Annotated in this window: 50 protein-coding genes and 2 riboswitches (1 of these 52 only partly in view); of the genes, 25 read left to right on the forward strand and 25 right to left on the reverse strand. The window is 72.0% G+C overall.

Translation table 11 applies throughout. From position 1 onward, the window contains the following. Both BKE38_RS14820 and BKE38_RS33645 read right to left on the reverse strand, forming a co-directional pair. On the reverse strand, positions 1-757 hold a 757-nt coding region (locus tag BKE38_RS14820; protein WP_207553574.1), incomplete at its 3' end, for a chemotaxis protein CheW. Between the two features lie 5 nt (positions 758-762). Then, positions 763-2715, reverse strand: a complete 1953-nt coding sequence (locus BKE38_RS33645; RefSeq protein WP_076958073.1) for a methyl-accepting chemotaxis protein — start codon at positions 2713-2715, stop codon at positions 763-765. A 172-nt stretch (positions 2716-2887) separates the two neighbouring features. Here BKE38_RS33645 and BKE38_RS14830 point away from each other — a divergent pair, with 172 nt between their 5' ends. From BKE38_RS14830 to BKE38_RS14840, 3 genes are all read left to right on the forward strand, one after another. Then, on the forward strand, positions 2888-4213 hold the full coding sequence (locus tag BKE38_RS14830; RefSeq protein ID WP_076958074.1) for a leucine-rich repeat-containing protein kinase family protein: 1326 nt from the start codon (positions 2888-2890) through the stop codon (positions 4211-4213). A 121-nt stretch (positions 4214-4334) separates the two neighbouring features. Beyond that, positions 4335-5021 (forward strand): CBS domain-containing protein, encoded by a 687-nt coding sequence (locus BKE38_RS14835; RefSeq protein WP_076958075.1) that lies wholly within the window; start codon positions 4335-4337, stop codon positions 5019-5021. Positions 5022-5138: 117 nt separating this feature from the next. After that, positions 5139-5573 (forward strand): Ros/MucR family transcriptional regulator, encoded by a 435-nt coding sequence (locus BKE38_RS14840; protein ID WP_076958076.1) that lies wholly within the window; start codon positions 5139-5141, stop codon positions 5571-5573. Positions 5574-5615: 42 nt separating this feature from the next. Here the strand turns inward: BKE38_RS14840 and BKE38_RS14845 are convergent, their stop codons facing one another. Together BKE38_RS14845 and BKE38_RS14850 are read right to left on the reverse strand one after the other, a co-directional pair. Continuing rightward, the gene (locus tag BKE38_RS14845; RefSeq protein WP_083747563.1) at positions 5616-7985 is read right to left on the reverse strand and encodes a TonB-dependent receptor; all 2370 of its coding nucleotides are present in this window, start codon (positions 7983-7985) and stop codon (positions 5616-5618) included. Between the two features lie 94 nt (positions 7986-8079). Next, a complete protein-coding gene (locus tag BKE38_RS14850; protein WP_242662366.1) occupies positions 8080-8940 on the reverse strand; it encodes a suppressor of fused domain protein in 861 nt (286 codons plus the stop codon). Positions 8941-9100: 160 nt separating this feature from the next. On the opposite strand from BKE38_RS14850, the gene modA reads away from it, so the two are divergent. From modA to metF, 6 genes are all read left to right on the forward strand, one after another. Next, positions 9101-9895: a molybdate ABC transporter substrate-binding protein gene (gene modA / locus BKE38_RS14855; protein ID WP_076958078.1), complete on the forward strand. Its 795-nt coding sequence runs from the start codon at positions 9101-9103 to the stop codon at positions 9893-9895. A gap of 6 nt (positions 9896-9901) precedes the next feature. Next, positions 9902-10618: a molybdate ABC transporter permease subunit gene (gene modB, locus BKE38_RS14860; RefSeq protein WP_207553575.1), complete on the forward strand. Its 717-nt coding sequence runs from the start codon at positions 9902-9904 to the stop codon at positions 10616-10618. After that, positions 10618-11712, forward strand: a complete 1095-nt coding sequence (gene modC, locus BKE38_RS14865; protein WP_076958079.1) for a molybdenum ABC transporter ATP-binding protein — start codon at positions 10618-10620, stop codon at positions 11710-11712. The genes modB and modC overlap by 1 nt, the downstream gene beginning before the upstream one ends. 55 nt (positions 11713-11767) lie before the next feature. Next, the gene (gene dinB / locus BKE38_RS14870) at positions 11768-12862 is read left to right on the forward strand and encodes a DNA polymerase IV (protein WP_278247625.1); all 1095 of its coding nucleotides are present in this window, start codon (positions 11768-11770) and stop codon (positions 12860-12862) included. A gap of 62 nt (positions 12863-12924) precedes the next feature. Then, positions 12925-13146, forward strand: a riboswitch (cobalamin riboswitch). Positions 13147-13247: 101 nt separating this feature from the next. Next, the gene (gene metE / locus BKE38_RS14875; protein WP_106409223.1) at positions 13248-15560 is read left to right on the forward strand and encodes a 5-methyltetrahydropteroyltriglutamate--homocysteine S-methyltransferase; all 2313 of its coding nucleotides are present in this window, start codon (positions 13248-13250) and stop codon (positions 15558-15560) included. Between the two features lie 22 nt (positions 15561-15582). Beyond that, on the forward strand, positions 15583-16524 hold the full coding sequence (gene metF / locus BKE38_RS14880) for a methylenetetrahydrofolate reductase [NAD(P)H] (RefSeq protein ID WP_076958121.1): 942 nt from the start codon (positions 15583-15585) through the stop codon (positions 16522-16524). Here the strand turns inward: metF and BKE38_RS14885 are convergent. From BKE38_RS14885 to nikA, 9 genes are all read right to left on the reverse strand, one after another. Continuing rightward, positions 16493-16933, reverse strand: coding sequence for a pseudoazurin (locus BKE38_RS14885; protein WP_076958081.1), 441 nt, complete (start codon positions 16931-16933; stop codon positions 16493-16495). The genes metF and BKE38_RS14885 overlap by 32 nt on opposite strands. 12 nt (positions 16934-16945) lie before the next feature. Next, entirely contained in the window at positions 16946-17710 is a 765-nt protein-coding gene (locus BKE38_RS14890) for an ABC transporter ATP-binding protein (RefSeq protein WP_076958082.1), read from the reverse strand. Continuing rightward, positions 17707-18765: a FecCD family ABC transporter permease gene (locus BKE38_RS14895; protein WP_408887426.1), complete on the reverse strand. Its 1059-nt coding sequence runs from the start codon at positions 18763-18765 to the stop codon at positions 17707-17709. The genes BKE38_RS14890 and BKE38_RS14895 overlap by 4 nt, the downstream gene beginning before the upstream one ends. Next, positions 18762-19796: an ABC transporter substrate-binding protein gene (locus BKE38_RS14900; RefSeq protein WP_076958083.1), complete on the reverse strand. Its 1035-nt coding sequence runs from the start codon at positions 19794-19796 to the stop codon at positions 18762-18764. The genes BKE38_RS14895 and BKE38_RS14900 overlap by 4 nt, the downstream gene beginning before the upstream one ends. Before the next feature lie 32 nt (positions 19797-19828). Further along, a riboswitch (cobalamin riboswitch) is annotated at positions 19829-20027 on the reverse strand. Next, positions 20022-20813 carry an ABC transporter ATP-binding protein gene (locus BKE38_RS14905; RefSeq protein WP_076958084.1) on the reverse strand — a complete coding sequence of 264 codons (792 nt, stop codon included), beginning with the start codon at positions 20811-20813 and terminating at the stop codon, positions 20022-20024. (Overlaps the previous riboswitch by 6 nt.) Then, positions 20810-21571: an ATP-binding cassette domain-containing protein gene (locus BKE38_RS14910; protein ID WP_076958085.1), complete on the reverse strand. Its 762-nt coding sequence runs from the start codon at positions 21569-21571 to the stop codon at positions 20810-20812. The genes BKE38_RS14905 and BKE38_RS14910 overlap by 4 nt, the downstream gene beginning before the upstream one ends. Continuing rightward, the gene (gene nikC / locus BKE38_RS14915; protein ID WP_076958086.1) at positions 21568-22383 is read right to left on the reverse strand and encodes a nickel ABC transporter permease subunit NikC; all 816 of its coding nucleotides are present in this window, start codon (positions 22381-22383) and stop codon (positions 21568-21570) included. Before nikC ends, BKE38_RS14910 begins: the two co-directional genes overlap by 4 nt. Continuing rightward, a complete protein-coding gene (gene nikB / locus BKE38_RS14920) occupies positions 22380-23318 on the reverse strand; it encodes a nickel ABC transporter permease subunit NikB (RefSeq protein ID WP_076958087.1) in 939 nt (312 codons plus the stop codon). Before nikB ends, nikC begins: the two co-directional genes overlap by 4 nt. Positions 23319-23323: 5 nt before the next feature. Beyond that, a complete protein-coding gene (gene nikA / locus BKE38_RS14925; protein ID WP_076958088.1) occupies positions 23324-24886 on the reverse strand; it encodes a nickel ABC transporter substrate-binding protein in 1563 nt (520 codons plus the stop codon). 73 nt (positions 24887-24959) lie between these two features. On the opposite strand from nikA, the gene nikR reads away from it, so the two are divergent. Then, positions 24960-25385 carry a nickel-responsive transcriptional regulator NikR gene (gene nikR, locus BKE38_RS14930; RefSeq protein WP_076958089.1) on the forward strand — a complete coding sequence of 142 codons (426 nt, stop codon included), beginning with the start codon at positions 24960-24962 and terminating at the stop codon, positions 25383-25385. A gap of 6 nt (positions 25386-25391) precedes the next feature. Here nikR and BKE38_RS14935 read toward each other — a convergent pair whose 3' ends face one another. The 4 genes from BKE38_RS14935 to BKE38_RS14950 all read right to left on the reverse strand — a co-directional run bounded on the left by BKE38_RS14935 (position 25392) and on the right by BKE38_RS14950 (position 29873). Next, positions 25392-26159, reverse strand: a complete 768-nt coding sequence (locus tag BKE38_RS14935; protein ID WP_076958090.1) for a hypothetical protein — start codon at positions 26157-26159, stop codon at positions 25392-25394. A 171-nt stretch (positions 26160-26330) separates the two neighbouring features. Continuing rightward, positions 26331-28829 (reverse strand): diguanylate cyclase, encoded by a 2499-nt coding sequence (locus BKE38_RS14940; RefSeq protein WP_076958091.1) that lies wholly within the window; start codon positions 28827-28829, stop codon positions 26331-26333. A 125-nt stretch (positions 28830-28954) separates the two neighbouring features. Beyond that, complete coding sequence (locus tag BKE38_RS14945) at positions 28955-29452, reverse strand: VOC family protein (RefSeq protein WP_076958092.1); 498 nt, start codon at positions 29450-29452, stop codon at positions 28955-28957. Then, positions 29445-29873 carry a VOC family protein gene (locus BKE38_RS14950; protein ID WP_076958093.1) on the reverse strand — a complete coding sequence of 143 codons (429 nt, stop codon included), beginning with the start codon at positions 29871-29873 and terminating at the stop codon, positions 29445-29447. The genes BKE38_RS14945 and BKE38_RS14950 overlap by 8 nt, the downstream gene beginning before the upstream one ends. Before the next feature lie 60 nt (positions 29874-29933). On the opposite strand from BKE38_RS14950, the gene BKE38_RS14955 reads away from it, so the two are divergent. Both BKE38_RS14955 and BKE38_RS14960 read left to right on the forward strand, forming a co-directional pair. Continuing rightward, entirely contained in the window at positions 29934-30629 is a 696-nt protein-coding gene (locus BKE38_RS14955) for a winged helix-turn-helix transcriptional regulator (protein ID WP_076958094.1), read from the forward strand. Positions 30630-30711: 82 nt separating this feature from the next. Next, positions 30712-31152, forward strand: a complete 441-nt coding sequence (locus BKE38_RS14960; protein WP_076958095.1) for a VOC family protein — start codon at positions 30712-30714, stop codon at positions 31150-31152. Between the two features lie 5 nt (positions 31153-31157). Here BKE38_RS14960 and eutC read toward each other — a convergent pair whose 3' ends face one another. Then, positions 31158-31913, reverse strand: coding sequence for an ethanolamine ammonia-lyase subunit EutC (gene eutC / locus BKE38_RS14965; RefSeq protein WP_076958096.1), 756 nt, complete (start codon positions 31911-31913; stop codon positions 31158-31160). Positions 31914-32016: 103 nt separating this feature from the next. On the opposite strand from eutC, the gene BKE38_RS14970 reads away from it, so the two are divergent. Beyond that, positions 32017-32880, forward strand: a complete 864-nt coding sequence (locus BKE38_RS14970) for an alpha/beta fold hydrolase (RefSeq protein ID WP_076958097.1) — start codon at positions 32017-32019, stop codon at positions 32878-32880. Positions 32881-32979: 99 nt separating this feature from the next. On the opposite strand, the gene BKE38_RS14975 is transcribed toward BKE38_RS14970, so the two are convergent. Beyond that, a complete protein-coding gene (locus BKE38_RS14975) occupies positions 32980-34449 on the reverse strand; it encodes an amidohydrolase family protein (RefSeq protein ID WP_076958098.1) in 1470 nt (489 codons plus the stop codon). Beyond that, complete coding sequence (locus tag BKE38_RS14980; protein ID WP_076958099.1) at positions 34446-35657, reverse strand: amidohydrolase family protein; 1212 nt, start codon at positions 35655-35657, stop codon at positions 34446-34448. The genes BKE38_RS14975 and BKE38_RS14980 overlap by 4 nt, the downstream gene beginning before the upstream one ends. Positions 35658-35797: 140 nt before the next feature. Between BKE38_RS14980 and BKE38_RS14985 the strand changes: the two genes are divergently transcribed. Both BKE38_RS14985 and BKE38_RS14990 read left to right on the forward strand, forming a co-directional pair. Beyond that, positions 35798-36526 (forward strand): GntR family transcriptional regulator, encoded by a 729-nt coding sequence (locus BKE38_RS14985; protein WP_076958100.1) that lies wholly within the window; start codon positions 35798-35800, stop codon positions 36524-36526. Further along, positions 36523-37176, forward strand: a complete 654-nt coding sequence (locus tag BKE38_RS14990) for a flavin reductase family protein (RefSeq protein ID WP_076958101.1) — start codon at positions 36523-36525, stop codon at positions 37174-37176. The genes BKE38_RS14985 and BKE38_RS14990 overlap by 4 nt, the downstream gene beginning before the upstream one ends. A gap of 1 nt (position 37177) precedes the next feature. On the opposite strand, the gene BKE38_RS14995 is transcribed toward BKE38_RS14990, so the two are convergent. Next, a complete protein-coding gene (locus BKE38_RS14995) occupies positions 37178-38089 on the reverse strand; it encodes a LysR substrate-binding domain-containing protein (protein WP_083747564.1) in 912 nt (303 codons plus the stop codon). Positions 38090-38227: 138 nt separating this feature from the next. Here BKE38_RS14995 and phnA point away from each other — a divergent pair, with 138 nt between their 5' ends. The 7 genes from phnA to BKE38_RS15025 are packed head-to-tail and all read left to right on the forward strand — an operon-like array spanning position 38228 to position 45656. After that, positions 38228-39493: a phosphonoacetate hydrolase gene (gene phnA / locus BKE38_RS15000; RefSeq protein ID WP_076958103.1), complete on the forward strand. Its 1266-nt coding sequence runs from the start codon at positions 38228-38230 to the stop codon at positions 39491-39493. After that, positions 39490-40200: an alkaline phosphatase family protein gene (locus tag BKE38_RS32860; protein WP_207553576.1), complete on the forward strand. Its 711-nt coding sequence runs from the start codon at positions 39490-39492 to the stop codon at positions 40198-40200. The genes phnA and BKE38_RS32860 overlap by 4 nt, the downstream gene beginning before the upstream one ends. Then, positions 40149-40745, forward strand: coding sequence for an alkaline phosphatase family protein (locus BKE38_RS32865; protein ID WP_207553577.1), 597 nt, complete (start codon positions 40149-40151; stop codon positions 40743-40745). The genes BKE38_RS32860 and BKE38_RS32865 overlap by 52 nt, the downstream gene beginning before the upstream one ends. Before the next feature lie 7 nt (positions 40746-40752). Next, complete coding sequence (locus tag BKE38_RS15010; RefSeq protein WP_076958104.1) at positions 40753-42285, forward strand: ABC transporter substrate-binding protein; 1533 nt, start codon at positions 40753-40755, stop codon at positions 42283-42285. 4 nt (positions 42286-42289) lie between these two features. Then, the gene (locus BKE38_RS15015) at positions 42290-43141 is read left to right on the forward strand and encodes an ABC transporter permease (protein ID WP_076958105.1); all 852 of its coding nucleotides are present in this window, start codon (positions 42290-42292) and stop codon (positions 43139-43141) included. Beyond that, the gene (locus tag BKE38_RS15020; protein ID WP_083747565.1) at positions 43138-44049 is read left to right on the forward strand and encodes an ABC transporter permease; all 912 of its coding nucleotides are present in this window, start codon (positions 43138-43140) and stop codon (positions 44047-44049) included. The genes BKE38_RS15015 and BKE38_RS15020 overlap by 4 nt, the downstream gene beginning before the upstream one ends. Then, complete coding sequence (locus tag BKE38_RS15025; protein ID WP_076958106.1) at positions 44046-45656, forward strand: ATP-binding cassette domain-containing protein; 1611 nt, start codon at positions 44046-44048, stop codon at positions 45654-45656. Before BKE38_RS15020 ends, BKE38_RS15025 begins: the two co-directional genes overlap by 4 nt. 45 nt (positions 45657-45701) lie before the next feature. On the opposite strand, the gene BKE38_RS15030 is transcribed toward BKE38_RS15025, so the two are convergent. From BKE38_RS15030 to BKE38_RS15040, 3 genes are all read right to left on the reverse strand, one after another. After that, positions 45702-48740, reverse strand: coding sequence for a glycerophosphodiester phosphodiesterase family protein (locus tag BKE38_RS15030; RefSeq protein WP_076958107.1), 3039 nt, complete (start codon positions 48738-48740; stop codon positions 45702-45704). 34 nt (positions 48741-48774) lie between these two features. Next, the gene (locus BKE38_RS15035; protein WP_076958108.1) at positions 48775-49575 is read right to left on the reverse strand and encodes a DeoR/GlpR family DNA-binding transcription regulator; all 801 of its coding nucleotides are present in this window, start codon (positions 49573-49575) and stop codon (positions 48775-48777) included. 91 nt (positions 49576-49666) lie between these two features. After that, positions 49667-50563 carry a LysR family transcriptional regulator gene (locus BKE38_RS15040; RefSeq protein WP_076958109.1) on the reverse strand — a complete coding sequence of 299 codons (897 nt, stop codon included), beginning with the start codon at positions 50561-50563 and terminating at the stop codon, positions 49667-49669. Between the two features lie 113 nt (positions 50564-50676). Between BKE38_RS15040 and BKE38_RS15045 the strand changes: the two genes are divergently transcribed. After that, positions 50677-51840 (forward strand): mandelate racemase/muconate lactonizing enzyme family protein, encoded by a 1164-nt coding sequence (locus tag BKE38_RS15045; RefSeq protein ID WP_076958110.1) that lies wholly within the window; start codon positions 50677-50679, stop codon positions 51838-51840. Here the strand turns inward: BKE38_RS15045 and BKE38_RS15050 are convergent. After that, a complete protein-coding gene (locus BKE38_RS15050; RefSeq protein ID WP_076958111.1) occupies positions 51837-54179 on the reverse strand; it encodes a penicillin acylase family protein in 2343 nt (780 codons plus the stop codon). The two genes, BKE38_RS15045 and BKE38_RS15050, sit on opposite strands and share 4 nt — an antisense overlap. 107 nt (positions 54180-54286) lie before the next feature. Between BKE38_RS15050 and BKE38_RS15055 the strand changes: the two genes are divergently transcribed. After that, positions 54287-55384, forward strand: a complete 1098-nt coding sequence (locus BKE38_RS15055) for an ABC transporter ATP-binding protein (RefSeq protein WP_076958124.1) — start codon at positions 54287-54289, stop codon at positions 55382-55384. Beyond that, a protein-coding gene (locus tag BKE38_RS15060) for an ABC transporter permease (RefSeq protein WP_076958125.1) crosses the window boundary here: on the forward strand, positions 55384-56049 show its 5' portion. Its footprint extends 201 nt past the window's final position; only the first 666 of its 867 coding nucleotides appear in the window; it begins with the start codon at positions 55384-55386; its stop codon lies off the right edge, out of view. The genes BKE38_RS15055 and BKE38_RS15060 overlap by 1 nt, the downstream gene beginning before the upstream one ends.

The raw sequence follows: 56049 nt of genomic DNA on the forward strand, positions 1-56049 counted from the left end.
CCAGGGCGGGGGGGACCGGGCGCGGGGCCGGCGGCGGCGGGGCGACCACGCCGCGCGGCGCATCGACCGGCGGCGCCGGCTCGGCGCAGCCGACCGCCGGCAGGATCACCCGGTCCCCCGCCGCCGCATCGCCCGGCAGCCCGAGCAGCCGCCGCAGCGAGACCAGCGGCCGGAGCTTCCGCCCGCCCGCCGCCGCCAGCGCCACGGTGCCCAGCATGGCGGCATCCGCCCCCGGCAGCGGCACCAGCCCCTCCGGCCGCCGCGCGACGCCGCGCACTGCCGCGAGCGGCAGGCAGAAATCCTGGCCGTTCAGCGCGAAGCGCAGCAGCCGCAGCACCGGCTCGGGCGGCGGCGCCGCGGCCTCGGGCAGCGCGGCGCCGGCGGTCTCCGCCGCCTCGCCCCGGTGCATCGACCGGAAGTCGCGGGCCAGCAGCGCCTCGAGGTCGAGCGGCGGCGCGGCACCCGGCGGCGCCAGCCCCTCCACCGACCCGACCAGCAGGGCGCAGGGCATCGCGCCCTCCAGCACCAGCAGCCGCGCCGCGGGCCCGGCCGGCGGCGCGGCCCCCGGCGCCAGCAGCGCCGGCAGCGAGAGGACCGGCAGCACCGCGCCGCGGCGATGCGTCAGCCCGAGCAGGCTGGCCGGCGCGCGCGGCACCCGGGTCAAAGGTCCCGGCCGCGCCAGCTCGGCCACCTGCCCCGCCGGCAGGCCGTGCCGCGCGCCGCCGGCGGCGAAGACCAGCAGGCCGCTGCCCGCCATGACCCTCAGCCTTCCGCGATCTGCAATTCGTCGGCGAGGCTGGCGATATCCTCGATCGCCGCCGCCAGATCCTCGGCGCCGCGCGCCTGCTCGCGCGCCGCGGCGGCCGACTGGGTGGCGGCGCTGCTGGCCTGCTCGGCCGCGGCGGCGATCTGCCGCGTGCCCTCCAGCACCTCGCGCACCGCGTCCAGCGCCAGCTCGGCGCCGCCCAGGATCTCGGCGCTGGCGCCCGACAGCATGGCCAGGTCGCCTTCCACCGCGGCCAGCCGGGCGGCGATCTGCTGGTTGCGGCCGATCTCGGCATCGGCGGCGAGGCCCACCTGCTCCAGGTCGCGGCGCACCAGGCCGATCTGCTCGCGGATCAGCTCCACCGCGTCCTGCATCCGCCCGGCATTGCCGGCGGAATCGCGGGCCAGGGCGCGGATATCGGCCGAGACCGTGGCGAAGCCGCCGCCCGCCTCGCCGGCGCGCGCCGCCTCCACCGCGCCGCTGACCGCCAGCATGCCGGTCTGCGCCGCGACCAGCGCGATGCCGTCCACCACCTTGCCGATGCGCCGCGCCGATTGCTGCAGCCCGCCGATCAGCGCCGCCACCGTCTCCGCCTCGCCCGAGACCTGGGCCAGGCTGCCGGCCAGCCGCTGCACCGCGCCGCGCCCCTCGGCCAGCTGCGGCACCATTCCCTCCAGCCGCTCGCCGCTGCGGGCGGCGCCAGCCCGCGTGGCAGTGGCGGCGCGCTCGATGCCGGCCATGGCAGCGGCCGACTGCCGGGTCGCCGCCGCCTGCGCCTCGGCGCCGCGGCTGATCTGCGCGACGGAGGCCATGATCTGCCCGGCCGCGGCGGAGAGCTCCTGCACGCTGGCCGAGAGCTGCTCGGCCGCCGCCGCCACCTGATCGGCCTTGCCCAGCTCCGACCGTCCCTGGCCACCGCCGGCCAGCAGCTCCTCGGCGATCGCCGCCAGGGCCTGGGCGGTGGCGTGGCTCTGTTCCAGCGCCAGGCTCTGCTGCTGCACCGCGCGCTGCGATTCCTCCGCCGCCGCGGCCTGTTCCTCGGCCGCCGAGGCGATCTGCGCGGCGCCGCGCTGCGCCTCGCGCATGCCGCCCTCCGCCTCCACCGCCGCGGCCAGGATCGCCTCGGCCTGGCCGACCATGGCGGCCATGTCGCCGCGCACCGCCTCCAGCCGGGCGACCACCGCGCGGCCGTTCGAGGCCTCCGCCTCGGCCTGGCCGGCGGCGCCGCGGATGCGCTCGGCCACCGCCCGCACCTCGGCGCCGATGCTCTGCGCCAGGCCGGCCACCTCGGCGGCGGCGGCCTCGCTGGCCTCGGCGAAGGCGCGCACCTCCTCGGCGACCACCGCGAAGCTGCGCCCCGCCTCGCCGGCGCGGCTGGCCTCGATCGCCGCGTTCAGCGCCAGCAGATTGGTCTGGTCGGCGATGTCGGCGATCAGCAGGGTGATCTCGCCGATGCTGGCGGCATGGCCCTCCAGCCCCTCGACGACGCGCACCGAGCGCCGCTGCCGCGCCGCATTCTCGGCGACGGCGGCGGCGGCGGCGTCGATCTGCCCGCCCACCTCCAGCAGCAGCCCCTGCAGCGCATCGGCGCGGCGGCGCAGCAGCTCGGCGCGGTCGCGCGCCTGCAGGAAGACGGCGCTGACATTGTCGACCGAGCCCTGGCTTTCCTGCGCTGCTCCCGCCGCCTCGCTGGCGGCGCCGGCAATCTGCTGCAGCGCGCGGCGCAGCTCCTCTGCGGCGGCGGCGGCCTCGGCGACGCCGGCGGCCAGCTGCTCGGTGGCGGCGCCGACCCGCTCGGCCGCCTTCTGCCGGCGCAGCCGGGCGCGGTCCTGGGCGCGGCGGCTGGCGACGGGGGCGGCGAGCGGGGCGCGCGGCGGCCCGGCCGGATCGGGCTCGACGAGGCCATGGCCGGGCTTGCGCGGCAGGTCGGAGGTCTTCACCAGGGCCATGCAAAGCTCCGCGCGGCAGGCATGTGAAAGGCGAGCAATCCTGCGAATGAAGGCGCTTCCGCCGCCGGATGCAAGGGTGACGCCCCCGCTGCGGCGCAGCAGAGGCGGGGCTGTTGCGGGCTGCAGCGCGGCAGGCTTGCCAGGGTTGCACCCTCCGGCTGAAAAAAGCCCGATGGATGCCGATGCCGATGCCGCCGCCGCCCTCCTCTCCCCCGCCGACCGGCTGGCCGCGCTGCGCGCCGGGCGGCTGCCCGGGCTGCGCGTGCTGCGCCTGCCCGGGCTGGGGCTGACGAGCCTGCCCCCGGAGATCCTGGCCCTGGCGCCCAGCCTCGAGCTCCTCGACCTCAGCGGCAATCGTCTGCCGGACCTGCCGCCCGACCTCACGCGGCTGGAGCGGCTGAGCGCCGTCTTCGTCTCGGGCAATCCGATGCGGCGGCTGCCGGCGGCGCTGGGCGGCTGCGCGGCCCTCGGCCAGATCGGCGCGCGCGGCTGCGGCCTGGAGGAGCTTCCCGCCGAGGCCCTGCCCCCCCGCCTCCGCTGGCTCACCCTCACCGACAATGTTCTTTCGGTTCTGCCTGCCTCGCTGGGCAGGCAGGGGAGGCTGACCAAGCTGCTGCTGGCGGGGAACCGGCTGAAGGCCCTGCCGGCCGGCCTGGAAGGCGCCGCCTCCCTCGAGCTGCTGCGCCTCGCCGCCAACGACCTCGACGACTTGCCGGGCTGGATCGAAAGACTGCCGTCGCTGGCCTGGCTCGGCTGGTCGGCCAACCCTTTCGAAGGTTTTTTTCCGGTGCCTGCAGCGCAGGGCATCCGCTGGGCGGAGCTGGAAGCGGGCGCGCTGCTCGGCGAAGGCGCCTCCGGCCGGGTGCTGGCCGGCCGCTGGCGGCAGCCCGGCGCCGGCGACCGCCCCGTCGCCCTGAAGCTGTTCAAGGGCGCGATGACCAGCGACGGCCTGCCCGAGCGCGAGATGGCCGCCTGCCTGGCCGCCGGCGCGCATCCGCAGCTGACCGGCGCGCTGGGCCGCATCGAGGGGCATCCCGACAGCCTCGCCGGGCTGGTGATGCCGCTGCTGCCGGCGGGCTGGCAGGCGCTGGCCGGGCCGCCGTCGCTCGCCAGCTGCTCGCGCGACGTCTGGCCCGAGGCGCAGCGCATCACGCCGCAGGCCGGGCTGCGCCTGGCCCGCGCCGCCGCCACGGCCGGTGCCCATCTGCACCGGCGCGGGCTGCTGCATGGCGATCTCTATGCGCACAACCTGCTCTGGGACGGGGGGCGGGGCGAGGCGGTGCTGTCCGACTTCGGCGCCGCCAGCGTCCTGCCGCCCGGCCGGCGAGGCCTGGCGCGGCTGGAAAGCCGGGCGCTGGGCATTCTGCTCGAAGAGCTGATCGCCGCCTGCCCGGCGCTGCAACAGCCGCTCGGCGCGCTGGCCGCGGCCTGCCGCCAGCCGGAGGTCGCGCGCCGCCCGTCGCTGGCGGAAGCCCTGGCGCAGATGCCGGAGCCGTGAAGCCGGCGGCGCTTGATCCAGATCAAGCCGAATTAACTTTCCTTCATGTAATCTCCGGTCAGCCCGGGCGAGGGATGCCATGTCCGTCCGCCTGGCAGGCCGCCACGAGGAGGAAAAGAGGATGCTGGTCCGGGATGTGATGACGCGGGAGGCCATGACCGTGGCGCCGGAGACCTCCGCCGCGGCGCTGGCCGCGCTGTTCGCCGAGCGTGGCATCTCCGGCGTGCCGGTGGTGGATGCGGCAGGCAAGCTGCTCGGCATGGTGACCGAGGGCGACCTGACCCGCCGCCTGGCCGCCGAGGGCGAGGCGCCGCGCGGCTGGTTCCGCCGCCTGCTCGAGTCGGCCACGCAGCAGGCCGAGCACTATGCCCGCAGCCATGGCCGCACCGCCCGCGACCTGATGTCGACCGCCATCGTCAGCACCACGGAGGACGCCAGGATCTCCGAGGCTGCTGCCCTGCTCGAATCGCGAAACGTGCGGCGGCTGCCGGTGCTGCGCGGCGGGCAGCTGGTCGGCATCCTGTCGCGCGCCGACCTGATGCGCGCGGTGCTGGCGCCGCCCGAGGCCGCCGCCACCGCCGCGACCGATCGGGAGATCCACCAGCGCCTCCGCGACGCCATGGCGCAGCAGCCCTGGGCGGATTCCTACCTGATCTTCGTCGATGTCAGCGGGGCCGTGGTCACCTTCCACGGCTTCACCCGCGGCGAGGAGATCGGGCGGGGCCTGCGCGTGCTGGCCGAAGGCATTCCAGGGGTCAAGGCGGTGAAGCTGGACCTGGCTCCGCGGCCTGCTTTCGTTCTCGACTGAGGCAGCGGTAGCGGGGGCCGTCGCAATAGTTGACCGGGATTAAAATTTACACCGGATTTACATACGGCGCGGCCCCTTATACACCGGGCTTCCCCCCACCAACGATGGTGTCCAAGAATGCCCGACGACGCGACGAAGACGGACCTGCTGACCCTCACCGCCCAGATCGTTGCCGCCCATGTCGGGCATAACGCCGTGCAGGCGGGCGAGGTCCCGGTGCTGATCGAGCAGGTCTATCGCAGCCTGGCGGGCCTTGGCGCCGCGCCGGTGCAGGCCGCCCCGGAGGTCGCCGAGCGGCCGCAGCCGGCGGTGCCGATCAAGAAGTCGGTGATGCCCGAATACCTGGTCTGCCTGGAGGACGGGAAGAAGCTGAAGATGCTGAAGCGGCATCTGCAGACCGCCTATGGCATGACGCCTGCGCAGTATCGCGAGCGCTGGAACCTGCCGGCCGACTATCCCATGGTGGCGCCGGACTATGCCGCCAAGCGCTCCTCGCTGGCCAAGCAGATCGGCCTCGGCAAGGGCACCGGCGGCCGCGGCCGTTCTTCGTAGTTCTTTCGGTTTGCCGGGCGCCGGTGGCGCCCGGCGCGTTGCTCAGAAGCTGAACGTCGCCGAGACCACGTAGGTCCGCGCCTCGTTCTGGTTCAACAGAGAGAAACCCGGGTAGAGCGTCCAGTAGCGCGTGTCGAAGACGTTGCGCACCGCCGCCCGCAGCACGACCGGCCTGGCCTCGGCCCGCTCGATCACGTAGCGCGCCCCCAGATCCACCGTCGTCGAGGCCCCCAGGCTCTGCTTGTTGGCGGCATCGGCGTAGTTGTTGCCGGTGTAGATCGCCCGCGCGCTCAGCGTCAGGTTCGGCACGAAGGCCGGGTCCCATTCGCCGGTCAGGTTCAGGTTGGTGCGGGCCACGCCCATCACCCGGCGGCCGTCATAAAGGCCCCCTTGCGTCTTGCTCTGCTCGGCGTCCAGGAACATGGCGCCGGCGACCAGGCGGAAGCCGGGCAGCGGCTCGCCGGCGATGGTCAGCTCGGTGCCGCGGAAGCGCTGCTCGCCCTCGGCGCGGAAGGTGTTGGTGGCGGCGTCGGCGATGCCGGATTCCTGGGTGATCTGGAAGGCGCTGATGGTGGCCAGCGCCACGCCCAGGTCGAACTTGGCGCCGGCCTCGTATTGGCGGGAGACATAGGGCGCCAGCGTCTCGCCGCCGTTGCGGTAGGTCTGCGCGACGATGGTGCCCTGCTGCAGCGCCTCGATATAGGAGGCATAGAGAGACACCTGGCGCCAGGGCTTCACCACCAGCCCGACGACGGGCGTGACCACGTCCTGCTCGTAGCCGGAGGTTTTGGCGCCGGTCGCCGTCGCGTAGTTGCTGACGGAAATATCCTGGCGGCGGGCGCCGAGGGTCAGCTGGATGCGCTCGTCCAGCACCGACATCGTGTCGGCGATGGCGATGCTCTGGAAGACGGTGTCGCTCTGCTTGGTCGGCGTCCGCCGCGGCAGGAAGGGCGCCGGGTTGAAGACCGGGTTGTACAGGTTGGAGGGGATCGAGCTCAGCGCCAGCCCGCCGGCGCTGTCGCGGATCGCCCAATAGGCGCTGTAGCCCAGGCTGACGCTGTGCTGCACCGGCCCGGTGCGGAAGCGGCCGCGCAGCCCAAACTCGCCGGTGCGGCGGTCGATGGTGATCTGGTTGTAGTTGGCGGTGCTGAGGAAGTCGCCGTTCGGCATCACCGCCGTGCCCTGGTCCAACACCTGGTTCCAGTCGGTGTGGCTGGTGCCGGCGGCGGCGAAGGCGGTCAGCTCGGGCAGGATGTCGTATTCGGCGCGGACGGCGCCGTAGCTGTCCTGGAAATGCGTGAAGTTCCAGGGCGAGACGAAGCTGCGGCGCGGATTGGGGGGTGCTGCCACCCCCTGCCCCGCCGCGGGCGTGATGGTGATGTTGGCGCGCTCGGTCTGCAGGCTCTGATAGCCGAGATCGGCCGAGAGCCGCAGCCGCTCGCCGCGATAGTCGAGGCCGAGGGTGACGGCGCCGATCTCCTGGTTCTGCCCGCCGACCGAGGTGCGGCCGTCGCGATACTGCCCGTTCAGCCGCACGCCCCATTCCTGCTGCGCGCCGAAGCGGCGGCCGTAATCGATGCGGGTGCCGAGGCGGGAGTCGGACAGGTAGTCGAGGGTGAGCTCGGCCAGCGGCTCGGCCTCGGCGCGCTTCGGCACCAGGTTGATGACGCCGCCGACGCCGGAGGGCGACATGCCGGCCAGGAAGGCGGCCGGGCCGCGCAGCACCTCGACCCGCTCGATGCCGATCAGCGTGGTCTGCGAATTCGGCGCCAGACCGTACATGCCGTCGAAGCCGATCGAGCCATTCCCCAGAAAGATGCCGCGCATGCTGAAGGAATTGGCGTTGCCGTTGTTGGTCGGGTCGCCCAGCCGCACCGCCGGGTCGCTGGAGACCACGTCGGCCACCGACTGCGCCTGCTGGTCGGCGATGAAGCGCTGGGTGAAGGCCTGGCTGCTGAAGGGCGTGTCCATGGCGTCCCGCCGCCCGAGCAGCCCCATCTGCTGCCCCGAGGCCACCTGCCCGCCCGGCAGCACAGGCGGCGGCGATCCCATGGTCGAGGTGACGCGCGCGCCCTGCACCGAGACCTCGGGCAGCTCGAGCGCGCCTTCGCGCGCCGGCGGCGGGGTCAGCGTCACCACGCCGGGGGCGGTGAAGCGGAAGCCCAGGCCCGTGCCGACCAGCAGGCGGCGCAGCGCCTCCTCGGGCGTGGCGCGGCCGGCGAGGCCCGGCGACTGCCGTCCCTCGGCGATGGCGGCGTCATAGAGCAGCTGCACGCCGGATTGCCGGTAGAAGGCGACCAGGGCGGTGGGCAGCGGCTGGGCCGGGATGGCGAAGTCGATCGCCGGCTGCGCGACCACGCTGGCCGGCAGCAGCAGCGCCGCCAGCAGCGGGGCGCGGAGGAAGAGAGGCATCAGGGTTCGGTCCGATTCGCGAGCGACTCTCAGTCGCGGTTCGGACAGGTGACCCGCGCGGCGGCGCCCCCCATTACAGGGGCGCGGCCATTTTTTACGAAGCGGTCATTGGCGGCCGGGTCAGGCTGCTGCGATGGCCGGTGGTGGCGGCCAGGCGCTCGGCCAGCACCCGGCGGGCCTCGGCGCCGCCCTGGCGCAGCGCGGTCAGCTCGGCCGCCTTCAGCAGCACCACGGGGACCATCCGCACCGGCGACAGCGGCATGTCCTCGATCAGGCGGGGGAAGTCGGGATCGGGGCCGCCCAGCAGCAGGCCCAGCGCATCGTCCTCGGTGACGAAGCCGGGCGGCAGCTGGTCGGGCAGGCTATGCGCCTGGCTAAAGCCCGGCAATTCCATCGACAGCACCCCATGCCGCTCCAGCTGGTGGACGATGCCGCCGGCGCCGGCGACGGTGCCGGCGACATGGCTGAGCAGCTCGAAGGCCCAGGACCGGCTGAGCCCAGCGACATCGCCCGGCAGGCCGGCGAATTCGGCGGCAATGTCGGCGGTTTCGACGAAAAGCTCCATGCCGTAGCCGTTGCCGCCGCCCTGGACATTGTCGAAGGGGTCGGACAGCCCGTCGGTCGCCAGCACCAGGCTGTGGCCGCGCCGCACCACGCGATAGGCCTGCCGCGTCGAGGGCCAGGCCGGGCCGCCGGTGAAGGAGGGGCTGATCAGATGCGTCAGCACATCGTCCTCGACCTGGCCCACCGCCGCCCAATAGGCGTAGCGGCGGTCGAAGCCGGCCTGGAAGGCGGCGCTGTCGTCCTGCGGCGGCGGCGGCGCGGCGGGCGCTTCCGGCCCGGGATCGAGGGGTGCTGCCGCGGCGGGCGGCGGCGGCGGCGGCGGCTCGGGCGGCGGGCCCGCGGGCTTGTCCTGGAGACCGAGCAGTCCACGCAGCCATGTCAGCAGAGCCACCGGCAGCTTCCTCTGTTACCGCTGGCCTCCGTGATGCCCGATCCTGCGGCGGCCGCCCAGTCAAAGCCTCTTGTAAGGGGATGACGGTTTCGCGGCCCGCTTGTCCGCCTGGCCTGCCAACGATATAGCCACTCAGGAACAACGAGCGGAGCCTGCCCCGATGCGCCGTCGCGCCCTTCTCGCCGCCGCCGCGGCCTTCGCTTCCCTTCTCGCCGTCGCCCAGCCCGTCCGGGCCCAGGGTTCGGCCGAGGGCCCCGTGTTCTTCGCCGCCGCCAGCCTGACCGACGCCATGCGCGCATTGGGAGAAATGTGGCGCGCCAAGGGGAATGCCGTGCCGCGCTTCTCCTTCGCCGCCTCCTCGGCGCTGGCCCGGCAGATGGAGCAGGGCGCCCCCGCCGATATTTTTGCTTCTGCTGACGAGCCCTGGATGGATTACGTCCAGCAGCGCCAGCTGATCGTCGAAGCCACCCGCAGCAGCCCGCTGGCCAATGCGCTGGTGCTGATCGCCCCCGCCGACCGTCCGGCGCCGGCGATCACCCTCGACCGCAACACCGATTTCTCGGCCGTGCTCGGCGCCGATGGCCGCATCGCGACCGGCGACCCGTCCAACGTTCCCGTCGGCAAGTATGCCCAGGCGGCGCTGACCTGGATGGGCCAGTGGGAGAAGGTGTCGCCGCGGCTGGCGCGGGCCGACAATGTCCGCTCCGCTTTGCTGCTGGTCGAGCGCGGCGAGGCGCCGCTCGGCATCGTCTATGCGACCGACGCCGCGGCGTCGAAGGGCGTGCGCGTGGTCGCCACCTTCCCGGCCGAAAGCCACCCGCCGGTGACCTATCCCTTCGCCCTGGCCCGCCGCGCCGCCGACAACGCCGCCGCCAAGGGCTTTCTGGCCTTCATCACCGGGCCGGAAGCGGCCGAGACCTATCGCCGCTTCGGCTTCGGCCTGCGCACGCCCTGACCGCCGGTGCTCGAGGCGGCGACCGGCTGGCTGACGGCCGAGGAATGGGAGGCGGTCCGGCTCAGCCTGAGCGTCGCCCTGCGTTCCGTGGTCTTCGGCCTGCCGCCGGCGGTGCTGGCGGCCTGGCTGCTGGCGCGCGGCCGTTTCCCCGGGCGCTCGCTGCTGGATGCGGCGGTGCATCTGCCGCTGGTCATGCCGCCCGTCGTGGTCGGCTGGCTGCTGCTGGTGACCTTCGGGGTGCGCGGCCCGGTCGGTAGCCTGCTGAACGACTGGTTCGGGCTGAGGCTGGTCTTCACCACCGGCGGCGCCGCCCTGGCCACCGCAGTGATGTCCTTCCCGCTGATCGTCCGCGCCGTGCGCCTCAGCCTGGAGGCGGTGGACCAGGGGCTGGAGGATGCCGCCCGCACCCTGGGCGCCGGGCCCTTCGACCGCTTCTTCACCATCACCCTGCCGCTGATCTCGCCGGGCATCCTGTCCGGCGCCATCACCGCCTTCGCCGCCGGGCTGGGCGAGTTCGGCGCGGTGATCACCTTCGCCTCCAACATTCCCGGCCAGACCCAGACCCTGCCGCTCGCGATCTATGCCGCGACCCAGACCCCGGGCGGCGAGGCCACCGCGGCCAAGCTCGCCGGCGTCTCCTTCGCCCTGGCGGTCAGCGGGCTGCTGCTGGCCGAGATGGTGTCGCGCCGCATGCAGCGCCTGCTCGGGCGGGAGCGCGGCTGATGCTGGAGATTTCCCTGCGGCATCGCTTCCCCGGCTTCGCGCTGGACGCGGCATTCACCGCGCCGACGCCCGGCGTCACGGTGATCTTCGGCCCCTCGGGCTGCGGCAAGTCCACCGTGCTGGCCGCCGTCGCCGGGCTGCTGCGCCCGGCCGAGGGCCGTATTTCTGTCGGTGGCGTCACGCTGTTCGACGGTGGCGCGAAGAAATTCGTCGCCCCCGAGAAGCGGCGCTGCGGCGTGGTCTTCCAGGATTCGCGGCTGTTCCCGCATCTCTCGGTCGAGAGCAACCTGCGCTACGGCCTGAAGCGCGCGCCGAAGGACGCCGAAGGCCCTGGCTTCGACGAGGTCGTCTCTCTCCTCGGCATCGAGGCGCTGCTCGGCCGCCGCCCGGCGGCGTTGTCCGGCGGCGAGAAGCAGCGTGTCGCCCTCGGCCGCGCCTTGCTGTCGCGCCCGGCGCTGCTGCTGATGGACGAGCCGCTGGCCGCGCTGGATGCCGCGCGCAAGGCCGAGGTGCTGCCTTATCTGGCCCGGCTGCGGCACCGGCTGCGCATCCCGCTGCTCTATGTCACCCATGCCCTGGACGAGGTCGACCGCCTGGCCGACACGCTGGTGCTGATGCAGGCGGGCCGCGTGCTGGCCGCGGGTCCCCTGGAAGCGCTCGCCGCCCGCACCGACCTGCCGATGCTGGCCGGGCGGCAGGATGCCGGCGTGGTGCTGTCCTGCCGCGTCGCCGCCCAGGACGAGGCGCGCGGCCTGACCCGGCTGGACTTCCCCGGCGGCAGCCTGGTGGTGCCGCAGGCGGCGCTGGCGCTGGGCCATGCGGTGCGGCTGCGCATCCAGGCGCGCGACGTCGCCATCGCGACCAGCCGGCCGGAGGGGCTGTCGGTGCAGAACCTGCTGCCCGCCACGCTCGCCGCGATCGAGCCCGGCGGCGCGCATGATGTTCTTCTCAGGCTTGCGGTCGGCGACAGCATCCTGCTGAGCCGTGTGACGAAGGATGCCGTGGGCCGGCTGGGCCTGACGCCCGGCCTGCCGGTCTGGGCGCTGATCAAGGCCGTCGCTTTCTTCGCCGAGGGTCGCGACGGCGCCGGTTGACGGCGAGGCCATGTTCTGGTTTTGATCCCGCTCAGCCGCGAACGGGACAGCCACGGTGGAAGCCGAGCCGGCGATCCGCAAGATCATCCATATCGACATGGATGCCTTCTACGCCTCGGTCGAGCAGCGCGACGACCCGTCGCTGCGCGGCCGGCCGCTGGCGGTGGGCGGGTCGAAGGCGCGCGGCGTGGTGGCGGCGGCCAGCTACGAGGCGCGGCGCTTCGGCGTGCGCTCGGCCATGCCCTCGGTCACGGCGCAGCGGCTGTGCCCGGAGCTGCTCTTCGTCCCGCCGCGCTTCGAGGTCTATCGCGCCGTCTCGCGCCAGATCCGCGACATCTACGAGGAATACACGCCGCTCGTCGAACCGCTGTCGCTGGACGAGGCCTATCTCGACGTCACGACGAATCTGAAGGAGATCCCCTGGGCGACGCGCATCGCGACGGCGATCCGCGCCACCATCCTGGAACGCACGGGCCTCACCGCCTCGGCCGGGATTTCCTACAACAAGTTCCTGGCGAAGATGGCCTCCGACCATCGCAAGCCGAACGGGCAATTCGTCATCACCCCTGAGCAGGGCGCCGATTTCGTGGCGCAGCTGGAGATCGCCCGCTTCCACGGCATCGGCCCGGCGACGGCGAAGAAGTTCCATGGCCTGGGCATCCGCACCGGGGCCGAGCTGCGCGAATGCCCCCTGCCCTTCCTGCAGCAGCACTTCGGAAAGGCCGGGGCGGCCTTCCACGCGATCGCCCGCGGCATCGACCATCGCCAGGTGCGCCCCGACCGGCCGCGCAAGTCCTCCGGCAGCGAGACCACCTATGGCACCGACCTGGCCGAGCCCGCCGCCGTCGAGGAAGGCGTCGCGAAGCTGGCGGCCCAGGTCTGGGACTGGTGCGCGCGCCACGACTGGTTCGGCCGCACGGTGACGGTGAAGCTGCGCTACGCCGATTTCCACACCGTCACCCGCAGCCGGACCCTCGCCCGCCCTATTGCCGCCGAAGCCCTGCTGGCGGCCACCGCCCGCGAGCTGGTGCAGGGGTTGTTCCCGCTCGAGAAGGCCGTGCGGCTGCTGGGGGTGACGGTCTCCGGCGCCGAGGGCGAGAGCGACGAGGAGGAGCCGGCCCAGCCCAGCCTGGATTTCGGCGGGGGATGAACGACTCTCGAATCACCGCATAAAGATATCTTTATGCCAATTGACAAAGCCGCCCGCCTTGGCTGAGATGGCGCGGTCGAGGTTCCCCGGCGCGCGCCCGTCGCGCGCCGCGGGCTAAGAGGGAATCCGGTGCAGCCGCGGCGACGCGGCGAAACCGGAGCTGCCCCCGCAACTGTGAGCGGCGAGCCGCCATCCGGGATGCCACTGGCGCGACCTCGCGCCGGGAAGGCGGATGGCGGCCGTGACCCGCGAGCCAGGAGACCTGCCTCGACCGCATAACGTCCTCCGGCGGGGTGTCCGGTCAGGTCGCGTCGATCCTGCACGCGGAAGCCCGCGGGCGGGCGCGCGCCCGGCTGGCTCCGCGCCCCAAATGACAGGTGAGGTCATGACTGTCTCGGTCGCCACGCTCGGCTTTCCTCGCATCGGCCCGCGCCGCGAGCTCAAGACGGCGCTGGAGCGCCACTGGTCCGGCAAGGCGTCCGGCGCCGAGCTGCTGGACGTGGCCGCCACGCTGCGCGGAAAGGCCTGGGCGATGCAGAAGGCGCTGGGCGCCGATATCGTCCCCAGCAACGATTTTTCCTTCTACGACCATGTGCTGGACACCAGCGCCATGGTCGGCGCCATCCCCGCCGCCTATGGCTGGCAGGGCGGCACGGTCGACCTGGACACCTATTTCGCCATGGCCCGCGGCGCCCAAGGGGAGGCGCATCACGACTGCGGCGCCGGCTGCACGCACAAGGCGATCGACGTGCCGGCGGCCGAGATGACCAAGTGGTTTGACACCAACTACCACTATCTGGTGCCGGAGTTTTCTGGCGGTCAGCGCTTCGCCCTGTCCTCCACCAAGGTGATCGACGAATATCTGGAGGCCAAGGCGCAAGGGGTGGTGACGCGCCCGGTGCTGCTGGGGCCGGTGACCTTCCTGAAGCTCGGCAAGGTCGATGCGGCGCAACGCGCGGCGCTGCTGCCGGGGCTGCTGGCCGTCTATCTCGAGGTGCTGTCCCGCCTGGCCGCTGCCGGCGCTGGCTGGGTGCAGATCGACGAGCCCTGCCTCGTGCTGGATCTCGACGATGCCGACCGCGCGCTGCTGACCGAGGCCTATGCGGTCCTCGCCGCCCAGGCGCCGGCGGCGAAGCTGATGCTGACCACCTATTTCGGCGGGCTTGGCGACAATCTGGCGACGGCGCTGTCGCTGCCGGTGGCGGGGCTGCATCTCGACCTGGTGCGGGCGCCGGGGCAGCTCGACCTGGTGCTGTCACGCGCGCCAGCCTCGCTGCTGCTGTCGCTCGGCATCATCGACGGGCGCAATGTCTGGCGTGCCGACCTGGAAAATCTGGCGCGTCGCCTGGCCCCGGTGGCGGCGCAGCGCGACATCGTCGTCGCGCCGTCCTGCTCGCTGCTGCATTGCCCGGTGGACCTGGCGCAGGAAACGGCGATCGACCCCGAGATCGCCCGCTGGCTGGCCTTCGCCGTGCAGAAGATCGAGGAGCTTTCCGTTCTTGCCCGTGCGCTGAACGAAGGCCGCGACGCCGTCGCCGACCAGCTCGCCGCCTCGACCGAAGCCGCCGAGGCGCGCCGCACCTCGCCGCGCATCCACGACCCTGCCGTCGCCGCCCGCCTGGCCGCGGCGACGCCGGCCATGGCGCGCCGCCGCTCCGACTTCGCCGCGCGCCGCGGGCTGCAGGCCGAGGCGCTGGGGCTGCCGGCCTTCCCGACCACCACCATCGGCTCCTTCCCGCAGACGGAAGCCGTGCGCAAGGCGCGCGCCGCCCATGGCAAGGGCGCGCTGTCCGACGCCGATTACGACGACTTCCTGCGTGCCGAGACGGCGCGGACGGTATCCTGGCAGGAGCAGATCGGCCTCGACGTGCTGGTGCATGGCGAGTTCGAGCGCAACGACATGGTGCAGTATTTCGGCGAGCAGCTGTCCGGCTTCGTCTTCACGAAGCATGGCTGGGTGCAGTCCTATGGCTCGCGCTGCGTGCGGCCGCCGATCCTGTTCGGCGACGTCTCCCGCCCGCAGGCCATGACGGTCGGCTGGTGGCGCTATGCCCAGGGCCTGACGCAGCGGCCGATGAAGGGGATGCTGACCGGGCCGGTGACCATCCTGAACTGGTCCTTCGTCCGCGACGACATTTCTCGCGAACTGGCCTGCCGCCAGCTGGCGCTGGCCATCCGCGACGAGGTGGCCGACCTGGAGCAAGCCGGCGCCCGCATCATCCAGATCGACGAGGCCGCCCTGCGCGAAGGTCTTCCCCTCCGCCGCGGCGACTGGCAGGGCTATCTCGATTGGGCCGTCGAAAGCTTCCGGCTGACGGCGTCGGGCGTCGCCGATGCCACCCAGATCCACACCCATATGTGCTATTCCGAGTTCAACGACATCATCGCCGCCATCGGCGCCATGGATGCCGACGTCATCTCGATCGAGACGGCGCGCTCGAAGATGGAGCTGCTCGGCGCCTTCGCCGACTACCGCTACCCGGCCGAGATCGGGCCTGGCGTCTACGACATCCACTCGCCGCGCGTGCCGCCGGTGGAGGAGATGCTGGCACTGCTCGACGCCGCCCGCGCCCGGCTGTCGCCGGACCAGCTCTGGGTCAATCCGGATTGCGGGCTGAAGACCCGCAAATGGCCGGAGACCGAGGCCGCCCTGATCAACATGGTCGCCGCGGCGCAGGCCGCCCGCGCGCAGGCCTGAAACGGAAAGACGAATGAGCAACATGACCCGGGTGACGCCGGTGCTGGAACGCTGGCTGGGGGGCGAGCGCTTCGCCCCCCTCCCCGCCCGCGACGTGGCGCAGCCGCTGCCGCTTCTGTCCTTCGAATTCTTCCCGCCGCGCACCGAGGCGCTGGACCAGCAGCTCTGGTCCTGCATCGAGCGTCTGGCGCCGCTGCGGCCACGCTTCGTCTCGGTGACCTATGGCGCCGGCGGCACGACGCAGGAACGCACCCATGCGACGGTCGCCCGCCTGGCGCGCGAGACCGACCTCGTCCCCGCCGCCCACCTGACCTGCGTCGGCGCCACGCGCGAGGCCATCGACGATGTCGCGCGCGGCTATTGGGAAGCCGGCGTGCGGCATATCGTCGCGCTGCGCGGCGACGCGGCTCCGGGCACCGACTATGCCCCGCATCCCGGCGGCTATGCCTATGCCAGCGACCTGGTCGCCGGGCTGAAGCGGATCGGCGATTTCGAGATTTCGGTGGCCGCCTATCCGGAGGTGCATCCCGGCGCGTCGAGCCCGGAGGCCGATCTCGACAACCTGAAGCGCAAGCTGGATGCCGGCGCCACGCGGGCCATCACCCAGTATTTCTTCGACACCGGCACCTATCTGCGCTTCCTCGACCGGTGCCTGGCCGCCGGCATCACCGCGCCGATCGTGCCGGGCATCATGCCGGTCTCCAACTTCGCGAATGCAAAAAAGTTCTCGGCGATGTGCGGGACCAGCGTGCCGGCCTGGCTGGCCGAGCTGTTCGAGGGCACCGACGATGCGCCGGAAATCCGCCGCATCGTCGCCAGCATCGTCGCCGCCGAGCAGGTGCGCACCCTGCAGGCCAACGGCATCGACGAGTTCCATTTCTACACGCTGAACCGGCCGGAGCTGACCCTGGCCATCGCGCATGTGCTGGGCGTCAGGGCGCCGGCTTCGCCTCCGCCCGGGTGATGATATCTGCAAACCGCTGACGCACGCGCGGCGGCAGGCTCTGCGGGACGGCAGCGGCCGAAGGCTTCTCCGTCCCCACCTGCACCAGCATCACCATGCCCATGGCGTAATGCGGAATGCATTGGATGCCGTAGAAGCCGGGCGTGGTGAAGGTGACCTCGATCTCCTCGTTGATGCGGCCGCGCACCGTCGCCGCCCCCTCCGGCCAGAAGGAGGGGATGGTCGCGGCGTTGTGCGAGACATGCGTCGCGATGAACTTCACCGTGTCGCCCGGCGCGATCTGCAGATAGTCGGGCTCATAGACCATGCCGCCGGTGTCGTTGCGGTTCAGCATGCGGACCTCGTGCATCTCGGCCATCGCGGGGCGGGCCAGCAGCATCGCCACGCCAAGCGCCATCATCAGTCGCATCGGATCAAGCCTTCAAGCCAAGGGTTGGAAACGCAGGATCCGGCTGCCATCGGCCGGATCGATGAGGAAGCTGGCGCGCACGCCGAAGACGTCGCGCAGCAGATCGGGCGTCAGGATGTCCGACGGCGCGCCCAGCGCCACCAGCCTGCCGCGATGCATGACGCCCAGGCGGTCGCAGCCCATCGCCTGGTTCAGGTCGTGCAGCGCGATCACCGTGGTGACGCGGAGCCCCGCCACCAGCCCCAGGATGCCCAGCTGGTGGTGGATGTCGAGGTGGTTGGTCGGCTCGTCCAGCAGCAGGATGCGCGGCTGCTGGGCCAGCGCGCGGGCGATATGCACCCGCTGCCGCTCGCCGCCCGACAGGGTGATCCAGTCGCGCGCCGACCGGTCGGCCATCTCGACGACATCGAGGGCGCGACGGACGATGGCGTCGTCCTCGGCACCCCAGGGCCGCAGCATCGACAGAAACGGCGTGCGGCCGAGCTCCACCGCGTCGCGCACGGTGATGCGGTCGGCGGTTTCCGCCTGCTGCTCGACCAAAGCGAGGACCTGCGCCACCTCGCGCCGGCGCATTTCCGTCAGGGGGCGACCGTCCAGCAGGACACGGCCGGCGCTGGGCGCCAGCACCCCCGCCAGCATGCGCAGCAGCGTCGACTTGCCGGACCCGTTCGGGCCGATCAGGCCGAGCCGCTCGCCGGGGGCCACGCGCAGCGCGACATCCTGGACGATCGCCTGGCCGCGGGTCGACCAGGACAGGCCTTCTGCTTCGAGCCTCATCGCGCAGGCCTCCGCCGCACCAGGATCAGCGCGAAGACGGGCGCGCCGACCAGCGCGGTGACCACGCCGATCGGCAGCACCTGGCCGGGCACCGCGATGCGCGAGACCACGTCGGCGCCGATCAGGAACAGCGCGCCGATCAGCGCCGAGGCCGGCACCAGCCGCACATGCCGCACGCCCACCAGGAAGCGCGCCGCATGCGGCACCACCAGCCCCACGAAGCCGACGGAACCCACGATGCTGACCATCACCGCGGTCGCCAGCGCGGCCGCCAGGATCAGCAGCGCCTGGATGCGCTTCACCGGCACGCCGAGCGACAGGGCTGAATCGGCGCCGAAGGTGAAGGCGTCCAGCGCGCGCGCCTGCCACAGGCAGACCAGCGTCACGGCCAGCGCCACCGGCACCGCCGCGCCGACATTGTCCCAGCGCGCGCCGCTGAGATTGCCGAGCAGCCAGAACATGATGCCGCGGGCCTGCTCGGCGCTGGCCGAGCGGGTGATGATGAAGGCGGTCAGCGCGTTGAACAGCTGCGAGCCGGCGATGCCCGCCAGCACGATCTGCCCCGCCGCGCGCGGCCCGGCGCCGCCGCCGGAAGCCCGCGCCAGCAGCGCCACCAGCAGGAAGGCCGACAGCGCCCCGCCCAGCGCGCCGGCGGAGAGCGAGATCGCCCCGGCGCCGAGGCCGGCCACGGTGACCAGCACGGCGCCGGTGGAAGCGCCGGCGGAAATCCCCAGCAGATAGGGTTCCGCCAGGGCGTTGCGCAGCAGCGACTGCAGGATGACGCCGGAGACCGCCAGCGACGCGCCGCAGCAGGCGGCGATGATCGCCCGCGTCAGCCGGTAGTTCCAGATGATGCCCTGGTCGATGCGGTCGATCGCATAGCTCGCGCCAAAGATCTTGTTGGCCAGGGTCTGCCAGACGCTGGCCACCGGGATGGCGGTCTCGCCGATGCAGACCCCGGCCAGGATGGCGCCGGCCAGCACCAGCGCGATCCAGCCGGCATGCCAGGCGAAGCGGGCCGCCAGCCTCGCCAGCGGCCCGGCGACGTGGCTCACTGCCGCAGCTTGGCCATGGCCTCGGTCAGCGCCTCCAGCCCGCCGACCAGGCGGATGGTGGCCTGCATGGCATGGGCGTCGAGGATGACGATGCGGCCTTCGCGCACCGCGGTCATCTCGCGCGTCACCGGGTCGGCGCGCAGGAAGGCCAGCTTCTTCTCGACGTCGTCGGCGGGGAAGCGGCGGCGGTCCATGCGGGCGATGACCAGCACCGAGGGATTGGCGCGGGCGATGCTTTCCCAGCCGACCGTTGGCCATTCCTCGTCCGACTGCACGACGTTGCGCAGGCCGAGCGTCCGCATCATGTAGCCCGGGATGCCCTTCTGGCCCGCCATATAGGGGTCGAGGTCCAGATCGGCGCTGGAGAACCAGAAGGCGGCAGAAGCGTCGGTCAGCTTCAGCGCCTGGGCGCGGGCGACGGCGGCGGCCTCGCGGGCGCGGAGATCGGCGACCAGCTTCGCGCCGGCCGACTGGCGGTCGAAGATGGCGGCCAGCTGCTCGATGCCCTTGTAGATGGTGGCGGTGGTGAAGGGCGCGGTGCGGGTGCCGTCGGCGCCGACCAGGTTGTTCTTGCCCTCGCAGTCGGAGGGCATGATGTAGGTCGGAACGCCCAGCTCATGGAATTGCGGCCGGGTGCCGACGACGCCCTGGGCGCCGATCATCCATTCGAACTGGGTGGCGACCAGGCCCGGGCGCTTGTTGATGACGGATTCGAAGCTGGGCGCGTTGTTGTCCAGCCGCGGCACGCGGTCGTTCTGCGCGGCGAACTCGGGCAGCACCGCGTTGAACCAAAGGGACGTGCCGGCCATGTTCTCGCCGACACCCAGCGCATAGAGCGTCTCGGTCGCCGCCTGGCCGATGGTCACCACGTTGCGCGGCGCCGCCGGGAAGCTGAGCGTCTGGCCGCAATTCTCGACCGTCAGCGGATAGGCCGTGGATTGCGCGGCGGTGGGCAGCGCGGCCAGCAGCCCGGCGCCCAGGAACGCGGAAAGGAAAGCGCCGCGACGAGCGCGGCCCTGCGAATGGGTCATCAAAGAATCCTCCCCGGACACCCCGCCGGATGGGTCGTTGCACGATGCCGGCAGGTCTCCTGACTGGCGGGTCATCGCCCGTCCCCGACCTTCCCGGGATCGCTCCCAGTGGCGTCTTCGGAGAGGGGCTCGCCGCCTACAGTTGCGGGGGCAGTTCCGGTTCGGGGCCCTGGCGGACCCCGGCGGATTCCCTTTTGATTCCTTTCGGAAACCGGTGCTGGTTGTCTAGCCGACCGCGCGGCCGGCCGGCAAGCGCGGGCGCGGCATCTCGGGCAGGATGGCGTCGCGGAGCGCCTGCAGCACCGGCGGCAGCGGGCCGGGGCCGAAGGGGTCGGCCACCTCGACCGGGCGGCGGTCCTGCATGACGTAGGACCGGTCGGCGAAGCCGCGCAGCAGCCGCAGGTCGTGGGTAACGAACAGAAAAGCCATGCCATGCTGGGCGCGCAGGCGGCGCAGGAGAGCCATGACGCGAGCCTGGGTCTCCAGGTCCAGGCTGTTCACCGCCTCGTCCAGCACCACCAGCCGCGGCCGGGTGGCGAGCGCGCGCGCGATGCAAAGGCGCTGCAGCTGCCCGCCGCTCATCCGATGCGCCGGGCGGTCGAGCAGTTCCGGCGGCAGGTCGACCTCGGCCAAAAGCTCGGCGACGCGGTCGCGGCTGGCCTCGCCCTGGACGGTCAGCGGCTCGGCCACGACCTCATAGCCGGTGAAGCGCGGGCTGGTGGCGGCCTGGGGGTCCTGGAACACCGCCTGGATGGCGCGGCGGGTCGCCGGCGCCATGCGGCCGCGGAAGTCGGTCAGGGGCGCGCCGTCGAACAGGATGCGGCCGGCATCGGGCCGCTCCAGCCCCAGCACCAGCCGGCCCAGCGTGCTCTTGCCCGAGCCGGTGCGGCCGAGCAGCGCCACGCATTCGCCAGTGCCGATGGTCAGCCTCGCCCCCTGCAGCACCGGATGCCGGCGACTTCGGGAAAAGATCCCGCCCTGGCGATAGCCGTGGTGGATGTCCTGCAGCTGCATCATGCGTAGAGCGCCCGATGCGCCGCGACCAAAGCCTGGGCGCGGGGATGCGCCGGATCCTCGAACAGGTTGTGGGCCGATTGCAGCTCGACGATGCGGCCCTGGTCCATCACCGCCACCGTGTCGGCCAGGCGAGCGATGACGGAGAGGTCGTGGGTGACCAGCAACAACCCGATGCCGCGGCGCTGCACCAGCGCCTCCAGCAGGTCGAGCAGCCGCGCCTGCACCACCAGGTCCAGGTCGGTGGTCGGCTCGTCAGCCAGCAGGAAGAGCGGGTCGCGCGCCAGGGCCAGCGCCAGCATCACCCGCTGCAGCATGCCGCCGCTGAGCTGTGACGGATAAAGCGACGCAATCTCCGCGGGCCGCTCGAAGCCGACCTCGGCGAGCAGGCCCTGCATCTTTTCCCACGCCGGCGCGCCGCGCAGCCCGTCGCAGGCGAGCGTCTCGAGGAAGTGGCGGCCGATGCTGACCAGCGGGTTGAAGCCGCCGCGCGGCGCCTGCTGCACCAGTCCGACGATGCGGCCGCGCAGCGTCGCGGGCTCGACCGGCTGGCTGTCCAGCGCCACCAGCCCCGCGACCCGCTTCACCCCCGGCGGCAGCAGGTCGAGGATGGCCAGCGTCGTCAGGCTCTTGCCGCCGCCGCTGGTGCCGACCAGGCCGAGCACCTTTCCTCGCCGGATGGTCAGGCTGACGTCGCGCACCAGGGCATGCTCGCCGTCATGCAGGTGCAGGGCGAGGAGGGACAGCGCGCGCGGGCTCAATGCAGGTGGTCCGGCATTCCGGGGTCCAGCCGGTCGCGCAGCGCGTCGCCCAGCAGGTTGCAGCCCAGCACGGTCAGCAGGATGGCCGCTCCCGGCAGCAGCACCAGCAGGGGCGCCGAGCGGAAGAAGGGCCGGGCATCGTTGATCATGATGCCCCATTCGGCCGCCGGCGGCGCCAGGCCGAGGCCCAGGAAGGACAGCCCTGCGACATGCAGCATCCAATGCCCGAGATCGAGGCTGGCCAGCACCGCCAGCGGCCCTGCCAGCGCCGGCAGCAGGTGGCGCCGCGCGATGGCCAGGCGCGACAGCCCGGCGATGCGGGCGGCGGCGACATGGTCGCGCGACCGCAGCGACAGGGTTACGCCGCGCACCAGCCGGGCGTACCAGGCCCAGTGCGACAGGGCGATGGCGACGACGACATTGGCGATGCCGGTGCCCAGGGCGCCGATCATGAACAGCGCCAGCACCAGGGTCGGCACGGTCATGAAGGCGTCGCAGATGCGCATCAGCACCGCATCCACCACGCCCCCCGCCAGCCCCGCCACCATGCCGACGGCGCAGCCGAAGACCAGCACCAGGACCAGGATCATGCCCACGGCGCCAAACGACGCCCGCGCGCCCCAGAGAAGCCGGGACAGCATGTCGCGGCCCAGGTGGTCGGTGCCCAGCCAATGCTCGGCCGAGGGCGGCTGCAGCCGGCTGGCCAGGTCGGTCAGGGTCGGGTCATAGGGCGCGATCCAGGGGGCGAGCGCCGCCGCCAGCAGCAGAAGGGCCACCAGCCCCGCGGCGGCCGGGATGACGAAGCGCTTCATGCCGCGCCCTCCAGCCGGATGCGCGGGTCGAGCCAGGCATAGGCGATGTCGATGACCAGGTTGCACAGCACGAAGACCGTGGTCATCACCAGGACAAAGCCCTGCAGCACCGGATAGTCGCGGTTGGCAATGGCGGTGAGCGCATAGCGGCCGAGGCCGGGCCAACCGAAGACGCTTTCCACCACCATGGCGCCGCCCATCAGCTCGCCCAGATGCAGGCCGATGGCGGTCAGCGGCGGCAGCAGCGCGTTCAGCATGACATGCCGTCCGATCAGCGTCCGGCGCGGCAGGCCGCGGGCGCGGGCGAAGCGCAGATGCGGCTCGCCCAGCACGCCGAGGACGGAAGCCCGCACCAGCCGCAGCATGACGCAGGCCGACATGGTGGCGGTGGCCAGGGCCGGCAGGATGATGCTGGACGGCCCGTCCCGCCCGATCGCCGGCAGCCAGCCCAGCGTCACCGCGAAGACCAGCACGAAGAGAAACCCCAGCCAGAAATTCGGCAGCGAGACGCCCAGGAAGGAAATCGCCCGGGTCAGGTGGTCCGGCCAGCGGTCGCGGTTCAGCGCCGCCCAGAGGCCGAGCGGCACGCCCACCGCAATGGTCACCAGCATCGCCGTCCCCGCCAGCTGCAGGGTCGCCGGCAGGTAATGCGCGATTTCTTCCAGCACCGGGCGGCGGGTGAACCAGGATTCTCCCAGGTTGCCGCGCAACGCCTCGGCCAGCCAGGCGAGGTATTGCGCCAGGATCGAGCGATCGAGGCCGAGCTCGGCGCGGGCCAGGGCGAGGGCCGCGTCCGTCGGCGGGATCTGCGCCAGGCGCAGATAGTCCAGCGCCGGGTCGCCGCGCCCCAGCCGCAGCATGGCGAAGAAGCCGAAGGAGACGAGCAGCAGCAGCGGCAGCAGGCTGGCCAGCCGCCGCAGGGCGAAACGCAGCATCGCGGTCAGCCCTGGCCGATCCGCTCGAAGGGGATGTCTGTCTGTGTCGCGCCGAAGGGCACCGTTCCGAGCTCCCGCCGGTGGACGATCTTGTTGGTCAGGAAGGAGACCGGGAAATACACCGCCTGCTCATGCAGCGTGGTCAGCAGCCAGCGGTATTCTTCCGCCCGCGTGGCCTCGTCGCTGCCGGCCAGCACGCCGGTGATGCGGCGGTCGATCTCTGCCTTCATCGCCAGGCCGCGCTGCGCCTGGTAGTCGGCATGGGCCGGCGCCCGCATCGAGCCCATGAAGGCATGCGGGTCATAGGGTGCGCCCCAGGTATCGCCGAAGATCATGCCGAATTCGCCGGACCGCTGGCGGCCCTGATAGGTGCCGGCATCCTCGCCGATCAGCCTTCCTTCGATGCCGATGCGGGCGAGGTCGCCCTGGATGGCCTCGGCGATCGCCTTCTGCAGCGCATCGCTGCCGGTGAAGCAGAGATCGAGCGCCAGCGGCTTGCCGTCGCGCTGCCGGATGCGGGCGCCAGGGGGAAGCCGCCAGCCCGCCGCCTCCAGCCGAGCGATGGCGGCGGCGCGGTCGAAGCGGGGCGCGCGCAGGCCGAGGCCGGTATAGGGAAAATTCTCGGCGAAAAGGGTCTCGGCCGCCGGCTCGGTGTCGAGCAGCACATGCTTGACCAGCGCCGCCCGATCGATGCCCTGGGCGATGGCCTGGCGCACCGCCAGCTCCTCGGTCGGGAACCGGGCGGAATTCACCGCCAGCAGCCGCGTCGCCAGCGGCGGCGAGATGGCGGTGGTGAAGCGCCGATCCGCGGCAAAGCGCCGGAAGGTGTCGCCATCCAGCTGGTCGGTGCCATAGGACAAATCAATCTCGCCGGCTTCCAGCGCCAGGGCGCGCGCATTGCTGTCGCCCACCACCCGCACCAGGATTTCTTCCAGCGCCGGCCTGGCGCCCCAGTAATCCGGGTTGCGGCGGAACAGGTCGTGCCGGCCGCGGATGGTCTCGGCCAGCGTCCAGGGGCCCGTGCCGACCGGCACGGCCAGGCTGCCATCCGGGCGCAGCGCCGCCGGCGAGGCGAAGCGAAGCGGCCGCGGCAGGGCGAGCTCCAGCAGGGTTGGGTAGTAGCCGCCCTTCAGCCGCAGCCGGACGGTCATCGGGTCGATCGCCTCGGCGCCCTCGATCCGCTCGACCAGGGCGAGCCAGGCATGGCGCGGGCGGTTGGCCAGCACCGCCTCGACATTGGCCACCACCGCCGCGGCGTCGAAGGGCGTGCCGTCGGAGAAACGCACCCCCGGCCGCAGGGCGAAGCGCCAGCTGCGGCCATCCGGCTCCAATTCCCAAGTGGTCGCCAAAGCGGGCGCCAGGCCGCCGCCCTCGACATAGCGGACCAGCGGCTCGTAGAGCATCGACTGCGCATACATCTGGTCCGGCGAATAGAGATGCGGATGCAGCGGCCCGGCATGGCTCGGCCAGGAAAACACCAGCCGCTTCCTGGCCTGTTGCGCGCGCGCCGGCCCGGCGATGGGCGCTGCCAGGACGGGCAGGCTTTGCAGCAGGCGGCGACGCAGCATCCGGCGGGTTCCTCGATCCAACCGGTATGCTAATTATGAAGAAACGTCATATCAACCGGTGGAATTGGGCCGCATGCAGCGCATCACCATCACCCTGGACGACGACCTGCTGCAGGCGGTCGATGCGCATGGCCCGCCCGGCGGCAACCGCTCCGAGACCATCCGCGATCTGATCCGCGCCGGGCTGCGCCAGGCCGAGGCCCAGCGCCCACCCGAGGGCCCCTGCGCCGCCGCCATCGCCTATGTCTACGACCATCACCGGCGCGACCTGCCGGAGCGGCTGACCAAGGCCTTCCACGACCATCACGACCTGTCGGTGGCGACGCTGCATGTCCATCTGGACCACCACAACTGCCTGGAGGTCGCCGTGCTGAAAGGCCAGGGCGCCGAGATCCGCCGCTTCGCCGAGGCGGTCACCGGCGAGCGCGGCGTCCGCCATGGCAGCCTGCTGGTGGTGGCGCCGGAAGGCGGCCACAATCACCATGGGGAGGAGGGATAGCGGCGGCTATCCGGCCGGCTGCCGCGCCGCCAGGGCGGCGGGGCGCTGCGCGGTCTCCAGCCGGATGGCGGTGATGCCGCGGTCCTGCACCAGGTGCAGCAGCAGCGCGCGCAGCAGCAGGGCGATGCCGAGCAGCTCGCCCAGCTCCTCCAGGGTGACCAGCGCGGTCATCAGCGGCGTGCGGTTGATCGCCGCCAGGTCGACGTCGCGCAGCGCGACGCCCGGGCCGGCAGCGGCATGGATCACGGCGGATTCCACCATCTCCAGCCCCAGCGCCGCCCCGGCGAAGACGGCGCCGGCCAGCAGGATGCGCGCCAGGGTGCGGCGCGGCAGCTGCCAGGCCAGCGGCAGGCAGAGCACGGCGCAAAGCCCGGCCAGCAGCAGATAGGGCAGCACCCAGCCCAGGTAGAAGACGCCGCCCAGGGCAAAGCGGCCCTGCAGCAGGAAGGTCAGCCGGTCATGGAGGGCGGCGCCCTCGTCCAGCGCCATGAAGGCCAGGCAGGCGGCGACGAAGAACCAGCTGCGCGCCAGCCGCTCGCCCGAGGCCCGGGCGGAGAGCGCGATCAGCAGCGCCGCCAGCGCCGCCGCCAGCAGCCCGGCGGTGGAGACGACGGTGGGGATCGAGGTTTCCTCCAGCATGTTCAGCACGTTGCTCAGGCTGCTTTCGCGCCCGGCGCGGGCATAGAGCAGCCGCGACAGCAGATGCCCGGCCAGCACCGCCAGGATCAGGCCGCAATGCAGGCGGAACAGACGGTCGACAGCAAGGCGCGGCATGGATGGATCCCCCCGGATGCGGCGCCCCCCGGCGGCCGCCAGGGTCTTTCCTGACCGAACAGCAATAAAACGGCAATTTATTATTCATCATCTGGACAGACTTCGACGAGGGTCCGAGTTATTTTGAAATAAAGATCAATAAATTCTCCGATAATTTGATCTGAGGGAAAATCAAACCGGTGCCACCTTCCGCCGGTTCTCCATATGGTCGACCACCAGCGCGGCGAAGGCGGCCAGCAGCCGTTCCTGCGCCGGGGTCAGCGGCGGCCGCGGCTTGCTGTCGATGACGCAGAGCGCGCCCATCCGCTGCCCCCCCTGCGGGCTGATCAGCGGCGCGGCGGCGTAGAAGCGCAGACCCGTCGCCCCGGTGACCAGCGGATTGCCGGCGAAGCGCCAGTCGGCCGCGGCATTGGTCACGGTGAAGGTGCCGCCGTCGCCGGCGATGGTATGGGCGCAGAAGCTGTCGGCGCGCGGCGTGCCGTCGCATTCCAGCCCGACGCGGGAGACGAATTCCTGCCGGTCGCGCCCGACCAGCGACACCACGGCGGTCGGCGTGCCGAAGCAGCGCGCGGCCAAGGCGGTGATCTGGTCCAGGTCGGCATCGTCCGGCCCGACCCCGGCCTCCTCGTAGCCGCGCAGCACAGCCAGGCGCTGCGCCTCGTCCGGCAGCTCTGGCGGCGGCGGCGGCGCGGGGGGCACGGTCTCGGTGGTCTCGACCCGGTTGCGGCCCTGGCGCTTGGCGACATAGAGCGCGCCGTCGGCCGCCGCCACCAGCGCCTCCGGCCCCGTCGCCGCGGCGCCCTCGACCTCCGGCTGCGGCCAGGCGGTGGCGACGCCGATCGAGACGGTGACGACGCCGGCCGGCGGGCTCTTGTCATGCTCGATCGCCAAAGCCTGGATGGCGGCACGGGCGCGCTCGGCCAGCAGCAGCGCCTCGGCGGGCTCGCTGCCGGCCAGCAGCAGCGCCATCTCCTCGCCGCCATAGCGCGCCGGCAGGTCGCCCGGGCGGCGCGCCTGCATGGCCAGCGCCTGGGCCACGGCGCGCAGCGTCGCATCGCCCTGCTGATGGCCGTAATGGTCGTTGTAGAGCTTGAAGCGGTCGACATCGAGCAGCAGCAGCGAGACCGGCAGGGCCTCGCGCGCGCAGCGGCGCCATTCGCGCGCCAGCGCCTCGTCGAAGCTGCGGCGGTTGGCGATGCCGGTCAGCCCGTCGGTGCGGGCCAGCGCTTCCAGCTGCCGCTCCTCCGCCTTGCGGGCGGTGACGTCGCGCATGACGACGATGGCGCCGCCCATGGCGCCGGTCACCGCGTCGCGAGTCGCGCGCAGCGCCACCTCGATCCAGACCTGGCCGTCGCCATGGCGCAGCCGGTGGCTGATCCGCGCCTCCTCGGCCAGGCCCAGCCGCAGCGGTTCGACCGCGGCGCCGACCATGGCGCGGTCCTCGGGCAGCACCTGCTCGATCACCGGGCGGCCGAGCAGGTCCTCGGGCGCGGCGCCGAACATCCGGCGCGAGGCCGGCGAGACATAGCGGAAGCAGCCATCGGCGCCGACGCGGGCGACGAGGTCGGAGGAATTCTCCGCCAGCAGGCGGAAATCGGCCTCGCGCTCGGCCAGGCGCCGCTCGGCCTCCTGGCGCTGCCCGGCCTGGCCGACCAGCCGCAGCCCGAGCAGCGCCAGCAGGGTCGAGAGCAGGCCGGCGACGCCCAGCCGCCAGATCGCCTCGCGCTTCCAGGCCTCCAGCGCCGCCTCGCGCCCGACTGAGACGGTCATCACCAGCGGCAGCCGGTCGCCGCGCTGGAAGGCGGTGACGCGGGCGACATGGTCGACCGGCGAGAACTGCTCGAAGGCGCCATGGTCAGCCTGCGGCAGGCGGTGGCGGAACAGCTCGGCATGGGCGAAGCTCTGACCGATCAGCCGCGGCACGAAAGGATGGCGCGCCAGCATGGTGCCGTCGGTGCGCAGCAGGCCGATGGCGCTGCCGGCGCCGAGCTCGAAGCGGGCAAAATTCTCCGCCAGCGCCTCGGCGTCGATCGAGGCCAGGATGACACCGGCGAAGCTGCCGTCGGGGGCCTGCAGCCGCCGCGTCAGCGTCACCACCCAGCGCTGCCGCCAATGGCTGAAGACCGGCGGGCCGATGAAGCGCTCGCGGCTGGGATCCGTCTGGTGGTGGCGGAAATACGCGCGCTCGGCGACGCTGTGGTCGCGCGACAGGTCGGGCAGCGAGCTGGCCAGCCAATGCCCGTCGGTGTCGTAGACATAGAAGTGGGCGCCCGAGGCGAGGCCCAGCGCGTGGCTGGCCAGCAGCTGGTGCAGCCGCTCGCGCGCCGCGGCGCCGGTGCCGTCATTGGCCAGCCGCTCGGCCAGGTCGAGCAGCACGATGTCGGTCAGCTCGAAGCTGTCCTGGGTGTGCTGCATCAGCGAGCGGGCCAGGTTGGTGGCACTGATCTCGACGGCGCGCAGCTTGACGCGGCGGTCGGACCAGATGTGCCAGCCTTCCAGCCCGATCAGCGCGGCGCAGCCGAACAGCGCCAGCAGCGCGGCGCCGGAGGTCAGGCCCCCCGAGGTCAGGCCCTTGCCCGGCCGCGCCTCCCGCCGCCGCAAGGCATGCCGGCGGCGCCAGAAGCGGAGGCGCGCGCGCAGGCGCAGGGCCGGGCGGCACGTCAGGCCCACCGCCCCGCCCCTGGTCGCGTCCCGCCAGCCCAGCCGCTCCGGCACCCGCGTCGCATCGGTCCTCGTCCAAGCACCAGGACCGAGTAGAGCGCAGATGGGTGTAGAGAGGCTTAGCGGGGGGCGGCTCACCCGCGGAAGGCCGCCTCCAGCACCGCGATCTCCAGCTTCACCATGGGCATCAGGGCTGCGATCACCCGCTCGCGCTGGGCCGGGCTGCCCTCGGTCAGCCAGCCGGGCAGCGCCGCCGGCATCACCTGCCAGGACAGGCCGAAGCGGTCGACCAGCCAGCCGCAGCGGGTCGGGCTGCCGCCCTCGCCCAGCAGCGCCCAGGCCTGGTCCAGCGCCGCCTGGTCGGCCGCGTAGAAGATCAGCGAGGCCGCCGGCGACAAGGTGTAGAAGGGCCCGCCATTCAGCCCCAGGAAGGACTGCCCCTCCAGGGTGAAGCCGGCGGTCAGCACGCTGCCCTCCTCGCCGGCCGGCAGGTTGGGGCCGCAGAGGACGATCGGCCCCAGCGCCGCCGGCCGGCCGAGGCGGTGGAAGGCCTCGACATAGAAGCGGGCCGCCGCCTCCGCCCGGCCGTCGAACCAGAGGCAGGTGACCAGCCCCTGCGGCGCCTCAGCCATTGCCTTGCGCCATGGCGGCCTTGGCGGCCTCCAGGTCCATCCACATGATTTCCCAAATGTGGCCGTCCGGGTCTTCGTAGCTGCGGCCGAACATGAAGCCGTAATCCTGCACCGGGGTCGGGTCGGGGCTCCCCCCGGCGGCGACCGCCTTCTCGACCTGGGCATCGACCTCGGCGCGGCTGTCGGCGGAGAGGCAGAGCAGCACCTCGGCCGAGGATTTGGCGTCGACGATCGGCTTCGTGGTGAACTGGCGGAACTTGTCGTGGGTCAGCAGCATGGCGTGGATGGTCTCGGAAAAGACCATGCAGGCGGCGGTGTCGTCGCTGAATTGCGGGTTCTTCACCGCGCCGACCGCCTCATAGAAAGAAATGGACTTCGCCAGATCGGTCACCGGCAGGTTCACGAAAATCAGCCTGGCCATGGCGCGCTCCCTTCGCTGTGCCTGGACGCAGGCTGCCTGCCTCGGTTAGTCTTTGCAACTATGAAGTCAGAAAAACTTACTGACGCTTCCGCGAGGCCGCGCAGCCGCTGGTACGGCGATGCCTGCGCCACCGCCCATGCCATGGAGCTGCTGGGCGAGCGCTGGTCGCTGCTGGTGATGCGCGAGCTGTTCTTCGGCCCGAAGCGCTTTTCCGAGCTCCGCGCCGGGCTGCCCGGGCTGAGCGCCACCGTGCTGACCCAGCGGCTGGAGGGGCTGGAGGCCGCCGGCATCCTGCATCGGCTGCGCATGCCGCCCCCCGTTTCGGCGCAGCTCTATGCGCTGACCGAATGGGGCCTGCAGAGCGAGCCGATCTTCCAGGCGCTGGGCCGCTGGGCGGCGCGCTCGCCGTCGCACGACCCGACGCTGGCCTTCAGCGCCGCCTCGCTGATGCTGTCGCTGGGCGCGATGTTCGATCCGGCGCGGGCCGAGGGGCTGCAGGCCCGGATCGGCTTCCGCCTGGCGCATGAGGACTTCCTGGTCACCATCGCCGACGGGGCGATCGCCACCCGCCGCGCCGCCATCGACGGCGCCGACCTGGTCCTGGAAGGCCCCCCCCGCCTGCTGGCCGCGGCGATCTATGGCGGCCAGCCCTGGGCGGCGCTTGAGGCCACCGGCGAGGTGCGCCTCGCCGGCGACCGGGCGCTGGCGGAAAAGCTCGCCACCCTTTTCCCGCTGCCGGACAAGGCCCCGGGCTGAGCCCGAACTTTCCTTCGGCGCGCCGAGCGGCTAGTCAGCCGCCCGTCCGAACTGCCTCGGCCCGCCTTAGGAATTCTGCTCAATGCGTCCCTTCCACCTGGCCTTCCCCGTCTCCGACCTGGAGGCCACCCGCCACTTCTATGCCGAGGTCATGGGCTGCGCGATCGGCCGCGAGAGCCCGGGCAAGTGGATCGACTTCGACCTCTATGGCCACCAGATGTCGGCGCATCTGCTGCCCGACGCGCCGCGCGCGCCCGCCCGCGGCGGCGTCGACGGCGATGCCGTGCCGATCCCGCATTTCGGCGTGGTGCTGGACATGCCGGCCTGGCGCGAACTGGCCGCCCGCCTCGAGGCCGAGCCCTCGACCGTCTGGTGCCTGAAGCCCAAGGTCCGCTTCGAGGGCCAGCCGGGCGAGCAGGCGACGCTCTTCGTCTTCGACCCCTCCGGCAATGCGCTGGAGTTCAAGGGCTTCAACGACGACAGCGCCATCTTCGCCGCGCAGCCGGCGCTGGCCGCCGTCTGACCTGATCAGGGTCGCGGCAGCGCCGCCGGCTGCTCGTCCTTCAGGGCGACGCCGGTCAGGCGGCGGTGCCGCGCCTCGGTCATCAGCCAGGCCAATTTGGCAGAAGCCGCCGCATAGGACAGCCCGCCCGACAGGTGGATGTTCGAGATGCAGTTGCGCGCCGAATCCTTGAGCCCCGGCTTCGGCGCCCAGGTCAGGTAGACGCCTAAGGAGTCGGCCACCGACAGCCCCGGCCGCTCGCCGATCAGCATCACCGCGAGCCCGGCCCCCAGCGCCGCGCCGATCTCGTCGCTGAGCGCGACCCGCGCCCCCGTCGCCACCACCACCGGCGCCAGCTTCCAGCCCGTCAGCTTCGCGACCGTCGCCTCCCACAGCGGCACGGCATGGCGCTGCACGGCGGTGGCCGACAGCCCGTCGGCGATGATGAAGACCGCATCCCATTGCCCCGCCGGCAGCGCGGCGCGGCTGTCCTCGGCCAGCACCCGGCCGAGATCGGGGCGGCGCAGATAGAGGCCGCGCTCGACCGCCCGGCTGTGGACGATGTGGTGCGGCGTGTCGCCGAGGCCCGCCAGGATGCCCGGGATGTCGAGCGGCGTGTGCACCGCATCCCGCGCCCTGGCATGGGCCAGCTGGAAGTCGAGCACCGCCTGCAGCGGCGGCGCGTCGCCGGCGCGGCCCAAGCCGATGCGGGCCGGCGTCGCCTGGCGCAGCCGCGACCAGGGATCGGGGCGCGGGTCGCCTGGAAGTTCCGTCGGTGCCATCGCGCGCTCCCTCAGCCCAGCCAGGCCGCCAGCTTGCCGCAGCCGCCTTGCCGAGGCCAGGGGTACAGGCCAGGATCGCGCCTCGATCAGCGAGAGGCCTGCCATGTTCGCCAGCATCCGCGGCACGAAGATCTATTTCGACATCGAGGGCGCCGGGCTGGTGCCGGACGGCCCGACCATGCGCCAGCGGCCGGTGGCCTTCATTCTGCACGGGGGTCCGGGCGGCGACCATAGCGGCTTCAAGCCCTCCTTCTCGGCGCTCGCGGAGCGGATGCAGCTGGTCTATGTCGACCATCGCGGCCAGGGGCGCTCGCAGAAGGGCGATCCGGAAGGCTACACGCTGGACGAGAATGTCGAGGACCTGGAGGCGCTGCGGGACTATCTCGGCGTGGAAAAATTCGTCTCCATCGGCACCAGCTATGGCGGCATGGTCTCCATGGCGCATGCGGCGCGCTATCCCGCCAGCGTCTCGCACCTGGTCGCCATCGTCACCGCGGCGCATGGCGGCTTCCAGCAGGCGGCCCAGAAGATCATCGCCGAGCGCGGCACGCCCGAGCAGCAGCGGGTCTGCGGCATGCTGTGGGACGGCACGCTGGATACGGTCGAGAAGCTGAAGCACTACTATGCCGTGATGGGCCCGCTCTATTCGGTGAAGGGGCAGGACCCGGCCGCCGGCGCCGATGCCCGTGCCCGCACCCTGCACGAGCCCGCCGCGCTCAACCGCGCCTTCCGCCCCGACGGCTTTCTGCGCGACTACGACATCCGCGAGGAGCTGAAGAACATCACGGCGAAGACTCTGGTGCTGGCGGGGCGGCATGACTGGATCTGCCCGCCGGAATTCTCGGAAGAGATCCACCGGCTGATCCCGGGTTCCGACCTGCGCATCTTCGAGCGCAGCAGCCACTCGATCCGCGCCGACGAGCCCGAGGCGCTGTTCGACGCGATCAAAGGCTTTCTCGTCTACTAGAGCGTGATGGCTTGAGGTGGAATCACCGAAAAGCCTGAATCACGCGATCAAACAAACGGCTAGGGTGACTTGGCTTCGTTCTTCCGAAGCAAAGTCACCCTAGGCCCGCGGATAGCTGCTGGAAAAGATCTCGGCCACCGGCGGGTGGCCGAGGGTGCGCTGCGGATAACGGGCCACCAGCCGGTCGAACTGGGCCTGGGCGCGGGCGGCGTCGGCGATCTCGTCGACGCCGGGGATGACCCGGTCGCGCATCACCCAGGCGCCGTCGATCATCACGTCGCGCACGTCGCGGCCTTGGCCTGCCACCATCAGCGTCTGGATCGGGTCGATCACCTGGCCATGCTGCGGCCGGCCGAGCTCGACCACGATCAGATCGGCCTTGGCCCCCGGCTGCAGCCGGCCGAGATCGCCCCGCCCCAGCGCCGTGGCGCCGCCGAGCGTGGCGGCGTCCAGCATGTCCTCCGACCGGCAGGCGGTCGGCGAGCCCTCGGCGATGCGCGCCAGCATCAGCCCGAGCTGCATGTTGAGAAAGAAGTCGGGCGGCGCGGTGTCGGTGCCGAGCCCGATATTGATGCCCATCCCCCGCAGCTTCGGAAACGACCGCAGCATGGTGCCGCCGCGCGCCATCACCAGCGGGCAATGCACGATGCTGGCGCCCGAGGCGGCGATGATCTCCAGGTCGCGGCCGGGCCGCGCGATGGCCGGGCTTTCATTGGTCCAGACGCCATGCGGCAGCAGCACGCCGGGGCGCAGGAAGCCGAGGCTGTCGAGCCATTCCGGCGGCGTCATGCCGCGCAGCCGCAGCACGGTCTGGTATTCCAGCAGGCTCTGGCAGCAATGCAATCGCACCGGCACGCCGAGCTCCCGGCCCGCATCGGCGGTGCGGCGCAGCAGCGCCGGCGTGCAGGTCTCGATCCGGTCGGGGGCCAGCATGGCCGAGACCAGCTCGCCGCCGCGCCCCGCATGGTCGCGGCAGAAACGGATGGCGTTTTCCAGCTCGGCCAGGCCGCGCGCCTCGTCGAAGAACTCGCTGATGGCGCCGGCATCGTCGACCAGCAGGTGGCCGGCGCGATAGGCGGGACCCAGCCAGACGCGCAACCCCAGCGACATCGCCGCATCGGCCGCCGCCTCGAATTCTTCGACGGTCTCGCCCCATTCCCGATAGAACAACGACGAGATCGGCAGGGCGGAGGTGACGCCGTTGCGGATCAATTGCGCGAAGGCGTGCTTCTTCTGGAAGGCCAGCTCGGCAGCCGAATACATCTCGACCGGGCCGGCATCCTGGTAGCTCTGCGGCCAGACCCTTCCCTTGCGCCAGCCCGGCTGGTTGTCCAGCGCCAGGATGGTGGTGTCCAGGTCGGCCAGCGCATCCAGGTCGATGAAGCCCGGCGCGATCAGCGCCTCCCCGGCATCGAAGCGCGACTGCACCTCGCCCGGGAAATGGCGGCCGGCGAAGATGACGCGGTCGCCTTCCACCACCAGCTCGCCGTCGCGCAGCAGCTGGTGGCGGCCGGCGTCGTGGCCCAGCACCCAGCGGGCGGTCAGCAGGGTGCGCGGGCCGGCGCTCATGGGGCGTCGACCAGGGCCCGGCCGGCGCGGGCGACGATGCGGCCGCGCTTGACCACCAGGCGGCGCTCGGGGCGGTTGACCACGGCTTCCGCCAGGGTCTCGCCATCGACCAGCAGCAGATCGGCCTGGCAGCCTTCGGCGACGCCGTAATCCTTCAGGCGCAGGGTGTCGGCGCCGCCCGTGGTGCAGACGGCCAGCGCCAGCTCCACCTCCGGGTCGGTCCGGAAGTTGTTGCGCAGGCCGAGCAGCATGGCGCGCTCCAGCATGTCGCCATTGCCATAGGGGCCCCAGCTGTCGCGGATGCCGTCATTGCCGGCGCAGATGCGGATGCCGCGCGCCGTCAGCTTGGCCACCGGCGGCACCGGCCGGCTGGCCGAGCCGGTCGACATGATGGCGATGTCCAGCGCCGCGATTTCTTCCAAGAGCCCGTCGACCATGGCGGTGTCGGGGTCGCCCAGGCAGAAGGCGTGGCTGATGGTCACCTGGCCCTGCATGCCCAGCGCGCGGGTGCGCTCGAAGATCAGCTCCATGCTGAAGGCGCCCAGCAGCGCCGCCTCGTGCAGATGGATGTCGACCGGCTTGCCGAAGCGCTGGGCGAGCTCGAAGACGGCGTCCAGATGCCCCTTCGGATCGCGGTCGATGCCGCAGGGGTCGAGGCCGCCGACCACGTCGCTGCCCAGCTTCATCGCCTCCGCCATCAGCTCCAGCGTGCCGGGACGCACCAGCAGGCCGGATTGCGGGAAGGCGACGATCTCGACATCCATGGCGTCGCGGTAGCACTCGCGGGTGGCCAGCAGCCCCTCGATGCCGGCCAGGCCCACGACGGTGTCGACATCGACATGGGTGCGGATATGGGTCGAGCCCTTGGCCAGCGACTGCACCAGCTGGCGGGCCGATTGCCGCGCCGGGTCGATGCCCAGCGCCTGGCGGTTCTGCCGCTCGTTGTCGATCTTGTCGATCAGCCGGGGCCCGGCGCTGTTCGGCACCCAGCGCATGCCCCAGAGCGTCTTGTCCAGATGGGTATGCGCCTCGACCAGCCCCGGCAGCAGCAGCGCGTCCCAGCCATCCTCGACATGGACGCCCTCGGGCGCCGTCTGGTCGGGGGCGATGCGCGCAATGCGGCCGCCCCGGATCAGCACGTCGGTGCTGGCCACGCCCATCGGGCGGACGGTCTTCAGCAGCAGGTCCTGGGAGGATGCAGGGGACATGGCCGGGCTCCGTCGCGAAAAATGTTCAACAATCAGCCGCGATCTTGTATGCAATCCGCGGTGGCGGCAATGGGCGATCTTGCCTGGGCGCTGCCCTGCCGCCATGGTCCGCGCCCTCTCGCCCCCCAGCCTGCCCCCGGATGACCGAAGACACACCCAAAAACTCCCGCGCCGGCACGATCCACCAGGCGCTGCGCCAGGCGATCCTGGAGCAGGCGCTGGCCCCCGGCGCCAAGCTGCCGGAGGACCTGATCGCCAGCCAGTTCGGCGTCAGCCGCACCTTGGTGCGGGAGGCGCTGGGGCGGCTGGCCGGCGAAGGCCTGGTCGAGCTGCGGCACAACCGCGGCGCCAGCGTCGCCTCGCCCAGCCTGGCCGAGGCGCGCGACGTCTTCGCCATCCGCCGCGCCATGGAGCTGCTGGCGGTCGACGCGCTCTGCGGCCGGCTGGACGCAGCGCAGGAGGCCCGGCTGCAGGCGCATGTCGACGCCGAGGCCGCCGCCCAGCCGATGGGCGACGCCACCTCGATCCGGCTGGCCGGCGAGTTCCATCTGCTGCTGGCCGAGCTGACCGGGAATGCCCTGCTGCAGCGCTATGTCGCCGAGCTCGCCTCGCGCTGCTCGCTGATTCTCTCGCTGTATGGCCGGCCGCATTCGGCCGATTGCGCGGTGGAAGAGCATCGGGCGCTGATCGCGGCGCTGCGCGACGGCGACGCGAGCGCCTGCCGCGCCCTGATGGAGCACCACCTGGATGCGGTGATGGGCCGCGCGCTGCTGCCCCAACGGCCCGGCGACATGCGCGAGGTCCTGGCCCGCTATGCCGGCACCACCTCCCCTTCCCCGCCGCGCCGCGCAAAGGCCCGATCCGCATGACCGACGTTGCCAGCTTCGACTTCGCCCAGCTCACCCCGCGCGAGCGCTACAAGATCCTGATCGGCACGGTGGTGCCGCGGCCGATCGCGCTGGTCACCACGGCGAGCCCGGAGGGCCGCGCCAATGCCGCGCCCTTCAGCTTCTTTAACTGCCTCTCGGCCGATCCGGCGATCGTGGCGCTGGGCGTCGAGGTCAAGGCCGACGGCGCGCCGAAGGACACCGGCCGCAACATCCGCGCCACCGGCTGCTTTACCGTCAACATCGTTTCCGACGCGCTGGTGGAGGCGATGAACATCTGCGCCGTGCCCTTCGGCCCCGAGGTGGACGAGCTGGAGCGCGCGGGCCTGGCCATCATCGCCGGCACCGCGATCAGCGCCCCGCGCATCGCCCTCGCCCCGGCGGCGCTGGAATGCCGGCTGCATTCCTTCCTCGACATCGGCAGCTCGCGCGAGATCATTTTGGGCGAGGTGGTGCATGCGCATATCCGCGCCGATGCGGTGAACGCCCAGCTGCATATCGACCCGAAGCTGATCGACGCGGTGGGGCGCATGGGCGGGCATGGCTATGCCTCGACCCGCGACTATTTCGACCTGCCGACCATGAGCCTCGGCGCCTTCGAGAACGACGAGCCGCAGGGCCGCATCCGCTAGGTCAAAAGAAGCTTCCCGCCGAGACCTCGGTCTCGGCGATGCGGCGGCGCAGGAAGGCGGCGAAGGTGGCGACCGCCTCGGCCGCGGCGCTGCTGACCGGCACCAGCAGCGCATGCTGGGCGCCGGCCACCTGCACCGCCGGCAGGCAGGGCACCAGCCGGCCGGCGGCACGGTCGGCCTCGGCCAGGATGGTCGGCGCCACGATGACGCCCTGCCCGGCGATCGCCGCCTCGTAAGCCGTGTAGAAATGCGAAAAGCGCTGCCGCGGCAGCGCCACCTGGGCGACGCCGGCCTGGGCCAGCCAGCGGTCCAGCTCGCCGGCGCGGGTGCGCGCCTCGACCAGCGGCAGGGTGGCCAAGTCCGCCCCCTCTGTCACCAGCCCGGGGGCTGCGAAGGCGCCCAGCCTTTCCTGGAACAGCACCTCCCGCGACCAGCCCTCGGGGGCGAAGCCGTCGCGGCGGATGGCGGCGTCATGCGGCAGCGGCGCCCAGTCCTCGCCGGTATGGGTGGCATGGACGCGGATGCGCAGCCAGGGCGCCTCCTGCTCCAGCCGCGGCAGACATGGCATCAGCCAGTTCACCGACAGGCTGGCCGGCGCCAGGATGCGCAGCTCGACCGGCGCCGCATCGGCCAGGGTCAGCTCGCCGACGCCGCTCTTGATGGTGTCGAAGCCGGCGGTCACCGCCATGGCCAGGCGCCGCCCCTCCAGCGTCATGGTGCTGCCGTTGCGCAGGTCGCCGGTGAACAGCTCCACCCCCAGCCACTGCTCCAGCGCGCGCAATTGCTTGGTCACCGCGCCCAGCGTGACGTTCAGCTCGGCCGCCGCCTCGGCGCGGGAGCCGAGCCGCGCCACGGCCTCGAAGGCGCCGATCATGCGCAGCGGCGGCATGCGATGGCGGCCCGTCCCGCTCATCTTGAAAGCGCCGTGACGGTAGCATTGCAGATTGGGGACACCGGTAAATTCCCTCGCCCTGAGCCTGCCGTTTAGTCGTTCGCCGCCCTTCGGAATAGCCCGTAAAGCCTGCGCCAGGACAGCGAGGAAGACGGCGGCATGGACAGCATCGACACGATCCGCGGCGTCACGGTCAATGGCCGGAATTACCGCCTGCCGCAGCGCCCGGTGGCGGTGGCCTGCCTTGACGGCTGCGACCCGGAATACCTGGCCGTGGGCCTGGCCGCCGGCGAGCTGCCCTTCTTCGCCCATTGCCTGGCGCAGGGCTTCAGCGGCCAGGCGCTGGCGGCGATGCCGACCTTCACCAACCCGAACAACGCCTCGCTGGTCACCGGCGTGCCGCCGGCGGTGCATGGCGTCTCCGGCAATTTCTACCTGGACCGCGCCACCGGCGAGACGGTGATGGTCACCGGCGATGCCGAGATGCGGGCGCCGACCATCCTGGCCGCCATGGCCGGGGCCGGCATCGCCACCGGCATGGTCACCGCCAAGGACAAGCTGCGCGCGGCGCTCGCCAAGGGCATGCCGATCGGCGCCCATGGCATCGCGCTGTCGGCGCAGCAGGCCGCCTCGGCGCGCGAGGCGACGCATGGCATCGGCGACATGGCGGCGCTGCTCGGCCAGCCGGAGCCGGACCAGTATTCCGCCGAGCTCTCCCTGTTCGTGCTCGACGCCGGGTTGGAACTGGCGCGGCTGGGCAAGGCGCGGCTGCTCTACCTGTCGCTGTCGGACTACGTGCAGCACCGCCACGCCCCGGACAGCCCCGAGGCCCGCGCCTTCCTGCGCGCGGTCGATGCCCGGCTGGGCGCGCTGCACGAAGCCGGCTGGCTGGTCGCCGCCACCGCCGACCACGGCATGACCGACATGGCCCGCGCCGACGGCTCGCCCGAGGTGGTCTTCGTCGGCGACCTGCTCGACGCCCGCTTCGGCGAGGGCGTCACCCGGGTGATCTGCCCGATCACCGACCCCTTCGTGAAGCATCACGGCGCGCTGGGCGGGCTGGTCCGCGTCCATGTTTCCGCCGGTGGCCCTTCGGTGGAGGACATCATCGCCACGCTGCGCGAAGACGCGCGATTGGAAGAAATCCTGCCCGGCGCCGAGGCCTGCCGGAAGCACGGCATGGCGCCGCATATGGAAGGCGACGTCACCGTCATCGCCCGCCGCGGCGTGGCGCTGGGCAGCCGGGCGGCCGATCACGACCTGGCGCAGCTGGCCGGCGAGCGGCTGCGCTCACATGGCGGGTTGGCCGAGCAGACGGTGCCCTTCCTGCTCTCGGCGCCGCTCGATCCGGCATGGCTGGCGGCGCGCGGCGCCTTGCGCAACTACGATATCTTCGACGCCGCGCTGAACGGGGTGGCGGCGTGACCCGCGCCGTCGTCGTCGTCCTGGACGGGCTGCGCCGCGACCTGATCTCGACCGCGGCCACCCCGGCGCTGACCAGCTTTGCCAACGCGGCGCGGCGTTTCTCGGCGCATCGCTCGGTCTTCCCCTCGGCGACGCGCTGCGTCTCCGCCAGCTTCGCCACCGGCTGCTACCCGGCGCGGCACGGGCTGCAGGGCAATTCGGTGGCGCTGATGGAGCAGGGCCGGCTGGTGGTGCATGACGTCGGCAAGCCCGGCTTCATGGACCATTGGCGGCTGCAGCGCGGCCGGACGCTCGCCGTGCCAACCTTGGCCGAGCGGCTGGCCCGCATCGGCCGCCAGGCGATGATCTTCAGCAATGTTTCGCCCGGCGCCGCCCGCGCGCATGACCCGGACGGCCATGGCTGGGTGTTCCATCGCGCCTGGTCGCATGCCCCCGGCCTGCGGCAGCTGCAGGGTGCGGAGGCGGTGGCCGACATCACCCTGGATTCCGCCGGCGACGCCCGGCTGACCACCCGCTTCCTCGACCAGGCGGTGAGCGGCGACGCGGCGCTGTCGCTGCTCTGGCTCGGCGAGCCCGACCATGCGCAGCACGAGGCGCCGCTCGGCTCCCCGGCTGCCTCGCCGCCTTCGCCGGGGCCGATGCCTGCTTCGCTCGGGTGCGAGACGCGGTCGCCACCCGCCGCGCCGCCGGCGAGGACATTCTTCTGATCGCCTGCTCCGACCACGGCCACCAGACGGTGACCGAAGTGGTCGATATCGACGCGGCGCTGGCCGCCCAGGGCTGGGGCGCCGACACCGCCGTCGCCGCCAACGGCACCGCCGCGCTGATCTACCTGCATCCCGACCAGGCGCATCGCGGCGAGGCTATCCTAGCCTTCCTGCGCGCGCAGCCCTGGGCCGGCGAGGTCATCGCCGGCGACGACCTGGCCCGCATCGGCCAGGCCCCGGTGGATGCGCTGCTCTGCGCCGTCTCGATGCGCGGCGACGACGGCGCCAATGAATTCGGCATCCCCGGCCGCGCCGCCGCGGTGCGCCCTGCTGCCGGCAAGCCCGACCGCCTCGGCTGCGGCCAGCATGGCGGGCTGAACGAGTACGAACAGAAACCTTTCCTGATGATCGAGGGCGCGGGCTTCGCGCCGGGGGGCGAAAGCCTCGACCCCAGCTCGGCCATCGACCTCGCCCCCACCATCCTGCGCCATCTCGGCCTGGCATCCGCCGGCTGCGACGGGCGGCCCCTGCAGACCCAGGAGTAGTCCAGCGATGCTTCTTCCCGTTTCCCGCCGCCTGGCGCTGAGCGGCCTGGCCGGCCTGCCCTTGCTCGCACTGCGTCCGAGCTTCGCCCAGGAAACCCCGCGCCGCGGCGGGGTGCTGAAATACGCGACGCTCGGCCTCGACACCGCCGACCCGCATCGCCACACCGGCGCGCTGGGCGTGCAGCAGGCCTTCGTCGAAGGGCTGACCAGCATCGCCACCAATGGCAGCGTCGAGCCCTTCCTGGCCGAGAGCTTCGAGGTCTCGCCGGACGGGAAGCTCTACACCTTCCGCATCCGCCAGGGCGTCCGCTTCCACAACGGCGACCTGCTGACGGCCGCCGACGTGGTGGCCAACATGGAGCGGGTGAAGACCAAGGTGCGCGGCGGCTGGCTGACCAGCGCCATGCGCGGCGCCGAGAGCATGGTCGCGACCGACGCGAGCACCGTGCAGCTGCGCCTGAAGCAGCCTTTCGCGCCGCTGCTGAACCTGGTCTCCGAGCTCTGGATCCTGTCGCCCAAGTCGCCGGGCTGGGATGCGACCATCACCCAGCCGATCGGCACCGGCCCCTTCACCTTCGGCGAATGGCAGCCCAAGACCGTCTTCCGCGCCCCCGCCTTCGAAGGCTATTGGCAGCAGGGCCGCCCCTATCTCTCCGCCGTCGAGTTCGACCTGCGCGAGGTGGCCGATCCCGGCCTCGCGCTGCGCGCCGGCGACCTGCATGTCGCCTCGGTGACGCGCGACAAGCTGCGCCCGCTGCTGCGCGACGCCACGATGAAGCCGCAGCCGATCCAGGACACCACCTGGTACTTCGCCGCCTTCAACAACCGCAAGCCGTCCGCACCGATGGACGATGCGCGGGTGCGCCAGGCGATCGGCCACGCCATCGACAAGCGCGCGGTGATGAACTTCGTCGCCGGCCGCGACGCCATCGTGACCAACCAGATGGTCATCCCGGGCAATGTCTATTTCGACCAGGCGACGCATGACGCGGACATCTATGCCAAGCCCGACCTGGACCGCGCCCGCGCCTTACTGCGCGAAGCCGGCGTCGATCCGACCAAGCGCAAGCTGGAGGTGATCTCCTGGCAGAGCGCCTATCCGCAGACCATCGTGCAGATGATCAAGCGGCTGGGCTTCGAGGTGAACCATGTGGCCCTCGACGATGTTGGCGCGCAGCGGCGCCTCGGCCAATATGACTGGGACATCGCGCTGTTCGAGAGCGGCCCGCGCGCCGATATCTTCCTGCGCTATGTCCGCCTGACCAGCGACGGGCCGAACCCCGTGCTCTGGGGCGGCATCCAGGACGAGGCGCTGGACACGCTGATCGACAAGGCCGTGGCCGAGCCGGACCAGCCGAAGCGCGTCGCCAACTACCTGGCCGCCTGGAAGCACGTCATGGCCCGCGACTATTTCTACGTGCTCGGCCATGAGCAGTCGGTCATCGTCAACCGCGCCGAGGTGCAGGGCTGGCAGCCGGGCTTCACCTGGTCGCCGCATTGGGCCAGCGGCGGGCTGGCGCAGGCCTGGCTGAAGGCCTGAGGCCATGTCGGGCGCCATCCTGTCCCGCCCCGGCCGCGTCGCGCTGTCGCCGCGGCTGCTGGCCGGAATCCTGCTGGTGCTGCTGGCGCTGGTCCCGGCGGCGCTGCGGCTGCTGCTGGGCGGCGTCGACCCGCTGGAGCAGGACCTGATGGCGCTCAACCTGCCGCCCGGCGACGGGCATCCGCTCGGCACCGACCATCTGGGGCGCGACGTGCTGGCGCGGCTCTCGGCCGGCACGGCGCTGACGCTGGGCACCGGGGCCGGCGGCGCGCTGCTGGCCGCGGGGCTGGGCGGCGCGCTGGGGCTGCTGGCGCTGTCGCTGGGCGGCGTCGTCCGCGGCGTGGCCTTCGCCGCTTTCGACCTGCTGCGCGTGCTGCCCGGCGTGCTGCTGGCGCTGCTGACGGCGGTGGCGCTGGGCCAGGGCGGCGGGCCGGTGATGCTGGCGCTCGGCCTGTCCTTCGCGCCGCTTTTCGCCGAGGTGGCGCGGGCCACGCATGAGCGCGAGATGGCCGCCGATTACGTCGCCGCCGCCCGCGTCTTCGGCCTGGGCCGGCTGGCGGTGCTGGCGCGCCATGTGCTGCCCAACCTGGCCGGGCCGATGGTCACGCTCTTCGCCATCGTGCTGCCGCGCTGCATCGTCACCGAGAGCGTCCTGTCCTTCCTCGGCCTCGGCGTCTCCCCCGACCAGCCGAGCTGGGGCCGCATGATCGCCGATGCCAGCGGCTATGCCGAGGATGCGCCGCATGCCGTGCTGGCGCCGATGCTGGCGCTGTCGGCCCTGACGCTCGGCCTGTCGCTGCTGGGCGAGCATGCCCGCCGCCGCTTCGACCCCCTCGCCCGGGAGCGCCGCCCGTGAAGCTTCTTCTCCCGTTCGCCACCAGCCTGCTGCGCGCTGTCGCCATGGTGGCGGCGATCAGCTTCGTCACCTTCCTGCTGATCCGCGCCGTCCCCGGCGACGCCGTCGATGTCATGGCTAGCCAAGGCGACCTGACCACGGCGCAGCAGGCGGCGATGCGCGCCGAGCTCGGCCTGGACGGCAGCGTGGTCAGCCAGTTCAGCCGCTGGGTCGGCCAGGCGGCGCAGGGCGATCTCGGCCGCTCGGCCCGCTTCGGCAAGCCGGTCGTCGGCATGGTGGCGCAATCCATCCCGGCGACGCTGGGATTCGCCGGCGCCGCCTTCGCGCTGGGGCTGGTCCTCGCCTTGCTGCTGGCGATCGGCGCGCTGCTGGCGCCGCGCTCGCCGCTGCCGGCGCTGGTCGAGGCGATCAACCTCTGGTCCATCGCCGTGCCCAGCTTCGTCGCCGGCATGGCCGCCATTCTTGTCTTTTCGTTGTGGCTGGGCTGGCTGCCCGTCATCGGCAACATGGTCGCGCCTATCGTCATCCTCGGCCTCGACATCGCCGGGCAATTGGCAAAACCGTTGCTGGAAGAACTGCGCGAGGCACGGCTGGCGCCGCATGTCCGCGCCGCCCGCGCCCGCGGCATCGCGCCGCTGGCGGTCGCGCTGCGGCATGTGCTGCCCAAGGCGGTGCCGGTGCTGCTGGCGCTGTCCTCGATCTGCCTGGCCTCGCTGATCGGCGGCACCATGACCATGGAGGCGCTGTTCGGCCTGCCCGGCCTCGGAAGCCTGGTGCTGAACGCGGTGCATGGCCGCGACTATCCGGTGCTGCAGGCGGTGATCATCGTGCTGGCGCTGGGCGTGGTGCTGATCAACCTGGCCGCCGAGCTGGCCCGCCGCCTGGCCGATCCGAGGATGCGCGCATGAGCCCGCCGCTGCTGCATGTCTCTGCCCTGTCGATCGGCTTCCCGGGCGCCGCGCCGCTGGTGCAGCCTTTGGGCTTCTCCCTGGCCCGCGGCGAGGTTCTCGGACTGGTCGGCGAATCCGGCAGCGGCAAGTCGCTGACCGCCAGCGCCCTGATCGGATTGCTGCCGGAGGGCATGGCGGCGACCGGCCTCGCCGTCTTCGAGGGGCGCGACCTGATCTCGCTGCCCGCCCGCGACTGGCGCCGGCTGCGCGGCCGCCGCATCGCCATGGTCTTCCAGGACCCGATGGCGGCGCTGAACCCCTTCATGACCATCGACGCCCAGCTGCACGAGGCGCTGCGCACCCACCGCCCGCTGCGTGGCGCGGCGCTGGCCACAGCGGGGGCCTCGCTGCTGCGCGAGGTCGGGCTGGACCCGGCGCTGGGCGCCCGCCACCCGCATACCCTGTCCGGCGGGCAGCAGCAGCGCGCGGTGATCGCCCTCGCGCTGTCCGGCGATCCCTGCCTGCTGCTGGCCGACGAGCCCACCACCGCGCTCGACACCCTGGTCCAGGCGCAGATTCTTTCCTTGCTGCGGCAGCTGACGCAGCAGCGCGGGCTGGCGATGCTGTTCATCTCGCATGACCTGGCGGTGGTCGCGCGCGTCGCCGATCAGGTCGGCATCCTGCGCCGCGGCGAATTGCTCGAGATCGGGCCCACCGCGGACATGCTGTCGGCGCCGAAGCATGCCTATAGCCAGGCGCTGGTCGCCGCCTGCCGCGACCTGACGGCCTGGGAGGCCCACAAACCCGTCGCCGCGCCACCGGCGCTGCGGGTGCGGGGCCTCAGCGTCACCTATCGCGCCGGGCTGTTGCGCCAGCCGCGCGCCGCGGTGCATGACGTGGCGCTGGAGATCCCGCGCGGCGGCGTGCTCAGCCTGGTCGGCGCCTCGGGCGGCGGCAAGAGCAGCATCGCCCGCGCGCTCGTCGGGCTGGCGGAGGCGCAGGCGTCTGTCGCGGAAGTCGATGGTGCCGCACTACCCCTCGGCATCGCCGGCCGTCGCCAGCAGGTCGCACAGAAAATACAAATCGTCTTCCAGAACCCCAACGCCTCGCTGAACCCGCGCGCCAGCGTGGCGCAGGTGCTGGCCGAGGCGCTGGCCCGCCATGGCTTGCCGCGCCCCGAGCGCGACCGCCGCGCCGCCGCCGCCCTGGAAGAAGTGGGCCTGGGCGCCGAGCATCTGCCGCGCCGCCCGCATGAGCTCTCCGGCGGCCAGAAGCAGCGCGTCGCCATCGCTCGCGCCTTGCTGGCCGGGCCGAGCCTGCTGATCTGCGACGAGATCCTGTCGGCGCTGGATGCCACGGTGCAGAGGCAGATCTTGGCGCTGCTGCGCCGGCTGCGGCAGGAGCGCGGGCTGGCGCTGCTGTTCATCGGCCATGACCTGAAGGTGGTGCGCAGCCTGGGCGGCGATGTCGCCGTCATCGAGGCCGGCCGCATCGTCGAGCAGGGCCCGGCCGAGACGGTGCTCGCCGCGCCGCGCCACGCCTTCACCCAACGGCTGGTGGCGGCGGCCCTGCCGGTCGCGGCGGCACCGGCCGTCGCATCGCCACCGACCCTGGCGCACGCCTGATCCGCCGCGCGGCGCCCCCGGGGGAGCGCCGCGCGGGCATTCGCGTCACAGCACCAGGTCGGCCTGGCTGACGAAGCCGAACTGGCTGGCGGCGAAGCTCACCGGCGCGCCATTGGCATGGCTGGCGGTGAAGCCGAAGACAGTGCTGCCGCCCGCCGCCACCGAGGCGTTGTAGTCCAGCGCGGCGAAGACCAAGTCGCCCTCGGCATCGCGCGACACGCTGGCGCCCCAGACGCTGGTGATGGTCAGCTCGGTGCCCTCGGCCAGGTCCAGCCGCACCATCCAGTCGTCGATGCCCTGCGCGCCGGCATTGACCAGCGACACCTGCTGGCTGAGGCCCGAACCCCAGTCGGAGGTCGCGCCGGCCTCAATGCCCATGCCTTGCGCATTGCCGGCATCCGGCACCACGTCGAGATCGGCGAAGACCAGATGCGTGCCGGACTGGGCGAAATCGGCGCCCTTGCCCTGCAGGGTGAAGCTCAGCGTGTCGCCGGCCGCCAGGGTCTTGGCGTAGTTCATGCCGTCGGTGGTCAGCACCGCGCGGCCGGCGCTGTCGCGGGTGAAGGCGACGGGGGCGGCGAAGCCGTTCATCCAGGCGGTGGTGATGCTGGCGCCGTCATGCTCCAGCGCGATCGACCAGGAGCGCGCGCTGCCGCCGGTCAAATCCTGCTCGGTCAGGGTGTAGCTGAAGCTGGCGTTGAAGCCGGCATCGACCGTGCCCGAATTCCAGCTCTGCGCCGAGACCAGGTCGAAGCGCTGCTCATAGGGATCGGCGGTCTTGACCATGGCGACATTGTCCAGCGCCAGGCCCGCGCCGTTCAGCGATCCGCCGGTCTGGGCGAAGACCAGCCGGTCCGACCCGTCGCCGGCGCCGCCGGTGACGCTGACCGCGAAGCTCTCCCAGGCGGCGCCCTTCGGCGCGCCCTGCCAGACCACCTGGCCGCCATAGGTGACGGTCAGGCTCTCGGCATCCTTCAGGTCGGTATCAGCCAGCTGGAAGCTCAGGCGATAGGTGGCGCCGGCCACCACGCCGGCGACGTCCTGGGCCAGCTGGACGTTGTTCTGCCAGCCATCCAGGTCGGTCCAGTATTGCCCGTCGGCGGCGCTGACGCCGGCGACCGTGTCGCGATGCTGCTCGACCCGGCCGGTGCCAAGGTTCTCCCAGCCGCGGATGACGCCGTCGGGGGCGTAGCGGCCCCAGTCGCGATACTCGGTGGCGTTGATGTTCTCGAAGCTGCCGTTGAAGATCAGGTTGCCGTCATCGGCGCCGGCGGGCGCCTCGGCGGTCTTGACCATGGCGACCTTGTCCAGCGCCAGGCCGGCGCCGTTCAGCTTGCCGCCGCTCTGCGCGAAGACCAGCGTGTCGGAACCGTCGCCGGCGCCGCCGGTGACAGCGAAGGAAAAGCTTTCCCAGGCGGCGCCCTTCGGCGCGCCCTGCCAGACCACCAGCCCACCATAGGTGACGGTCAGCACCTCGGCATCCTTCAGGTCGGTGTCCGCGACGGCGAAGCTCAGGCGATAGGTGGCGCCGCGCTCGACGCCCTCGACCGTCTGGGCCAGCTGCACATGGTTCAGGTTGCCGTCGAGATCGGCCCAATAGGCGCCGTCGACCGCGCTGACGCCGGCGACGGTGTCCTGGTGCTGCTCGACGCGGCCGCTGGCCAGGTTGACCCAGCCGGGCATGATGCCGTCGGGGTCGTAGCGGCCCCAGTCGCGCACCAGCGTGCCGTCGATATTCTCGAAGCTGCCATTGACGATCAGGTCGGGGGCCAGCGGCAGGTCGCGCGCCGGCTCCGCCGCGTCGCGCAGGGCGCGGAGCTGTTGCACGGTCGCCGCCAGCGCCGCATCGGCCTCGCCGGAGGCCAGGGCAGACAGCTGCGCCGCGGTCAGCGTCACGCCATCGGCGAAATGCAGGCTGCCGGCGATCTTGCCCGCCCCGAAGACCAGCGCGCCGCCATCGGCGAAGCCGACCACCAGCGCGCCGCCCAGATGCCTCACGGTGATGCTGCCTGCCGCGATGCCGTCGAGCTCCACGCGGGTGCCGGCCATGGCGCTGACCAGGTCGACGCCGTCGCCGGCGGCGTAGCGGAGGATGGCCTTGTCGCCCGCGACCACGACGTCGTCGCCGCGGCCGCCGACCAGCGTGTCGGCGCCGCTGCCGCCCAGCAGCACGTCGCGCCCGGCGCCGCCGCGCAGCAGGTTGTCGCCGCTGCCGCCGACCAGGATGTCGTCGCCGCCATCGCCGTTCAGCACATCGTTGCCGGCGCCGCCCAGCAGGATATCGTTGCCCTGCAGCCCGTAGATGACATCGGCCGCGGCGGTGCCGCTGGTGGTGCCGCCGGCGGTGTCGCCATAGAGGGTGTTCAGCCCGTCGATGCGGTCGACATAGTCGCGCGCGACGCGGGTGTTGTCGGTGTAGACGCCGTCGACGCCCATGTCGATCAGCCGCTGCAGCTCCTCGCCGGTGCCGGCATGGGTCCAGACATAGACCTTCATCCCCGCCGCCTGCGCCGCCGCCACGATCGGCGCGGTGACATAGGCGGAGTTGATCGACAGGCTGTCGGCCCATTCGGCGAGCGCCGGCATGCCGGCGGTGGTGAAGCCATAGCCGAGATAGTCGATGGCGGCGGTGACGCCGGCCGCCGGCAGCAGGTCGGAGTGCAGCCGCTGCAGCACCGCGCGGTCGAAGGAGGACAGCGAGACATCCTCGCCGGTGAAATCCTTCGCGACCAGCAGGTCGACCAGGGCATCGGCCATGTCGAGGCCGCGCGCCGCATGCGCCACCGGGTTCTTCAGCTCGATGCTGACCTTGATCTCGCGGCCGAGCTCGGCCGACTTGGCGCGCACCAGGTCGATGGCGGCGTCCAGCGTCATCACCGCCGGATTGGCGGCGACCAGCGCGGCATAGCTGGTGGTCGGGATGCTGCCGGTGTCATGCGCCACCACCAGCACGCCGTCGGCGGTCATCTGGATGTCGAACTCGGCCCAGTCCGCGCCCCAGTCCAGCGCATGCGCATGGGCGTCGGCCGAATGGTCGGGATAGGGGTTGGTGCCACGATGGCCGATGATCTCGAGGGCGGTCATGCGTTGCTTCTCTCAGGACGGAAGGGAAAGGGGGTCAGCCCGTCGCCAGCGGCGGACAGGGCATGATCCGGGTGCCGGAGGCGGCCAGCCGGGCGCGCAGCGCCTCGGGCAGCGGCGCCTCGCAGAAGACGGCCGACACTTCCTCGATGCGGCCGCCGCGGACATGCGCGGCGCGGCCGAACTTCGAGGCGTCGAGCACGAGGAAGCTGCGCCGCGCATGCCGCATCATCACGCCGCGGATGCGCACCTCATCCTCCGAGTAGTCGAGCAGCGCGCCATCCTCGTCGACGCCGGCGACGCCGAAGATGGCGATGTCGACGCGATAGGCGGCGAACAGCTCCTCGCCGGCGCGGCCGCAGACATCGAGGTCGCCGGGGCGGACGCGTCCCCCCGCGATGGCCACCTCGAATTCCGGGTTCTGCGCGGCGGCCAGCGCCAGCGGCAGATTGTTGGTGACGATCTTCAGCCCGCGATGCCCGGCCAGCTGCTCGGCGACGATCTGCGGCGTGGTGCCGATGCCGAAGGACAGCGCGGCGCCGTCCGGCACCTCGCGCGCCACCGCGGCGCCGATGCGCTGCTTGGCCGCGCGATGCAGCACCTCGCGCTCACGGAAGGAGATATTGGCGCCGGGCGGCAGGGGCGCGATGCCGCCATGCCGGCGCCGCGCCGCCCCCTGCTCGCAAAGGTCGTTGACGTCGCGGCGGATGGTCTGGGTGGTGACGGCGAAGCGCCGGGCCAGCGCGTCGACGCGCAGGAAGTCATGGTCGCGCAGCAGGGCGGCGATCGCCGCCTGCCGCCTGGCCGAGGCAACACCCTGGCTTAAGCCGATGTTCATATGAAGATCCGGTCCGCTCATATGAACCGGTGTAAGGCGTCGATGCTGCGCCGGCGTGACAGCGGAATGAAGACTGCAAGGCGCTCTCGCGTCAGCCGGCGGGCGACGAGACCTCCGTCCAGAAGGCTTCGGCGGCGGCCGATTGCCTGCGGCGCGGGCGGAACAGGCGGATCTCGACCGGGACGGCAAAGCCAGGGCCGGCCTCGACCAGGCGGCCGGCGGCCAGGTCATCGGCCACCATGCTGCGCGGCAGCCAGGCCAGGCCCTGGCCCTGCCGCGCCAGGGTCTGCAGCGCGGCGGCCAGCGGTGCGGTCACCGCCGTCTCCTGCACCAGGCCGCGGCCGGCCAGCGCCGCCTCCAGGATGCGGCCCAGCCCCGAGGCGGCGCTATAGGCCAGGGCCCGCACAGACACGCCCGGACGGCCTGGCAGCGACCAGCGCGGCGCGCCATCCGTCCCCGGCGCCGAGACCGGAACCAGCAGGTCCTGCCCCACCACGACGCTGGAGAACTCGCCGGGCGGCAGGCGGGCCGAGCCCTCGCCCTGCGCATGGGCGAGCAGGAAATCGGCGTCGCCGGCGGCGAAGAGGCGCTCGCAGGCCGCCATGCTGTCGGAGAGCAGGTTGAGCGGGCCGGGCGCCTCCATCGGGAACAGGCCGCGGATCCAGTTGGGGAAGAAGGTGAAGGACAGCGCATGGGTCGCCGCGATGGACAGGGCCGTGCCCTCCCGCCCCGCCGCCTTCAGCGCGCCGCGGCGGGCGGCGTGGATGTCGCGCACCAGGGCGGCCGCCCTGTCCTGCAGGTCCAAGCCGGCGGCGGCCAGCTGCACCCCCTGGGGGCTGCGCAGCACCAGCGGCGTGCCGATCCAGGCCTCCAGCGCCTGGATGCGGCGGCTGAAGGCGGGCTGGGTGACGTGCCTGGCGGCGGCGGCGCGGGAGAAGTTCCGGTGCTCGGCCAGGGCCAGGAAGTCCTCGAGCCAGGTCAGTTCCATGGGGCGCGATGCCGGATCGGCATGGGATCCTCGGATAACGGCATTGGATGCGAGGCGGAACCCAAGGCTAATCGGGCGGCTGACAGAAGACCAGATCCGAGAAGGAATGCCGGATGCGCATCGTCGATGTCCGCGAGATCACCCAGCCGATCGCCTCGCCGATCCGCAACGCCTATATCGACTTCTCCAAGATGACGACCAGCCTGGTCGCCGTGGTGACCGACGTCATCCGCGATGGAAAGCCGGTGGTGGGCTATGGCTTCAACTCGAATGGCCGCTATGGCCAGGGCGGGCTGATCCGCGAGCGATTCCGCGACCGCATCCTGGAAGCCGATCCGGCGAGCCTGCGCGACGAGGCGCGCGACAACATCGACCCGGCAAAAGTCTGGGCGGCGATGATGACCAACGAGAAGCCGGGCGGGCATGGCGAGCGCTCGGTCGCCGTCGGCACCGTCGACATGGCCGTCTGGGACGCCGTCGCCAAGATCGAAGGAAAACCGCTGTTCCGGCTGCTGGCGGAGCGGCATGGGCGCCAGGCCGATCCGCGCGTCTTCGTCTATGCCGCCGGCGGCTACTACTACCCCGGCAAGGACAATTCGGCGCTGCGCGGCGAGATGCGCAGCTATCTCGACCGCGGCTACACCGTGGTGAAGATGAAGATCGGCGGCGCCTCGCTGTCCGAGGACTGCGCCCGCATCGAGGCGGTGCTGGCCGAGCTGGACGGAAAAGCCCAGCTGGCCGTCGACGCCAATGGCCGCTTCGACCTGGAGGCCGCCATCGCCTATGCCAAGGCGCTGCGGCAGTTTCCGCTGTTCTGGTACGAGGAGGCCGGCGACCCGCTGGACTACGCCCTGCAGGCGGCGCTGGCCGAGTTCTACCCGGGCGCCATGGCCACCGGCGAAAACCTGTTCTCGCATCAGGATGCGCGCAACCTGCTGCGCTATGGCGGCATGCGCCCCGACCGCGACTGGCTGCAATTCGACTGCGCGCTGTCCTATGGCCTGGTCGAGTACCTGCGCACGCTCGAGGTGCTGCAGCAGCTCGGCTGGTCGCCGCGCCGCTGCATCCCGCATGGCGGGCACCAGATGTCGCTGATGATCGCCGCCGGCCTGGGCCTCGGCGGCAATGAAAGCTATCCGGACCTGTTCCAGCCCTATGGCGGCTTCCCCGACGGCGTCCGCGTCGAGGAAGGCCATGTCACCATGCCCGAACTGCCCGGCATCGGCTTCGAGGGCAAGTCGGACCTGATCCGGGTGATGCGGGAGCTCGCGGCTTAAGGCGTCAGCTGCTGCCTGTGGCTGGCCTGCGCCTCGATCGCCGGCCAGTCATAGAGCATCGGCACCATCGCGCAGTCCGACCAGGCCTCGTTCTGGTTGGTGTAGTAGGCGCTGCCGGGCTGGCCGGAGGCGCCATGGAACACCGCCCAGCGGCAGTTCTCCCAGGCGCCGACATCGAAGACATAGCGGGCGAGCGCGCCATAGGTGGCGCGCGGCCCGGCGCTGCAGAGCAGGCCATTGGCCAGCACCGTGTCGCCATCGCCGCCGACCGGGCGCGACGGCGGATCCAGCAGCGCCGCCGCCGCCGGATATTGTTCGGACAGCGGATGCACGAAGCGCGGTTGGTGCACCTCGCCCCAGCGCTTCTCCGCCGCCACCTCCGGCGAGGCGGCCGCTTCGGCCAGCGCCTCCTGCAGCAACTGGTCCCAGCTGCCGCCACCCAGCAAGGAAGAATCATCGCGGCGGAGCAGGTCGGGCAGTGTCCACCACAGCTGGTTCTGCGGCACCACGCCCGGCGCCACCGCGGTCCAGGGATGCTGCCCGACCCCGGACAAGCCGCTGCGCTCGGCCAGCTTCCGCGTCGCCGCCCGGCGCAGCGCGATATAGGCGGCGGGCCGCGGGTCTTCAGCGCGCATCTGCCCGTCCCAGCCGAGCAGCGTCCGCCGCAGCGCCGCGGCAGCGGGATCGGCGGGCTCCGCCAGCCCGCGCAGCCGGTCGCGCAGCAGCAGCGCATTGGGCGACAGGGTGTCGGCATGCAGCGCCGCCGCATCCTCGGGCCCGAAGCCGGGCATGGCGCGCAGCCGCTCCAGGATGCGCGACGCGCGATAGGGCGGGTGGCAATCGGTGCAGAGATAGTCCGGATGGTCGTCGGCCACGACCCGGTTGTTGGCGGTGACGATGAGCCCCTCGGGCGGGTCGATCACCTGGGGCATCTCTTCATGCGCGATCCAGCCCTGCCAGTCGTTCGCCGGGTCCCAGCCGGGCAGCGGCAGCCAGCCATGCGCGGCGCTGCGGCGCGGCACCCGGGCGCGCACCAGATGGCCGATCTGGCCGGCGGTGTCGGCGGCGACCAGATTGTGGTCGATCAGCCCCCAGCCGCGGGTGGCGTCATAGAGCTCCGCCACCGTCCTGGCCTGGGTCATCCGCGGCAGGCAGTCGAAGGACAGATCCGGTTCGGCGAACTGCACCGAGCGCAGGGCGAGCGCGGTCCCGCTGGCAGGGTCGCCGGCGATCACCGGGCCATGAATGGTCTCGACGATCTCGAAGTCGCAGGTGCCGGCGTCGCGCACCTTGATGCTGTCGCGCCGGCGCGTGACGGGGGCCAGGCCCTCGCCATGCTGCGTGGCCGCGCCGTCCTCGGAAAACCGCTCCAGGAACAGGTCATGGATGTCCATGAAGGCATGGGTGACGCAATAGGCGACGCTGCCGTTATGGGCGAAATGCGGGAAGCCCGGCACGCCCGGCACGGTCAGCCCGACCATGTCGAACGCGTCGCAGGCGACATGGTGCTGCGCATACATGTTGGGGATTTCGAAGACGCGGTGCGGGTCGCCGGCCAGCACGGGCCGCCCGGTGCCGCTGCGCGCCGGCCCCACCGCCCAGTTGTTGCTGCCGCCGGCAGTCTCGTCGCCCGGGCCCTCGCGGCCGAGCGACTCGAGCAGCGCGCGGATCGCCGGCGCCAGCGCCTCCAGATCGGCCTGGTGCCGCGCGGCGTCGCTGCCGGGCGGGATGGCCAGCAGGTCGCGGCCGCCATCGTCGTAGCGCAGCTTGCCCACGTTCTCCGCGCCCACCACCGGCAGGGCGGCGGCGCGCCACAGCTTGAACCAGACCGAGCCCATCAGCAGCCCCAGCCGCCGCATCACCGCAATGCTGTGCCAGGCCTCCCAGCGCTCCGGCGTCTCGCCGAGCAGGCGGTATTCGACCGGGACCGGCGCGCCGGATTCCAGGAAGCCGTTCACCCCCGCCGCATAGGACTCGAGCATCGCCCGCGCCTCGGCGCCGATCGCCGCGACATCCCGGCGGCAGGCGGCTTCCATCCCCAGACGGCGGGCCAGCATGTCGGAGGCCACCGCCCCTTCCCCCAGCCATTCGGCGGCGCGGCCCAGCGCCCGGCGCCGCGTCAGCTCCATCTGGAACAGCCGGTCCTGGGCATGGGCGAAGCCCAGCGCCCTCCAGGCGTCCTGGGCGGTCGCCGCCTTGAGATGCGGGATCCCCCAGGAGTCGCGCAGCAGGCTGGCCGGTTCCGTCAGCCCCGGCAGCGCCACCTGCCCGTCCAGCGGCGCCAGGCAGGCCGACAGCTGCTGCGGATTGAGGCTTTCGGCGGAAATCTTGGGCAGCATCCCGGTCCCTCCTGGCTGCTTGGGCCGCTTTGGCGGGCTTCGACCCGCTTGCAGCCTCGACGATATATCAAATACTCTATCGCGAAACGGGGTTGGGCAAGCGGGGCATGGCAGAGGCGGCACGCCACCAGGGCGGCATCCTGCTGGAAGGGCTGGTCAAGCGCTTCGGGCCGGTGGCGGCGATCGACGGCGTCTCGCTGGCGGTGCAGCCGGGCGAGTTCCTGGCGCTGCTCGGCCCCTCCGGCTCCGGCAAGACGTCTATTCTCATGACCATCGCCGGCTTCGAGTTCCCGGATGCGGGCCGGGTCGTCATCGGCGGCGAGGAGGTCACCTGGACGCCGCCCAACCGCCGCAACCTGGGCATGGTGTTCCAGCGCTACACCCTGTTCCCGCATATGACGGTGCTGGAGAACATCGCCTTCCCGCTGAAGATGCGCGGCGTGGCGCGCGCGGCGCGGGAGGAGCAGGCCCGCGCCGCGCTCCGCACCGTGCGGCTGGAGAGCTATGGCGACCGCCGCCCGGCGCAGCTCTCCGGCGGGCAGCAGCAGCGCGTCGCCATCGCGCGCGCCATCGTCTACCGCCCGCGCGTGCTGCTGATGGACGAGCCGCTCTCGGCGCTGGACAAGAACCTGCGCGAGGAGATGCAGATCGAGATCAAGCAGCTGCAGCGCGAGATCGGCATCACCGTGGTCTTCGTCACCCATGACCAGACCGAGGCCCTGACCATGGCCGACCGCGTCGCCGTGCTGGACCATGGCCGGCTGCAGCAGCTCGGCGCGCCGCGCGCCCTCTACGAGGCGCCGGAAACCCCCTTCGTCGCCCGCTTCATCGGCGAGACCAACTTTTTTCAGGGCCGCGCCGGTGGCGCGGCGAGCGACGGCGCGCTGTTCCCGGTGCAGCTGGACAATGGCGCACAGATCCATGCGCTGGCCGTCGGCGCGATCGCGGCGGGCGCCAGGCTGACCCTCGCCCTGCGGCCGGAGCGGCTGCGCCTGGCCCCCGCCGGCGCCCCGGGCCTGGCCGCCGAGGTGCGCGAGGCCATCTATGTCGGCAATGCCACCACCCTGCTGCTGCGCGGTGCCGATGGCGCGACCTTGCGCGCCCGCATCCCCGCCGGCGCCGGTTTTTCCGAGCCCGCGCCCGGCGAGCACGTCACCCTGCAATGGGAGGCCGGCGACGCCCGCGCCTTCGCGGCGGCGGCCTGATGCGGCGTCCATCCTCCTTCCTGCTGGCCGGCCGCCGCTACAGCCCGGCGGCCAGCCTGCTGCTGGCGGCGCCGTTCCTGCTGCTGATCGTCGTCGTCTTCCTGCTGCCGCTGGCGACGCTGCTGCATGAATCGCTCTTCCTGCCCTCGCCCGGCCTGCAGCATTACGAACGCGCCCTGGCCGAGCCGGTCTATCTGCGCGTCATGCTGCGCACCCTGCGCATCGCGGCGCAGGTGACCGCGCTGGCCCTGGTCCTGGCCTGGCCGCTGGCCTGGGTGATGTCGCGGTCCAAGGGCCTCGGCCTGGCGCTGCTGGCCGCCGCCGTGCTGCTGCCGCTCTGGACGTCCGTTCTCGTGCGCACCTATGCCTGGATGGTCCTCCTGCAGCGCAACGGTGTGGTCAACCAGTGGCTGCAGAAGCTGGGGCTGACCGACGAGCCGCTGAAGCTGCTCTACACCGAGCCCGCCGTCGTGCTGGCCATGGCCCATGTCCTGCTGCCCTTCATGGTGCTGCCGATCTATTCGGCGCTGAAAGGCATCCCCGAGGACTATACCCGCGCGGCGCAGATGCTCGGCGCCTCGGCCTGGGCCAGCTTCCGCGAGGTGATCTGGCCGCTGGCGCTGCCCGGCGTCACCTCCGGCTGCCTGATGGTCTTTCTTCTCGCG

The sequence above is a fragment of the Teichococcus deserti genome (assembly GCF_001982615.1).
Classification (GTDB): Bacteria; Pseudomonadota; Alphaproteobacteria; order Acetobacterales; family Acetobacteraceae; genus Pseudoroseomonas; species Pseudoroseomonas deserti.

Coding starts and splice junctions, on each gene's coding strand:
- BKE38_RS33645 (WP_076958073.1), bottom strand. CDS start 2,715: ATGGCCCTGGTGAAGACCTCCGACCTGCCGCGCAAGCCCGGCCATGGC.
- BKE38_RS14830 (WP_076958074.1), top strand. CDS start 2,888: ATGGATGCCGATGCCGATGCCGCCGCCGCCCTCCTCTCCCCCGCCGAC.
- BKE38_RS14835 (WP_076958075.1), top strand. CDS start 4,335: ATGCTGGTCCGGGATGTGATGACGCGGGAGGCCATGACCGTGGCGCCG.
- BKE38_RS14840 (WP_076958076.1), top strand. CDS start 5,139: ATGCCCGACGACGCGACGAAGACGGACCTGCTGACCCTCACCGCCCAG.
- BKE38_RS14845 (WP_083747563.1), bottom strand. CDS start 7,985: ATGCCTCTCTTCCTCCGCGCCCCGCTGCTGGCGGCGCTGCTGCTGCCG.
- modA (WP_076958078.1), top strand. CDS start 9,101: ATGCGCCGTCGCGCCCTTCTCGCCGCCGCCGCGGCCTTCGCTTCCCTT.
- modC (WP_076958079.1), top strand. CDS start 10,618: ATGCTGGAGATTTCCCTGCGGCATCGCTTCCCCGGCTTCGCGCTGGAC.
- metE (WP_106409223.1), top strand. CDS start 13,248: ATGACTGTCTCGGTCGCCACGCTCGGCTTTCCTCGCATCGGCCCGCGC.
- metF (WP_076958121.1), top strand. CDS start 15,583: ATGACCCGGGTGACGCCGGTGCTGGAACGCTGGCTGGGGGGCGAGCGC.
- BKE38_RS14885 (WP_076958081.1), bottom strand. CDS start 16,933: ATGCGACTGATGATGGCGCTTGGCGTGGCGATGCTGCTGGCCCGCCCC.
- BKE38_RS14890 (WP_076958082.1), bottom strand. CDS start 17,710: ATGAGGCTCGAAGCAGAAGGCCTGTCCTGGTCGACCCGCGGCCAGGCG.
- BKE38_RS14900 (WP_076958083.1), bottom strand. CDS start 19,796: ATGACCCATTCGCAGGGCCGCGCTCGTCGCGGCGCTTTCCTTTCCGCG.
- BKE38_RS14905 (WP_076958084.1), bottom strand. CDS start 20,813: ATGATGCAGCTGCAGGACATCCACCACGGCTATCGCCAGGGCGGGATC.
- nikC (WP_076958086.1), bottom strand. CDS start 22,383: ATGAAGCGCTTCGTCATCCCGGCCGCCGCGGGGCTGGTGGCCCTTCTG.
- nikB (WP_076958087.1), bottom strand. CDS start 23,318: ATGCTGCGTTTCGCCCTGCGGCGGCTGGCCAGCCTGCTGCCGCTGCTG.
- nikA (WP_076958088.1), bottom strand. CDS start 24,886: ATGCTGCGTCGCCGCCTGCTGCAAAGCCTGCCCGTCCTGGCAGCGCCC.
- nikR (WP_076958089.1), top strand. CDS start 24,960: ATGCAGCGCATCACCATCACCCTGGACGACGACCTGCTGCAGGCGGTC.
- BKE38_RS14935 (WP_076958090.1), bottom strand. CDS start 26,159: ATGCCGCGCCTTGCTGTCGACCGTCTGTTCCGCCTGCATTGCGGCCTG.
- BKE38_RS14945 (WP_076958092.1), bottom strand. CDS start 29,452: ATGGCTGAGGCGCCGCAGGGGCTGGTCACCTGCCTCTGGTTCGACGGC.
- BKE38_RS14950 (WP_076958093.1), bottom strand. CDS start 29,873: ATGGCCAGGCTGATTTTCGTGAACCTGCCGGTGACCGATCTGGCGAAG.
- BKE38_RS14955 (WP_076958094.1), top strand. CDS start 29,934: ATGAAGTCAGAAAAACTTACTGACGCTTCCGCGAGGCCGCGCAGCCGC.
- BKE38_RS14960 (WP_076958095.1), top strand. CDS start 30,712: ATGCGTCCCTTCCACCTGGCCTTCCCCGTCTCCGACCTGGAGGCCACC.
- eutC (WP_076958096.1), bottom strand. CDS start 31,913: ATGGCACCGACGGAACTTCCAGGCGACCCGCGCCCCGATCCCTGGTCG.
- BKE38_RS14970 (WP_076958097.1), top strand. CDS start 32,017: ATGTTCGCCAGCATCCGCGGCACGAAGATCTATTTCGACATCGAGGGC.
- BKE38_RS14975 (WP_076958098.1), bottom strand. CDS start 34,449: ATGAGCGCCGGCCCGCGCACCCTGCTGACCGCCCGCTGGGTGCTGGGC.
- BKE38_RS14980 (WP_076958099.1), bottom strand. CDS start 35,657: ATGTCCCCTGCATCCTCCCAGGACCTGCTGCTGAAGACCGTCCGCCCG.
- BKE38_RS14985 (WP_076958100.1), top strand. CDS start 35,798: ATGACCGAAGACACACCCAAAAACTCCCGCGCCGGCACGATCCACCAG.
- BKE38_RS14990 (WP_076958101.1), top strand. CDS start 36,523: ATGACCGACGTTGCCAGCTTCGACTTCGCCCAGCTCACCCCGCGCGAG.
- BKE38_RS14995 (WP_083747564.1), bottom strand. CDS start 38,089: ATGAGCGGGACGGGCCGCCATCGCATGCCGCCGCTGCGCATGATCGGC.
- phnA (WP_076958103.1), top strand. CDS start 38,228: ATGGACAGCATCGACACGATCCGCGGCGTCACGGTCAATGGCCGGAAT.
- BKE38_RS15010 (WP_076958104.1), top strand. CDS start 40,753: ATGCTTCTTCCCGTTTCCCGCCGCCTGGCGCTGAGCGGCCTGGCCGGC.
- BKE38_RS15015 (WP_076958105.1), top strand. CDS start 42,290: ATGTCGGGCGCCATCCTGTCCCGCCCCGGCCGCGTCGCGCTGTCGCCG.
- BKE38_RS15025 (WP_076958106.1), top strand. CDS start 44,046: ATGAGCCCGCCGCTGCTGCATGTCTCTGCCCTGTCGATCGGCTTCCCG.
- BKE38_RS15030 (WP_076958107.1), bottom strand. CDS start 48,740: ATGACCGCCCTCGAGATCATCGGCCATCGTGGCACCAACCCCTATCCC.
- BKE38_RS15035 (WP_076958108.1), bottom strand. CDS start 49,575: ATGAACATCGGCTTAAGCCAGGGTGTTGCCTCGGCCAGGCGGCAGGCG.
- BKE38_RS15040 (WP_076958109.1), bottom strand. CDS start 50,563: ATGGAACTGACCTGGCTCGAGGACTTCCTGGCCCTGGCCGAGCACCGG.
- BKE38_RS15045 (WP_076958110.1), top strand. CDS start 50,677: ATGCGCATCGTCGATGTCCGCGAGATCACCCAGCCGATCGCCTCGCCG.
- BKE38_RS15050 (WP_076958111.1), bottom strand. CDS start 54,179: ATGCTGCCCAAGATTTCCGCCGAAAGCCTCAATCCGCAGCAGCTGTCG.
- BKE38_RS15055 (WP_076958124.1), top strand. CDS start 54,287: ATGGCAGAGGCGGCACGCCACCAGGGCGGCATCCTGCTGGAAGGGCTG.